At 61.6% G+C, this 47446-nt stretch carries 36 protein-coding genes (1 of these 36 cut by a window edge); 12 read left to right on the forward strand and 24 right to left on the reverse strand.

The features are described from left to right. Nucleotides 1-206: the 5' end (the start) of a MarR family winged helix-turn-helix transcriptional regulator gene (locus tag R4P64_RS27925; protein ID WP_033236435.1), read on the reverse strand. The gene continues 265 nt to the left of window position 1, outside the view; 206 of the gene's 471 nt are visible here — the first part of the coding sequence; the start codon lies at nt 204-206; its stop codon lies beyond the left edge, outside the window. A gap of 88 nt (nt 207-294) precedes the next feature. Further along, nucleotides 295-1260 carry an NADPH:quinone oxidoreductase family protein gene (locus tag R4P64_RS27930; protein ID WP_033236436.1) on the reverse strand — a complete coding sequence of 322 codons (966 nt, stop codon included), beginning with the start codon at nt 1258-1260 and terminating at the stop codon, nt 295-297. Between the two features lie 378 nt (nt 1261-1638). Here R4P64_RS27930 and R4P64_RS27935 point away from each other — a divergent pair, with 378 nt between their 5' ends. The 8 genes from R4P64_RS27935 (at nt 1639) to R4P64_RS27970 (ending at nt 11017) form a co-directional block, all read left to right on the forward strand. After that, entirely contained in the window at nt 1639-2358 is a 720-nt protein-coding gene (locus R4P64_RS27935; RefSeq protein WP_317823454.1) for an ANTAR domain-containing protein, read from the forward strand. Between the two features lie 3 nt (nt 2359-2361). Continuing rightward, complete coding sequence (locus tag R4P64_RS27940; RefSeq protein ID WP_317823455.1) at nt 2362-3447, forward strand: glycosyltransferase family 4 protein; 1086 nt, start codon at nt 2362-2364, stop codon at nt 3445-3447. A 139-nt stretch (nt 3448-3586) separates the two neighbouring features. Then, the gene (locus tag R4P64_RS27945) at nt 3587-4444 is read left to right on the forward strand and encodes a glycosyltransferase family 2 protein (protein ID WP_080711842.1); all 858 of its coding nucleotides are present in this window, start codon (nt 3587-3589) and stop codon (nt 4442-4444) included. Continuing rightward, nucleotides 4441-5610 carry a glycosyltransferase gene (locus R4P64_RS27950; RefSeq protein WP_317823457.1) on the forward strand — a complete coding sequence of 390 codons (1170 nt, stop codon included), beginning with the start codon at nt 4441-4443 and terminating at the stop codon, nt 5608-5610. The genes R4P64_RS27945 and R4P64_RS27950 overlap by 4 nt, the downstream gene beginning before the upstream one ends. Then, nucleotides 5607-7502, forward strand: coding sequence for a hypothetical protein (locus tag R4P64_RS27955; RefSeq protein ID WP_072782296.1), 1896 nt, complete (start codon nt 5607-5609; stop codon nt 7500-7502). Before R4P64_RS27950 ends, R4P64_RS27955 begins: the two co-directional genes overlap by 4 nt. Beyond that, on the forward strand, nt 7499-8437 hold the full coding sequence (locus R4P64_RS27960; RefSeq protein ID WP_317823458.1) for a hypothetical protein: 939 nt from the start codon (nt 7499-7501) through the stop codon (nt 8435-8437). The genes R4P64_RS27955 and R4P64_RS27960 overlap by 4 nt, the downstream gene beginning before the upstream one ends. Further along, nucleotides 8437-9747 (forward strand): hypothetical protein, encoded by a 1311-nt coding sequence (locus tag R4P64_RS27965; protein WP_317542331.1) that lies wholly within the window; start codon nt 8437-8439, stop codon nt 9745-9747. The genes R4P64_RS27960 and R4P64_RS27965 overlap by 1 nt, the downstream gene beginning before the upstream one ends. A 13-nt stretch (nt 9748-9760) precedes the next feature. Continuing rightward, nucleotides 9761-11017 carry a glycosyltransferase gene (locus R4P64_RS27970; protein WP_317823459.1) on the forward strand — a complete coding sequence of 419 codons (1257 nt, stop codon included), beginning with the start codon at nt 9761-9763 and terminating at the stop codon, nt 11015-11017. On the opposite strand, the gene R4P64_RS27975 is transcribed toward R4P64_RS27970, so the two are convergent. Genes R4P64_RS27975 through R4P64_RS27990 form a run of 4 tightly spaced genes read right to left on the reverse strand, consistent with a single transcriptional unit; the run spans nt 10984 to nt 19200 of the window. Further along, nucleotides 10984-12000 (reverse strand): glycoside hydrolase family 6 protein, encoded by a 1017-nt coding sequence (locus tag R4P64_RS27975; protein ID WP_317823474.1) that lies wholly within the window; start codon nt 11998-12000, stop codon nt 10984-10986. The genes R4P64_RS27970 and R4P64_RS27975 overlap by 34 nt on opposite strands. Continuing rightward, nucleotides 12000-16136 (reverse strand): amino acid adenylation domain-containing protein, encoded by a 4137-nt coding sequence (locus R4P64_RS27980; protein ID WP_317823460.1) that lies wholly within the window; start codon nt 16134-16136, stop codon nt 12000-12002. The genes R4P64_RS27975 and R4P64_RS27980 overlap by 1 nt, the downstream gene beginning before the upstream one ends. After that, entirely contained in the window at nt 16133-17356 is a 1224-nt protein-coding gene (locus tag R4P64_RS27985) for a cytochrome P450 (protein ID WP_045070969.1), read from the reverse strand. The genes R4P64_RS27980 and R4P64_RS27985 overlap by 4 nt, the downstream gene beginning before the upstream one ends. Further along, on the reverse strand, nt 17356-19200 hold the full coding sequence (locus R4P64_RS27990) for a non-ribosomal peptide synthetase (protein WP_317823461.1): 1845 nt from the start codon (nt 19198-19200) through the stop codon (nt 17356-17358). Before R4P64_RS27990 ends, R4P64_RS27985 begins: the two co-directional genes overlap by 1 nt. A 338-nt stretch (nt 19201-19538) precedes the next feature. Between R4P64_RS27990 and R4P64_RS27995 the strand changes: the two genes are divergently transcribed. After that, nucleotides 19539-20234, forward strand: a complete 696-nt coding sequence (locus R4P64_RS27995) for a GAF and ANTAR domain-containing protein (protein ID WP_317823463.1) — start codon at nt 19539-19541, stop codon at nt 20232-20234. Here the strand turns inward: R4P64_RS27995 and R4P64_RS28000 are convergent. Genes R4P64_RS28000 through R4P64_RS28010 form a run of 3 tightly spaced genes read right to left on the reverse strand, consistent with a single transcriptional unit; the run spans nt 20223 to nt 25020 of the window. Further along, nucleotides 20223-22079 (reverse strand): bifunctional diguanylate cyclase/phosphodiesterase, encoded by a 1857-nt coding sequence (locus R4P64_RS28000; RefSeq protein ID WP_317823464.1) that lies wholly within the window; start codon nt 22077-22079, stop codon nt 20223-20225. The genes R4P64_RS27995 and R4P64_RS28000 overlap by 12 nt on opposite strands. Nucleotides 22080-22109: 30 nt before the next feature. After that, nucleotides 22110-24269, reverse strand: a complete 2160-nt coding sequence (locus R4P64_RS28005; protein ID WP_317823465.1) for an Rv1355c family protein — start codon at nt 24267-24269, stop codon at nt 22110-22112. Then, entirely contained in the window at nt 24238-25020 is a 783-nt protein-coding gene (locus R4P64_RS28010; RefSeq protein WP_141484738.1) for a hypothetical protein, read from the reverse strand. Before R4P64_RS28010 ends, R4P64_RS28005 begins: the two co-directional genes overlap by 32 nt. Nucleotides 25021-25170: 150 nt before the next feature. Between R4P64_RS28010 and R4P64_RS28015 the strand changes: the two genes are divergently transcribed. After that, nucleotides 25171-25929 carry an acyl-[acyl-carrier-protein] thioesterase gene (locus tag R4P64_RS28015; RefSeq protein ID WP_033236446.1) on the forward strand — a complete coding sequence of 253 codons (759 nt, stop codon included), beginning with the start codon at nt 25171-25173 and terminating at the stop codon, nt 25927-25929. Here the strand turns inward: R4P64_RS28015 and R4P64_RS28020 are convergent. Then, the gene (locus R4P64_RS28020; RefSeq protein WP_033236447.1) at nt 25926-26126 is read right to left on the reverse strand and encodes a hypothetical protein; all 201 of its coding nucleotides are present in this window, start codon (nt 26124-26126) and stop codon (nt 25926-25928) included. The genes R4P64_RS28015 and R4P64_RS28020 overlap by 4 nt on opposite strands. A 73-nt stretch (nt 26127-26199) precedes the next feature. On the opposite strand from R4P64_RS28020, the gene R4P64_RS28025 reads away from it, so the two are divergent. Further along, nucleotides 26200-26697 carry a SixA phosphatase family protein gene (locus tag R4P64_RS28025; protein WP_033236448.1) on the forward strand — a complete coding sequence of 166 codons (498 nt, stop codon included), beginning with the start codon at nt 26200-26202 and terminating at the stop codon, nt 26695-26697. On the opposite strand, the gene R4P64_RS28030 is transcribed toward R4P64_RS28025, so the two are convergent. After that, on the reverse strand, nt 26694-27701 hold the full coding sequence (locus tag R4P64_RS28030) for an MsnO8 family LLM class oxidoreductase (RefSeq protein WP_317823467.1): 1008 nt from the start codon (nt 27699-27701) through the stop codon (nt 26694-26696). The genes R4P64_RS28025 and R4P64_RS28030 overlap by 4 nt on opposite strands. Nucleotides 27702-27789: 88 nt before the next feature. Here R4P64_RS28030 and R4P64_RS28035 point away from each other — a divergent pair, with 88 nt between their 5' ends. After that, on the forward strand, nt 27790-28176 hold the full coding sequence (locus tag R4P64_RS28035; RefSeq protein ID WP_317823468.1) for a glyoxalase superfamily protein: 387 nt from the start codon (nt 27790-27792) through the stop codon (nt 28174-28176). A 53-nt stretch (nt 28177-28229) separates the two neighbouring features. On the opposite strand, the gene R4P64_RS28040 is transcribed toward R4P64_RS28035, so the two are convergent. From R4P64_RS28040 to R4P64_RS28100, 13 genes are all read right to left on the reverse strand, one after another. After that, nucleotides 28230-32186 (reverse strand): DNA-directed RNA polymerase subunit beta', encoded by a 3957-nt coding sequence (locus R4P64_RS28040; RefSeq protein WP_045070980.1) that lies wholly within the window; start codon nt 32184-32186, stop codon nt 28230-28232. A gap of 118 nt (nt 32187-32304) precedes the next feature. Beyond that, nucleotides 32305-35811: a DNA-directed RNA polymerase subunit beta gene (gene rpoB, locus R4P64_RS28045; RefSeq protein ID WP_033236452.1), complete on the reverse strand. Its 3507-nt coding sequence runs from the start codon at nt 35809-35811 to the stop codon at nt 32305-32307. Between the two features lie 433 nt (nt 35812-36244). Next, the gene (locus R4P64_RS28050) at nt 36245-37060 is read right to left on the reverse strand and encodes a hypothetical protein (RefSeq protein ID WP_317823469.1); all 816 of its coding nucleotides are present in this window, start codon (nt 37058-37060) and stop codon (nt 36245-36247) included. Nucleotides 37061-37096: 36 nt separating this feature from the next. Then, nucleotides 37097-37750 carry a hypothetical protein gene (locus tag R4P64_RS28055; RefSeq protein ID WP_242484599.1) on the reverse strand — a complete coding sequence of 218 codons (654 nt, stop codon included), beginning with the start codon at nt 37748-37750 and terminating at the stop codon, nt 37097-37099. A 103-nt stretch (nt 37751-37853) separates the two neighbouring features. Next, a complete protein-coding gene (locus tag R4P64_RS28060; protein ID WP_033236455.1) occupies nt 37854-39101 on the reverse strand; it encodes an MCE family protein in 1248 nt (415 codons plus the stop codon). Next, nucleotides 39098-40330: an MCE family protein gene (locus tag R4P64_RS28065; protein WP_045070989.1), complete on the reverse strand. Its 1233-nt coding sequence runs from the start codon at nt 40328-40330 to the stop codon at nt 39098-39100. The genes R4P64_RS28060 and R4P64_RS28065 overlap by 4 nt, the downstream gene beginning before the upstream one ends. Continuing rightward, nucleotides 40327-41574, reverse strand: a complete 1248-nt coding sequence (locus tag R4P64_RS28070; protein ID WP_033236457.1) for an MCE family protein — start codon at nt 41572-41574, stop codon at nt 40327-40329. Before R4P64_RS28070 ends, R4P64_RS28065 begins: the two co-directional genes overlap by 4 nt. After that, entirely contained in the window at nt 41574-42569 is a 996-nt protein-coding gene (locus R4P64_RS28075; RefSeq protein ID WP_045070990.1) for an MCE family protein, read from the reverse strand. The genes R4P64_RS28070 and R4P64_RS28075 overlap by 1 nt, the downstream gene beginning before the upstream one ends. After that, on the reverse strand, nt 42566-43645 hold the full coding sequence (locus tag R4P64_RS28080) for an MCE family protein (protein WP_033236459.1): 1080 nt from the start codon (nt 43643-43645) through the stop codon (nt 42566-42568). Before R4P64_RS28080 ends, R4P64_RS28075 begins: the two co-directional genes overlap by 4 nt. After that, complete coding sequence (locus tag R4P64_RS28085) at nt 43642-45003, reverse strand: MCE family protein (RefSeq protein WP_317823471.1); 1362 nt, start codon at nt 45001-45003, stop codon at nt 43642-43644. Before R4P64_RS28085 ends, R4P64_RS28080 begins: the two co-directional genes overlap by 4 nt. Beyond that, on the reverse strand, nt 45000-45860 hold the full coding sequence (locus R4P64_RS28090) for an MlaE family ABC transporter permease (RefSeq protein WP_033236461.1): 861 nt from the start codon (nt 45858-45860) through the stop codon (nt 45000-45002). Before R4P64_RS28090 ends, R4P64_RS28085 begins: the two co-directional genes overlap by 4 nt. Before the next feature lie 5 nt (nt 45861-45865). Continuing rightward, the gene (locus tag R4P64_RS28095; protein ID WP_033236462.1) at nt 45866-46660 is read right to left on the reverse strand and encodes an MlaE family ABC transporter permease; all 795 of its coding nucleotides are present in this window, start codon (nt 46658-46660) and stop codon (nt 45866-45868) included. Nucleotides 46661-46669: 9 nt separating this feature from the next. Continuing rightward, nucleotides 46670-47446, reverse strand: a 777-nt coding sequence (locus R4P64_RS28100; protein ID WP_317823472.1) for an ABC transporter ATP-binding protein, incomplete at its 5' end; no start/stop codon positions are given.

Here is a 47446-nt window from a genome sequence, read left to right on the forward strand (position 1 = left end):
GCCACCGAGAGCCGAAGTTCGTCGGCAACCTCGTTGATCGGGACGGGCGCATCGCACTGGCCGAGAGCAAACAGCACACGAACCTGACTGAACGAGAGATCCAACTCGATCAGTGCATCGATCGACTCCGAATCACCGGCGCTCATCAGGCGAGTGAACAACTCGTCGAGTGCTCCGAACAGGTCATCAGAATCCGAGGCGATCACCTGGCGAATAGTAGTGCGGATGCAACTATTGCCCAAACGTAACTAACGCGCAACCCGATTTCCGGTGAGCGACATCACCCTCGGAAACTCATTCCTGCACCAAGATGGCCTTTCCGAGAACTTTGCCCGTTTCTAAATCGGTGAGCGCCAAGGCCGCATCCTCCAGAAGGTATCGAGCCTTGACGATGGGACGCAACCCGTTTTCGACATGGCGCACCAGCGATGCATGCACCTCAGCAACTGCGTCGCGATCAGAACGTGTGAACTCACCCCACGCCGCCCCGACAATGCTGATGTTGCGGAACAGCACCCGGTTCAACTTCACCTCGGGAATCCCGCCGCCGGCAAATCCGATCACGACAAGGCGGCCTTCAGGGGCCAGAACGCGGACCGCCTCGTCGAAGGCGTCACCGCCGACGGGATCCACCACTATCTGCGCCCCCTTGCCGCCGGTCAGCTCGCGAACCCGCTCACCCCACCCCGGCGCCAGTGCCACCACCTCGTCAGCTCCCAACTCGCGGAGGAACTCCTCGACGCCGGCGCGTCGAACAACGGCGATTACCCGAGCACCGTGCGCCTTGGCCAACTGAATGGTCGCGGTGCCCACACCGCCGGCCGCGCCGAGAACAACTACGGTTTCGCCGGCCACGATCTTGGCGCGACGAGCCAGCGCAAACTCCATCGTCTGGTAATTGATGATCAAAGACGCGGCTTCGTCGAAATCCAAAGCGTCCGGGATTCGCAACACCTGCGAAGGGTCGACTGCTATTCGTTCCGCATATCCCCCGAGATAGGTCGCCGCAAGGACCCGGTCGCCCGCAGTGAATCCCGACTCCTCCGGCGCCGTGATCACGACACCCGAGATTTCCGCACCGGGGACAAACGGGGGCTCCGGCCGGATCTGATACTTGCCGTAGGTGATCAACAAGTCCGGAAAACAGACTCCACTGGCCTTGACGTCGATGAGAACTTTGCCGGACGCATCAGGCTCGGGGATCTCCTCGAGGTCGAGTCCTTGCGGGCCGGACAACTCGGTAACAACCATCGCACGCACAGCAACTCCTCATCGAGAAAGCAATCGGACATCATCTGTTCCCGACCTTAGCCTGCCGTCCGACCATCTCGGCCGATAGAACCGGACGCAAGGTACGGAAACTCGCTTCGCAAGGCTCGCAAGGAAATTCGCCGTCGACCTTAGGTCGCATGGGTTCCCATTCATTCCCTCGGTCTGTACGCTTGGGTCATATCGGGATTTCAGTTTGTTTCTGACGTCAGGTTTCGTCCTTCGGAACTCAATTTCGGAGCATCTGAATTCAAATATGTCCGAACCTTGTGCGCTGGAACAAGATACGGAACATCTGCCACGTCTGCGCAGACTCCACTTCTGCGGGGACAATTCACGGCACCGGTAACGACCTACGGTGGGATACCCATGCATGATGACGCTCTATACCTCTGTGCCCTGACCCATTTCGCGTCGCCGCCGCGCGAAGGTAACTCGGCAACACAAACACTTCACGAACTCGTGTGCTACATCGCCGACATATTCGATACCGCAGCGGCAAGCATCACCGTCACCCTTCCCGATCAACCGGACATCACGTCGGTCAGCTCACCCGAATTCGATCGATGCGAACGAGAGTTTCGGATAGGGCCGGGGAGGTTACCCCGACTCGACAGCGTGCAGATCACCGATGTGCCGAGCGCCGCATACGCCTGGCCTGCCTTTGCTGCCCAAGCGAGCCACCTGGGCGTCAAAGCCGTGGCGGCGCTTCCGTTTTACCGGGAAGCGAGAATCTCGAGTGGGTCCGCGTCCCCCGCCCGAACCTCGATCGGGACACTGACCGTCTTCTCACACGAGATGATCATCTGGGACGACGACGATGTGAGCGCAGCCCAGGCACTGACCACCGTCGCGATGGGGTTCATACTCATGTCGCTCGAATTACACGAGCGCGAACGGGAATCCATGCAGCTGCAACATGCACTCGAAACCCGAATCGTTGTCGAACAGGCCAAGGGGATCATCTCCAAGGACCACAACACCACCATCGACTCGGCATACCAACTCATCCGCCGACGCGCACGGAGCCACAACGCGACCGTGCTGTCCGTCGCGCGGGCGATTGTCGAACTGGGACTGAAGGTGTGATCGATGCGCGTCGCTTTGGTGACACCGGCATTCCCGCCGTCCATCGGCGGAGTCGAAGACCACGTCGCGCAGTTGGCCACACATCTGAGCTCGACCGGGATCGATGTCGAAGTTTTCACCGGTAGCCGTCGAGCGGAAACGCCGGCGACCCCGCAAAAACGCGATTCGATTGTTCACCGCTACCCCGCCTGGACAACCACCGCCATGTCAGTCTCACCCCGACTTTTGGTGCGAACCATGCACCTCGACAATACTTTTGACATCGTCCACGTCCACAGCTATCACGCATCCTCCGCGTTGGCCGCATTGACCGGGTTCCGTCGGCCGGTCGTCTTCACCCCACATTTTCACGGCACCGGACACACTCGATCCACCCGCATGCTGCATTCGCTCTATCGGAAATTCTCCCGAGCGCTCTTCACCTCGAGCTCCGCCGTTGTCTGTGTCTCCGATGCAGAACTCGAGTTGGTGCATTCGTATTTCCCGGGCCTCGAAACCTACACAACTGTCATTCCCAACGGCGTCGACGCAGCTGCAGTACGCGCCGCCACGCCGTATCCCGACGAAACCGCCACGCTGTTGTTTCACGGGCGATTGGAACCATACAAGCGGGTGGATCGGATCATCGAGGCCATGGTCGAATTGCCCGACACCGTCCAGCTTGTTGTCGTTGGCGACGGTTCTGCTCGAAATGCACTGGCCGCCAGTTCCGCCCGCCTCGGACTCGGCAACCGGGTGCGGTTCACGGGACGGCTGGACACTCCTGGCATGCATCGCTGGCTCCGGACGGCGGAGGTGTCCGTCTCGTTGTCCGAACATGAAGCCTTTGGCATCGCCCCACTCGAGTCGGCCGCGGCAGGATCACGAATCGTCCTGAGCGACATACCCGCTCATCGTGAGATTGTTCGGCGATTCCTCGGTACCGGAGCAGTCCTGATCCCACCGACTGCAGGCGCCACATCCATAGCCCGTGCGATCGCACTTCAATTGAGTGCCGGTACCGGCGACGACGTGGTATTGCCTGACTGGGCCGGCGTGGCCACCGCAACAGCCCAGGTGTACCGACATGTACTCCGAGGGGAGCCGTAGCGTGGAGAGTCGCCGAGGAGTAAGTTCGAATTAGTCGGCATGCCCTTGTTCCCTGGTACTTCCGCACCGATATTCGGAGCTGCCCCTGATTCCCGGTAGCTCGTCCCTCCCCGCACGGACGAGTCAGGTGGCACCCGCAATGAATCAGCCTTCGTTTCCGCACAGCCAGCCGCTGGTCAGCCTCTCGATACTGATGCCGGTCTTCAACGAGGAACGCACGCTGAAGGCAGCGATAGACCGCGTATTCGCCGTACATTATCCGTGCCGGATGGAACTGATAGTCGTCGACGACGGCAGCACCGATCGCACCGCACGAATTCTCGAAGCTCAGCGATCAGACGCTCGGACATCGAAAGACATTGTCGTAGTGACCCATCCGGTCAATCGCGGCAAGGGCGCGGCAATTCGAACCGGGTTGGACTACGCCGCCGGAAGTCACCTCGTCATCCTCGACGCAGATCTCGAATATCTGCCGAGCGATATTCCGTCGCTGATCGCACCGGTACTGGCCGGATACTCCGATCACGTGTTCGGCGCGAGGGTCCGCGGAGTCAACGCCTGCTTTCCGTCATTTCGGTTTGCCATCGGAGGCCGCGCAACAACCTTGTTTGCCAACGTGTTGTACGACGCTTGCCTGACGGACATGCACACTTGCCTCAAACTCATCCCGACCGATCACCTGCGCTCCCTGACATTGACGGAGGGCGGTTTCGGCCTCGATACGGAAATGACAGCGCGATTACTGCGGTGCGGTATCCGACCTCTCGAGGTGCCTGTGTCGTATCACGGACGATCGGTGTCGGAGGGCAAGAAAATCACCTGGCGAGATGGTGTTGCCTGCCTTGCCGTCCTGACTCGGATTCGGGTGCAGCACCGACCGGACATCGCACCCATTGTGCACCGGATCTCGGTAGTCGCAGCAGCACAGGGTGATCCGCCGAACAATCCACCCAACAGTCCGCCCACGGTTCTGCATCTGCCGAAGGCTGCGGGGTGAGCAGCGTGAACGCGGAAGGCAGACTCGAGGTAGTGCTCGTGGGTCCGGGCTTTCACTTCCTCAGTGGGTTGTCGGCCTACACCTGCACACTTGCGAACGAACTGAGTCGCGAACACGATGTGTCGGTGCTCCTGCTACGCCGGGTCATCCCGCGGCGGTTGTATCCGACTACTCGTCGCTCACCGAATACCGGCACCGCGCTTCGCTACGGCAACAATGTCACTCGCATCGGCGAACTCGACTGGTACTGGTTCCCCGGCCTATTGGGGGCCCTGGCTCGGCTTCGCTCGACAAAGCCGAATCTGGTTGTACTGCAATGGTGGACTGCCGCGACACTCCACACCTATATCCTCGTCGCGTTGTTTGCCCGGGTACTCGGCATTCGTGTGGTTGTCGAGTTTCACGAGACTCAGGACACCAGTGAGGCTTTGGTCGTGGGCGTCGATATGTACTGTCGACGCGGTATGCCCCTTCTGCTGTCGCTCGCCCACGGCGCGCTCGTCCACAACAACCATGATTTAGAGTTACTGCGCAGAACATTCGGCTCGCGTCCGTTCGACCGGCTCGACATCGAAACAGCACCCCACGGACCGTACACACACATCGCCGATTCCCCCGCCGATTCCCCGGCTTCTCACGATTCCCGCAGTGGGCCAACCCGACTGCTCTTTTTCGGCCTCATCAGACCGTACAAAGGGCTCGACGATCTCCTGGTGGCCTTCAACAAACTCAGCGCCGAGCAGGCCGCACAGTTTCATCTCACGATCGTGGGTGAAACCTGGGAGAACTGGCAGACTCCGGCAGCACTGATATCCGCCAGTCCACACCGTCGGCGCATTACCTTCGTGAATCGCTACGTCAGCGACGCCGAGGCAGGCCAATTCTTCCGCGATACAGACGTAGTGGTGCTTCCCTATCGGCGCGCGTCGGCAAGCGGTCCGCTGCAGATCGCAATGCACTCCGGACTACACGTCGTGCTCTACGCGGTGGGCGGACTGGTCGAAGCAACTCGCACCTACGAAGGCGCCCATCTGGTCGAACCCGACAACGTCGACGCACTCCGTCGTACCTTGATGTCGATTCCGCCGGACCGCCATCGACGATTCACCGACCACACGTCGTGGTCGACCACCCTGCGTGCGATCGAACGGTTGGCGCAATCATGATCGCACTCGCCCCGGTCGATGCCGAACAGGCTCCGCGGCATCGGTTCTCCGACACTTCACGCTCGGCGCTGCGGTCGTGGACATCGACAGGCGTCCTCCTTGCACTCGGAATACTCCTGATCGGTGTGTCGTACCGGATGTCGTCCGACGGTTCACCGCCGAATGTCTACTACGCAACCTTCTGGGTCGGTATGCTGCTCGGGGTTATTCCGCTGGCAGCCAAACTGGCGGCTTTCGGGACAACAGTCAATCAGCGCATCGGCGCGATAGCGTTGCTCGGACTCTTCACGGCAGTCCCGAAGTATCTCCGAAACCCTTTCGGTCCGTCGTATCACGACGAGTATGCGCACTGGCGTGAATCCGTCGACGTCATGTCGAGCGGCCAACTGTTCCCACCCAATTCGATCATCCCGATAGTCGAATACTTCCCGGGTACGTCAGCCCTGTCCGCCTCTATCGCTCAGCTGACCGGACTTTCGGCCTGGTCCGCCGGCGAAGTGTTGATGGTCGTCACCCACGTGATGACAATTCTCGGTGCGTACGTCCTTGGAACGTCGCTACTGCGCTCCGCCCGTGCAGGTGCCGTGGCAGCGCTGATCTACGCCCTCAATCCGTCTGCCATCTATTTCGACACTCAATTCGCGTACGAGGGTGTTGCCATCACATTCTTCATGTGGGCGTTGGCTTTGACCTCGATTGCCGCACGGTCGGACGATCGTCGTCGTCGAATCGCTTTTCTGTCGATCGCGGTCACGTGCGGCGCCGTATGCGTCGTGACCCACCATCTGACCACCATCGCCTTGCTCCTGATCTCGGGTGCAATCGCCGTCACTGTCACCGCATTCGGGTTTGTACGCGCACACCAAAGGCCATACGCATGGTGGGTTCTGCTGAGCGGCACCGCGGCCGTCGGAGCCGCCTGGCTTGTCTTTGTCGCATCACCGACCGTGAGCTACCTCTCGCCGTATCTCGCCAACTCGGTGACTCAGTTGAGCAGCATTGCCACGTCACAATCGAGTGGCCGCGAACTGCTCGCCGCCAATGTCCAACCACTCTGGGAACGAGCCTTCACTGCCGCCGCCCCGGCAGCGGTCGCAGCGATATTCGCGTTGGGCCTGTTGGTGATCGCGCGCGTGCGGGGCAAAGTCACGTCCGCAACCCTCGCATTCATCGCCATCGGGGCCGTCTACTTCCCGTCGGTTCTGTTTGTGCTGGCCCCATCGGGCGCAGAGGGGGCCAGGCGCTCGTGGGCGTTCAGTTACGTCGGGGTGGCAGTGATGTGCGCCCTCGTCGTCGCGTTCCAGGATCGGTTGCCACGCATCGTGATCCGGTTCCGGAAACTGATCTCGCTCGCCGTCCTGATCGTCTTGCTGATCGGCAATGTCGGCGCCGGCCTCAACGATCCGTACCGCTTTCCCGGCCCGTTTCTCTGGGGCTCCGACACCAGATCCGCGAGCGCCGAAGCTCGGACGGTGGCCGAACACATTCGACTGAGAGAAGGTCGCGTGCGCGTCGTGACCGACCGATACACAACGCTGGCACTGGCGGCGTACGGCGAACTCTACGTCTCCGAACCGTCATCCGACTTTCCGGTGTGGGAGCTGACCCAGACCGACACCGACCCTGATACGAAGCTCGCTACCGACCTGGCCGGGGCAACCTACGACTACCTTGTCGTCGATACCCGAATGGCGGATTCCCCACCCTTCAACGGGGACAACTACGGCAGCGGAGATCCCCTGGCCGGCCTGCCGACACCGCCGTCGTACCTCGACCGACTCGACCACGCGCCATGGGCGTCGCTGATCATGTCGACCGAGCATCTCCGGGTCTACCGACTCGATTCGGCGAGCGTCGGCACCGAACTGACCGATCTGACAGGAACGCCATGAAACGCACTGACATTGCCACTCGGAGTCGCCAAGTCCTGGACGTGGTACTGACCTCCGATATCCTTACCGGAGTGAGGGTTTCCGCCGTGGTTGCGGCCGTGTCTCTCGCCGCGGTACTGCTCCGGGCTCCCGTGGAACTTCGGGTGTGTGCAGTGGCCGCACTCCTCGTCATACCGGCGTGGGCGGCCGCGGCGCTGATCCTCGGCAAGACGCCCGGCAGTACCGACACACGCTTCGACGGACTCGAAAAACCGCTGCGCGTACTTCTTCCAGCCCTGTTCACCCTCATCATCCTGCTCGAAACCGTTCTGGCACTTGGCCCATTGGGATTTCAACTGACCACGTCAACCATCGCACTGGCACTCTTTGCCGTATCAGCGGTGATGTTATCCCTGTTGGCCATTCGCATCCGGCAGTCTCCGCGGAAACCTGAATCGCGCGCAGCCCCCGACGTACCGTGGCGCCGAGTCGGGAAAACCGCACTGGTCTCGCTCGCGTTGACGGCCCTGTGCGTCGGCGCGTTGATCGGAGCGCTCGCGATGCAGACAACGCAGCCCGAACGGTATGTCAACACGATTCTCACCGGCCCCGACACTGCCATCGCGGGCCAACTCGCAGTGACACCCGGTTCTCCGGTCGACATCGAATGGACTTCGTACAGCTACGGATTCCTCTTTCCCACCCTGCCGCCGGACGTGTCCGCAACCATCGGTGGCGTCTCACCGACCGATCCGCGGTTTGCCACGACACCACCGACCGCGCCCTTCGACACCAACACAAATGCCCGCAGTGCCCAGGTCGGAACGGTGTCGTTCCTCGCACCGAACGAGCCCGGCCGGTACCGAGTCGCGATCGACATCGCGATAGCCCAGACCCCCGACACCGTCGGTGTCGGACCGACATCCCTCGTGCTCTATCTCTCCGTGGCGCCCTGATGAAGGTGACACTCGGCTCTCTCCCCCAGATCGCGCGGACCCGAATAGCCGAAGACTCGATGCTGCGCAACAGTTCTTACATGATGGCGAGCACCGTTCTCACCTCCCTCATGGGCTACGTGTTCTGGCTTGTTGTTGCTCACACGACATCAACAGCGGACATCGGAGTCGGGGCGGCCACCACCAGCGCCATGCAGGCGACGGCATTGATCGCCAGCGTCGGCGCTGCCACCGCGATGGTCGAGTGGCTACCGCGCACCCTCACGGTTGATCGCTGGCGGCGAATACTCACCGCCGCAGTGACAGTCGTGATCGTGACTGCGGTGTCCGGGTCCGCAGTCGTGGTTCTCATCTTGGGATACGTTCTGCACACCCTCCCGTCGCTGAGCACCGCCGTTGCCGCAGCGGCATTCACGATGGGAGCCACATTCTTCGCGCTCGGCACGCTGGCCGACTGCGTGGCAGTTGCGCTACGCCGCAGCGGACTGCTCCTCGCGCGCAACATGCTGTTCACCGGCTTACGCATTCCGTTGCTGTTCTTTCCGCTGCTCATCAATGGCACTCACAACCAGATTCTGACGGCCTGGAGCGCGTCCGCGGTGATATCGGTAGTGTTCTCGACTTTCTGGTGCAGACGAATTCGCGGTGAGCACAGCATGCGGCCACTGTTCGGACACCTCGTCTCCGACGTCCGGGATATGAGTGCGTCACTTCTGGGGCAACACGTCGTGACTGTGGCTGCGAGTGTCACGTCATTCGTGCTGCCGATCATCGTGCTCGCCAGACTGTCCGAATCCGACGGCGCCTACTTCTACGCGACGTGGATGCTCGGCGCGGTGTTCTTCATGATCAGTCCATGCATCGCGATGTCGCTGTTCGCCGAGACTGCAACGGATCCCGAAGACATCCCGGCTCTCGTGCGGCGCTGCAGTCGGATCATCGCCGCGTTGCTCGGCCCGCTGATCCTCGTCTACCTCATCGGCGGTGGTTGGGCGTTGCGGGTATTCGGCGAGTCGTACAGTGCCCACGGGAAAATGCTGCTGATCGTGCTCACCTTCTCTGCCATCCCGGACGCCGTTACCAACATCGCGGTGGCAGTTCTGCGTGCAGTCGGCAGGCTGCGCGAGGCAATGACGCTCAACGTGTCGATGCTGCTGATGTGCCTGGCGCTCTCCTGGATCCTGTTGCCTTCCATGGGGATTGTTGCTGTCGGAATCAGCTGGCTCGCAGCGCAGAGCCTCGGCGCACTCTGGGCGTTGGCGCGGTGGCGTTACATCATCGTGCCCGCACAGCAGAGGGTTCTTCGGTGAAGGGGGTTCGCCGGTGAAGGTCCTCGTGGTCTCCGACAGCTACCCACCGGCGGCCGGTGGACTCGAACGTGCCGTGCATGCACTGGCCACCGGATTGGCCGGCGACGGAACCGAAGTCACAGTCGCCACACTCAGCCGAGGCGGCACAGCCTCGCATTCGCTCGAAGGCCTGGTCATGGTCCACCACCTACCTGGCTGGACGCGATTCCTGCGACCGTTCACCTCCGACCCCACCCACCAATTTCATCCCACCGCACCCGATCCCGCACTGACGAGGCACCTCCAGCGCCTTGTCGATCGGCTACAACCCGATGTAGTGCACGCCCACGGATGGATCCTGCACTCGTGCCTGCGATTGCGCTTACCTCGGCAAACCGCACTGGTAGTCACTCTCCACGACTACGGACTGAACTGTGCCAAGAAAACTCTGGTACCCGCAAACGCGCTGGACACCGTATGCCCGGGTCCAGGAATCACGCGGTGTCTTCGGTGTGCAAGCGAGTTCTACGGGGCACCGAAGGCCGTGCCACTTGTCCTCGGACTGGCCGAGAGCCAACACCTCCTCGATCGTGTCGGGCTCTTTCTGCCGATCAGCACAGCAGTGGCGCAATCATGTCTGGAGGGAGTCGACCGCGATCGGGTAGCCGTAATACCGTCGTTTGTACCCGACGATGTCGGTGACGAGGGGCTGGGTGACGAAGGGCTGGGGAATGGCACGGCCGATTTCCTCCCGTCCACCGACTACCTCCTCTTCATCGGTGCCATCGGCCCGCACAAGGGAATCACGACACTGCTGGACGCGCAGCGGCTCATGCCCACGCCGATTCCACTGGTCGTGATCGGAATGCAACGCCCCGATACTCCGTCGATGACCGGCGACTCCGAACGCCGAGTGATCGTGCGCACCAACGCCGGACACCAACAGGTCATGGCCGCCATGCGAAGGGCTCGCGTGGTCTGCGTCCCCTCGAGATGGGCGGAACCACAAGGACTCGTTGCCATCGAAGCGATGAGCGCGGGAACCCCGGTTGTCGCATCCGACATCGGCGGGCTACGGGACGTGATCGACCACAATCGATCCGGACTGCTTGTTCCTCCCGGCAATGCCGCCGAACTCGCCCGGGCACTGGAACTGCTGCTCAACGATCAGGCCCTCCACACACGTTTGGCTGACGGCGGAAGGACCAGAGCCCGCGCCTACACCGAATCGACTGTTCTGCCGCAGGTTCGACGCGCCTACGCCAGGGCAATTTCACGGCGTGCCGTATGAATATTTCTGCGCCGTCCCGAATTCTGCACAATCGCAACAGCATACGCATTCCACCACACACTCGACGGCGGCTCACCGCGATTGCACGTGCCATCCGATTCGCCGGGATGTTTGACCCACAAATACGCGTCCGCGTGCGCTGCCTGGGTTTGTGTTGTCGGGGCCGACCCTAGCGCGCGATCCGGCGGATTGCACCAGTTGAGCGGCCCTTCGGGCGGTGGTCCGGCGCCGTTGCGTGACGTATCGACGACGTAGGTCTTTCCGCCGGTCAGCGCCGATACGGACTCGCCGTATGCTTCCTGCTCCGCGGTCGTGTGGAAGTTGGCGACATTGAGACTGAACCCCCTGGCTCGATCAACGCCGGCCGATCCCAGTCGGCTCGCCAGCTCGGGTGCATCCAGCCATCGAGAATGACCACCGTCGATGTACACCGCCGTATTCGGTTCCGCAGAAAGAGCATTCACCGAATAGCGAAGTAGATCCATTCGTTCCGTGATCTGTTCCGAAGACAGGCACGATCGGTCGGTGAGCGCGTCCGGTTCCACGATCACGACGGCTTCACGGTTACCGATTCCGGCCGCGACATTGTCCGACCAGGTCCGGTAGTCCGCGCCGTTGCTGTACCCGCCGGCAGAGAAGGAACCGCAGTCGCGCTGGGGAATCGCATAGGTGACCAACACCGGAACAGCACCCGCACTCGCCGCGCCGTCGACGTAGCGCCCCACCTGGTTGGCAACCGCTGACGGCGGAGATGTTGCACTGAGCCAGAATGCCTGCGGTGTGTCGGCCAACGTGGCAACGGTCGAGGCGGTTTCCGGGTAGTCGACCATCGCGCGCGCCGCACTCGAATTCGGGTCGACGTAAAAACCTCCGGACGCGACCTGCTGCAGAGTGGCCAGGTCGTCTCGCGCACCCGCCGCACAACAACTCGAACCCGTCATGAGCACAGCCGCGCAGGCACACGCGACGATTCGATTCCACATCACGGTAGGTCCACCCTTGTCTCGTGAAGAGCATCGTGAAGACCTGCCAGCATGATCGCTGCCAGTTCTTCGATTTGTGGGCTGTCGAGAATCGAGTCGTGGCTTCCGCACAGAAAGTGCGTGCGCACCCGACCTTCGTGGAAGGTATCCCACCCGAGAATCGGTGTTCGCACTTCCGACGCCGTCGTCGACGTGACAAATAGTTCGAGTGGCACGCTGTGCCCGCGTTGTTCGTAGCGCGCCATGATGTCCCAGACACCCCGAAGATCGAAATCCTCCGTCGCCGAACGCCGAACGAGTCCCGCGGAAATCAGTTTCTCCCGGCCCGACCATCTGAGGTTGCGGGCATATTCGGTCACCAGCTTGATCCTGCCGGGCTGGCGCAGTCGCTCGAGTCGTCCCGACGACGACTTCCATCGCTTCATCACTCGCCCTGCGGTTTCCGGCGTCGGCGTATCGAGTATCCCCAGCCACGCAACGTGCTGCCCGTCTCGATCCAACTGTCGCGCAAGCTCGTACGCCACAAGCCCGCCGAACGAGAAGCCGGCCAGTGCGTACGGCCCTTCCGGTTGAACGGCCCGCATCGCCGACATCATGGGCTCCACGAGTTGCTCGACGGTATCCGAGCGTTCCGGGCGCATCGACGCGGCAAGCGGCAACAGCGGATACACACCCTGCTCGTCGCCCCACAGCGTCCGCAGATGCCGCAGACTCATCGCGCTCGGGAGATCGGGAAACACGAAGAAGGCGGGCGGCCGATCCGTCACGGCCGGCGCGTGGGATTCGGCCGGCGACGACGCACCGTCCACGAGGCGCGCAAGCCCAGCAACGGTAGTTCCCTTGTCGAGGAAATCGACCAGCGACACCTGCGCACCCATCCTATATTCGATCTGCGCAACAAGATTCGCGGCCAGAATAGAATGCCCGCCGAGATCGAAGAAGTTCCGATCCAGATCCGACACCTCGGTGGCGAGCAGCATCGACCACAGAGAGGCTACCTTCTGCTCCGTCGGCGTGAGCACCCGTGCAGAAGACCTCTCGGAAGCGATTGCCGCGCTGCGATGTTCATCTGCGCCTTCGCGCTGCACCCGTGCGGCCAGGTCGCGCAAGGCCCGGCGATCGAGTTTCCCACTTACCGAGGTGGGAAGTGCCGGCACTCGAACGATCACGGCCGGCACCATGTACTCCGGCAGTCGTTGCCGTGTCCACGCGCGCAGATTCGCGTCGTCATCCGGTTGGTTCTGCCGGGAGTAATTCTCGTCCGGGACGATGTAGGCAAGCAACTGCGGTTGTCCGCAGTGGTCGGTGCCGACGTCGACGGACACCGTTGCCACGCCCGGATGTTCTCTCAGCGTCGCTTCGATCTCGCCCAGTTCGATCCTGAACCCGCGGATCTTGACCTGACCATCGAGTCTCCCGAGGTGCCGCAGCCGTCCGTCGGCGATGTACCGCCCGCGATCACCGCTGCGGTAGGCGCGCTCTCCGGGCACACACGGATCCGGTACGAACCGTTGCGCCGTCTCACCCGTGCGGTGGAGATACCCTCTCGACACCCCTGGTCCGCCGATCACAATCTCTCCCGGCACACCCATCGGAAGGATCCGCCCACTCGAATCCGTGACGTACAGACGTGTTCCCGGCATCGGTCGGCCCACTGTCACCGGTTCATCCGGGGAGACCGATCCGCCGCCGGCAAACACTGTCGTCTCGGTTGGGCCCCACCCGTTCCACACCCCGGCGCAGAGACCGGACAGCGACATTGCCACCGACTGCGGTAGCGGTTCACCAACCGCACCCGCGATCAACCCGGGGCTTCCTGCCCAGCCCGATTCGATCAGCGCTGCCCAACTGGTGGGGGTTGCGCTCATCCGCGTGGCGCCGCACTGCTCGATCACGTGCGCAAGCCGACGCGGGTCGTGCATCTCCTCGGTGGTAGCGACCACAAGACCGGCCCCGATCCCGAGAGTCACGAAGTAGTCGCCAACCGACATGTCGAACGTGTATGAGGCCACCGAAAGCACAACGTCGCCGGAATCGAGACCCAGCGCCACCGGCAACGCCGACATCAGATCCAGTACATTGCGGTGTTCCACCTGAACGCCTTTGGGTGTCCCGGTCGAACCCGACGTGTAGATGATGTAGGCCAAATCGTCAGACCGAACTGCCCCCGTGTACCGACCGTCGACCAACCGTTCCGTGCTTGGATCAGAGGGCTCCTGGCCGTCCACTGTCACCACTGGGCAGTCGACCCACGTCAATTCCTCCGCCAAGGATTCGGCAGTCAGCACTACCGACGCATGCGCGTCCTCGAGCATGAACCGGGCCCGCCGCACCGGTTGCCTAGGCTCGATCGGCAGATAGGCAGCACCCACCATCAAGGCGGCCAGGATCGCCGGTACGAGATCAATCGTGCGTGGCATCAACACCGCCACAACAGTTCCCGGACCGATACCCACGCGGGTAAGACGTCCGGCAATCGAACGGGCCCGGTTCACCAGCTCGCCGTAGGTCAAGCAGATCGCACCCACCGTCACGGCTGGTGCATTCGGCGACGTGATCGCCCGATTCACGATTGCCTCGTGGATCGTTCGCGGAGGGCTTTGTCCGATCAGTCCCGACTCGGCAGAGGCAGGGGCAGGGGCAGGGGCAGGATTGAGATTCAGCTGCCGAGTCACGTCTTCGGGATCCGCGAGTGACAGCTCGCTCAGGACAGCGGTGGGGTTTTCCGCGCACCGGCGCAGCAACAGGTGCAGATGACGCCCCATCAACGCGACCGTTCCTGAATCGAAAAGGTCTGTGTTGTAGCTGATTCTGCCCACCAACCGACCGTCGTCGCGCTCGTCCAACTCGAGGCTCAGATCGAACTTCACCTGCCCAACTCCGGAGCCGACGGCGTTCTCCATCAGCTGCATCGACCACTCGTCGTCGACGGGAACCGCCGGGGGTTCGAGAACCAGGACCGACTGGAACAGCGGGTTCATACGAGGATCTCGCGGCACGTCCAGTCCCCGGACCAGCCGTTCGAAGGGCACCACACGCCCGAGCGCATCCAGTACTTCGGTGCGCATGGCGGCGACGGCCTCGGCAAATGTCCACTCCGCGCTGAGCCTCGCGCGCAACACGGTCGGAGTGAGGCAGTACCCCACCATCGACTCGAGTTCGGACCTTTGACGGAGGTCTGTCGGTGTTGCGAACGTGACATCGCTACTGCCCGTGTAACACTGGAGCCAGTACCCGTACACCGCGGCCAAGGCATGGAATAGCGTTGCCCCTTGCAGGCCCGCCGAGGAACGCAATCTCGCCACCGTGTCGGCGTCAACCGAAACCGGCTCAACAGACCCGACAAACCGTTGACGCGGCGGACGCGGCCGGTCGAGCGAAAGGTCCAAGGCCGGCGCCCCCTCGAAGTGCCGTCGGTAGCATTCGATCCTGTTCGCCACCTCATCGCCCTCCACCCACTTCCGCTCCCAGGAGGAGTAGTCGCCGTGTTGAACGGGCGACTCACGAAGCGCAGGCAAAGTGCCTGCGATCCGAGAGTTGTACAACGACACCAGCTCCGGAAGAAATATCCGGTACAGCGTGACGCCGTCGAAGATCAAGTGATGCAGTCCGAGGTACAACCGATGACATGAGTCGGACACACGCACCAACTGCGGCCGGATCAGTGGACCCGCGCTCGTGTCGTACGGCTGACGTGTCTGCTCGACGGCAAGGTCTGTTGCCACGCCGACCGCTTCGTCGAACGGTAGGTGGCTCACATCCAAGACTGGCAGCTCCGTCACCGCCGGCGGATGGATCACCTGCCGCGGCTCGTCGCCCACCATCGCAAACGTTGTGCGCCACGCTTCATGCCGGCGGATGAATTCGTTGAAGGCCCAGCTGAGGGCTTCGACGTCGAAAGCCCCGTCTTTGGTCACGATGGCAAGTTCGTTGTACGCAAGCGCTTTCGGCGCCAACCGATTGAGGTACCACAGTTGCAACTGTGCGGCCGACAGCGGCGCGTAGTGCACACCGGTCTCACTCCCCCGTCTGCGCGGCACGGAAGGTGATGCGCCATTCGCTTGTGCTCCCCGCAATCGATTCTCGAGCAGTGCTTTCCGCGCCGCGATCCGGCGCTCGTTGTCGAGGGTGGTCATAACGACCACCGCACGTTCAGCGACGCAAGGCCACGTAATCCCAAATTGGGGCGCCACCGGATCGGTCCCGGTTCCAGTTCCAGTCCTGGCAACCGGGCCAGCACCGTCCCGAATGCCGCCTGCGCCTCCATCCGGGCCAACGGCGCACCGAAGCAGAAGTGCCCCGCCCAACCGAATGCGAGGTGACGGTTGGGTGCGCGATGCAAGTCGAGCCGACCAGGATCGGTGAACTTCGAGGGGTCCCGATTCGCGGACCCCATCACGGCGATCACCGCTTGGCCTGCCGGAATCGGTTGTCCGGCAATCTCCACCGCGTCCGGAGCAATCCGTGCCGTGTGTTGGCTCGGGCTCTCGAAACGCAGCAGTTCCTCGATGGCTGCGCTCAGACCCGAGGGATCGTCGATCAATTCCTCGAACTGATCGCGGTGGCGGAGCAACGTGAGCAAGCCGTTGCCGATCAGATTGGTGGTTGTCTCCTGTCCGCCGACCATGGTCACCACGACGTTGGCCACTATCTCGTCTTCGCTGAGACTGTCTCCGTCGATCTCCGCGGCGCACAGCGCACCGATCAAACCGTCGGTGGGATGCGTGGCCTCATTCCGCACCGCAGCCTGGAAATACTCCGTCATCTGCTCCACGCTGCGCAGGACACCGGCAACGCGGCCGGGATTGTGCTGAAAATTGCCGAGCATCTCGGCAAAGTCACTTGACCAGTTCTTCAGCAGTTCATGGTCTTCGGTGGGCACTCCCAACATCTCCGCCGTCACGATAGCGGGCAGCGGGTTGGCCAGGGTGTCCATCACCTCCATGCCCCCGTCGTCGATGACCGCGTCGATCAGCGAATCGGTGATCTCCTGGATGTGACCGCGCAGGGCCGCAATGCGGCGCGGTGTGAAGGCCGCAGCCGCCAATCCGCGAACCCGACCGTGTTGCGGTGGATCGAGGAACAGCATCTGACGCACCATCACTTGCGCCACCGGAGCCAATTGCTCCATCCCCAACTCAGCCAACTTTGCCGGGGTGGGCGTGCGATCAGCCTTGAACCGGGTGAGTACGTCGGCGACATCCGCGTAACGAGTCACCACCCACGCGTGTAGGTACGGATCCCACATCACCGGCGCCTCGTCGCGCAAGGATTGATAGAGCTGGTAGGGATCTGCCAGCACTTCGGGGTCGAGTAGTCGAATCAGACTGGGAGCCTTGGTCGGTGCCGTGGTCATCATTCACTCCGTCCTGCGTCGAGAAGCTCCTGATCGCTCATGCCGGATATCTGCTCCACGACCAGTTGTTCCACCTTGGCGGCCATGTCACGAACCGTGGGATTGTCGAAAAGCTCGAGCAACGTCATTTCGACGCCGTACATCTCCGCTATCCGAATGATCAACTGAGCGCCCAACATCGAATGGCCGCCGAGAACGAAGAAGTTTTCGTCGATCCCCACCGCCGGCAGATCCAGTCGTATGGCGACGATCTCGGCGAGCGCTGCCTCGACCTCGTTTCGAGGCGCGATCAAGGAGCCTCGGTCGACACTGATGGTCGAGTGCGCCGCGCGCTCCAACGCCGCGCGATCAATTTTTCCGTGTGCGGTGGTGGGGAACTCGTCAAGTTCGATGATGGAACGAGGCAACATGTGATCGGGAAGGTGGGCCGAGAGATACGTCTGCAGCCCCGATATGTCCGCCGTCTTGTCATCCCGAACGACAAACGCAGCCAGAGATGGATTCTGCCGATCCCCGCGAACGATCACCACGCTGGCCTGCACCGCCGGGTGTCGATCGAGTACCCCGGCGATCTCACCGACTTCGACCCGGTTACCTCGGATCTGCACCTGATCGTCGCGTCGGCTGGAGAACTCGACATCGCCGAATCTGTTGAGCCGAACCAGATCACCGGTCCGGTACTCGCGTTGTGCGGGGTCGTCGCCGTGCTGTGAGAACTTCTGCGCGGTCAACTCCGGCAGACCGAGATATCCGCGGGCTACCGATACACCCCGTATCACCAATTCTCCGACCTCACCGGCACGGACTGGGGAACCGTCCTCACCGACTACCTCGAGGTCGACACCGTCGATCGCGCGACCGAGTGCGGGCAACGCGTCTGCTGGGGTGTCACCGGCGAGCGGATCGACAACCCCCGACACGGAGACGACACTCGCCTCGGACAGTCCGTAATTGTTGACGAGAGTGAACGGCAAGCCAGGCGGCGGACGGTGGTACAACACGTCGCCTCCTGTCAACAGAATCCGCAGTGCGGTATTTTCCGGCCAGGTCATCGCAATCAACGATTCTGCGAGGGGGGTGGGCACAAAGCACACGCTCACGCGTTCGGAGACCAGCCAATCACGCAACCGCACCGGATCGTTTTCCAATCCCGATGGAACTACGTGCAACGACGCGCCCGCCGTCAAAGCCGGCCACAGTTCCCACACTGATGCGTCGAAACCCGGACTCGCGATCAACGTGCATCGATCATTCGAGGTCAGCTCGAATGATCGTTTGTGCCAGTCGATCAGGTTGAGCAATCCGCCGTGCTCGGCAACAACGCCTTTCGGCTCACCGGTCGAACCCGACGTGTAGACGACGTAAGCGGCATCAGTCGGTCGGGTGCTGAAGGTCTCGGCAATGACAGCCTCGCCGTCGACCGGTGCGCACCCAGTGCGCGGCGGAACGATCGGGTCGACCCAATCGAGCCTGGCAGCAACGTCCGGAAAAGCAACTAACGCGCGAGCAGAACTATCCTGGACGGCAAACCGAAGTCGCGCATCAGGCTGCCGCGGATCGAGTGCCACGTACCCGGCACCCGCCGAGAGGATCCCCAACGCACCGACGACACAGTCCGTCGAACGCGGCACACAGAGAGCCACAAGATCACCAGGAACCACCCCGGCAGATCTAAGCGCTTGGGCGAGTGCGCTTGCGCGAGAATGTAGTTGGCCGTAGTCGAGTTGTTCTTCCACCGAGGCAACGGCTACGCTGCGGGGCGCGGATTCCACAACTCGCGCGATCTGCCGCACGACGGAATCGTCAGGTAAATGAGAGTGAAGGTGACGCTGAATGTGATTCATGAGGGCCTGCCTACTCGTCCATCAGATCGGACGAGCCACCAGGCATCAGGGGTAGCTCCACGCACCGCGCCACCAGGAATCAGGGGTGGAACGGCTCTGAATTGAAAGTTACTCCACTGCCAGGTCGATGGCTAGGTGTCACCGCCGGGTCGATGGCTAGGTGTCACTGCCGGGTCGATGGCTAGATGTCTTTCCATGGCACACCGGCCCGGATCGGTGTAGCTTTCGACTAGGCGGCAGTCTGCCCTTCCACACCCGGCAGCGCTGCAGGCCCTCTCCAGAGCTACCCCTGATTCCCGGCAGCTCGTCCTCGCTGCGCTGACGAGTAGGTAGCCACGATGAATCTCGAATTCGCCGATCTTCTTGCACATTTTGTGCAGCTGCTGCCGACCGTCTATGTGGTGGACGACGTGATGACGGAGTTGCTGGAAAACAGCGTCGACGCCCTCGGGGTGTCGGGTGGCAGCATCAGCCTGGTCAGTGGGGGCGAACTGAGATGCATCACGTCGATTGCCGATTCCGCTGCCGATATCGAACGATGCCAGGAAGGTCTTCAATCCGGCCCCGGACGGACGGCGTACGAGAAGGGCGAGAGGATCGCTGTCACCGATATCCGTCAACGGCACGATCTCTGGCCTGAATTTGCCGAGAACGCCAGACGGTTGAACATCGCAGCTACTGCGAGTGTCCCGATGTCGATCAACGGCGAAACGATCGGCGTTGTAAGTCTCTACGCGCACGAGCCACGAACGTGGTCCGCCGACGACATCGTCTTCACGTACCTGGTAGCGAACATGGCAACGGGGTACTGCGTCAACGCGTCGAAACGCCATCAACTGCAGCAGATTCGTTCTCAGCTACAGGAATCGTTGAAAGTGCGCATCATTCTCGAACAAGCCAAAGGCATCACTGCCGATGCGCGGCGCACCGGAATCGACGAGGCGTACGCGCTGATCCAAGCTCACGCACAGTTGTGCAACGCTTCGGTATCCGCCGTCGCACGCGCAATAGTCGATGTCGGACTACGGGTGTGAAGGCGTCAGAGTTGTAACTCGTAGGGGCGGCGACGACCTGCGCCCGGCCCGCAGCATCGCCGCGATACGGTCGGATTTCACCGGTGGGCTGAAGAGAAATCCTTGCGCATACCGGCATCCGAGATCGAGCAGTATTTGCGCCGCCCGACCGGAGTCGACGCCTTCGGCGACCACGTCCAGCCCGAAGGAATCTGCAAGTCCGACAATCGAGTGGACTATCGCCAGATCGTCGTGATCGATTCCCAGTTCATGAACGAATCCCCGATCGATCTTGACCGTGTCGACCGGCAACACCTTCAACTGAGCCAAAGAACTGTACCCGGTTCCGAAATCATCGAGAGCGATGCGAACGCCGAGTTCCTCCAGTCCACGCAATGTCACCAACACGTGAGCCAGATCGTGCATCACCGCCCTCTCCGTGATTTCAATACACAAGCTGCTACCCAAGAGGCCATGCGTTTCCAACTCGATTGCAACGGAATCCACAAAGTCACTGGTAATCAACTGCGCCGGTGATACATTCACGCACATGAACAGTGGTGTCCCTGAAATCATCGCATTCCACTGCGCAAGTTGACGGCAGGCCTCGCGGAGAACCTGCCGGCCGAGTTCCCCTGAAAGGTTGGCAGCCTCGGCAATGTCGATGAACGAATCCGGTTGAAGCACACCACGTACCGGGTGGTTCCACCGCACCAGCGCTTCGACACCCGATATCGCACCCGATTCCAGGTCGACAACAGGTTGGTAGTACACCTCCAACTGGCCGTCGCGAATTGCCGCGCGCAGGTGCATCTCCATCTCCGCATGATCGTCGTTGGCTGCCCGCATCTCGTCGCTGCACACCACTACCGCATTTCCTCCGTCGGATTTTGCGGTAAGCACGGCCTCGTCGGCGCACCTGAGCAATTCGCCCACGCTGCACTCTCCCGGTTTTGCCACCGCGATACCGATACTCACGCTTCTGCCCACCTCTTCGGTCCCCAGCGAGATCGGCGTGGACGCAACCAACTGTGCTTCGCGCGCAACCACTTCGGCCTCATTCGCGTCCATCGGTTCCGACATGACAATGACAAACTCGTCACCGCCGAGCCGGACCACGACGTCATCCGGAAATCTGCCTTCGAGGCGGTTTCCGAGTTCGTGAATGAACGCATCGCCCGCATTGTGTCCCAGTAGATCGTTGACCACCTTCAGCCGGTCGACGTCCAGGAACAGAAGTGCAACGGGCCCGGACTCCCCCGGCTGCAGACGTCGTTCGAGTTCACCGAGAAGCATCCTCCGATTGGACAGTCCGGTCAGCTCGTCGTGATCCGCCAGGTAGCGCAGACGCCCCTCCGCAGCCACCCTCGCCTGCAATTGGGCAAACAGAGTGGCAATAGCGTTGAGTGCATTGATTTCTCGAGTTGACCACTCCCGGTCACCGAACTTGATGAATCCCAGGACCCCCGTGGTGACGGGACCGGACAGCAACGGCACGGCGGCCATCGACGTCTCGACGACACCTGCGCCGCTTCGGATCCTGTCTTGATACCCGCTCGGTTCGGGACGGATGATCACTGCTTCGCGCGCATTCTCGGCGGCCGCAAAAACCGGGTCCGCGTCCCGGAAATACACCACTCCCAAGGGATCGGGGTCGGGAACATCCTGGCGCTGCGGCCATTCCGCCACCAGCACCGTCGCCCCGATCGTGTGATCGTTGCGCCGCAGGAAGCTGACGTCGACGCCGAAGTACTCGACCAGGTCGCGAAGGACCTCGGTGGCCGCTGCGACCGACGTCGTCGAGTCGGCCGGCATCAGTCGACCGGCAACGTCGGTCACCAACTGTTCGAGGCTACGTCCGTCCATGATTTCTCCTGCAACTTTCTCTACGGTGCCTCAGCGTCGAATACTGTTCGCGGGCAGTCGCGCACTGCGCACTGTTTCCGGTGGACAATGACTCAGGCGCAGCACCAAGGCAATGGACTCCTCGCTACCGAGATCGAGTAGCACTCGCATGTGCAGGCGCAATGCATCGAGTTCGCTGGCAAACGGGTCGGACAATCGCGCGCAGTCGTTACCGTCGCGGGCGTACAGGAACACTGGTGACATGGGTTGCACACCCAATCCGTGCTCCTGTGCGCACACCCACACCGCTTCGGCAGCCGAACCGCCGCGAACATAGTCGTCGAGACAGGAACCGTCCACAGTCACCACACCAAATGCCGAACTCGACGTGATGCGGTCACGAGCACTGATCCCCAATACTTCTCCCGCGCCCCATCGCGCCAGCCGGGTCACCACGTCACTACGCCTGACGACGTCGAGGAATGCCACCTCGCTGTCGGCGAGCCCCAGTGTGCGGATATCGATCCCTGTATTCGCTGTTTCCGATCCCGGCCAACGCAATTCGCCGATCATCTGCTCGTGCAGCATCGGCGTCAGGTATCGGATACGGTCAGCGGCACCCACGACGTCCCCGAACGCACCAAGATCACGCGGGTCCGTGTACAGATGAAGGTGACCACCTTCATCGCGCGCGGCGCCCCGCAGTGCATCCTCGAGCTCACGGCCGATCGGTGCTTGCACCCCTACCCCTCGATTGGTACTTCGCTCCATCATCGCCGGGTAGCGCTGCGCCAGAAGCTGATTCATCGTTTCTCCGAGCTTGACACTTGCCACCAGATCTACCGAATCCGGATCGGGAAGAAGAACGGTGTCACCAAGAATTCCGTGTGCCGCTGCTGCGACCTTCGCGTTGTAGACGGCAGCACCGATCGCCACATGGGTTGCGCGGCCCTCTACATCCATCAACGACGTTCGATCACGATCCGCATGGACGTGGATCACCGGCCCATCGACCTCGACGGCCCAGGGTTGGGCATTTCCGCCCGACGGCGCCCACCTGATCGCCTCGAGAACAGCCTCGACGCCGTCGCCCGGCATCGTCGGTGCCGCGCCAGCCGCCACACTCGTTTCAGGAACATCGCTCTGCGAGCCATCCTCGTCAACCAGCGGATCATGCAGGCAATTCAGCCGGGCACCCGAGTCGATCCGGATCCGGCCGGACGGCAGCGACTCCCCCAAACCGAACCGGCGCACTGCGGTCGCCACGGCGGATGCCCCCGCGAAGCATTCACTTCCGAGCTGCGGCCACGTCGACAGTGTCGACCCGACTTCGACCAGTGACGCAGCCATTTTCGCCGACAGTTCTGCGGCCGACAAGAGCGCCAACGCATGGGGGATCTTCTCCTGGGCCGTTAGTCCGGCCAAGGTTCCTGTGTCGACATTCCCGAGAAGCCCGTGAAACAACGGCCGCTGCGGCTCGAGATCAAAACGCTCGATGTCCAGCAGCCCACGATCGGTTGTCTCCATGATCACCGGGATTCCACGACCACGCGCCACCCGTCGTATCGACATCTTGGCGTCGAGCGAATCACATTCCTCGACAACCAGATCCAGACCGTCGACAATCTTCTCGACGCTCGCGTCCGTCACCCCGGCCGTAAACACCGACACAGCAAGATACGGGTCGAGTTCGGCAACACGCCGCGCTGCGACCACCGCCTTGTTGACACCCACGTCAGTGATTCCCACCGGGATTCGGTTCAGGTTCGAGAGGTCGATACTGTCGAAATCTGCCAATCTCAGCTCGCCGCACAACCCTTCGAGCGCCAGAGCCTGCGCGATGACATTCCCGACACTCAACCCGACGATTCCTACACGCAACCGTCTCAGTCGCGCCTGTTCGTCACGGGTGATCTTGTTCCGGTTCCGGTCCAACCGGAGAAGTGAAAATGATTGCGGACCAACAATTCCCACCAGCTCGCGCCGCCACGGGTAGTACACCCATCGACAAGGTTCGTCGACAACCCGGCGATCAGGAAGGTCGCGAAGTCCCGACAACTCGTCGCGGAACCGAGCCCGATGGTCGAGTGCCAACGTATCCGGTTGTCGCCTCACCTCTTCCAACGAGGCAGCGTCGGCGGCGACTCGCTCGTCGAACACTCTCGCTCGCCAGAGCGCCTCATTCCCGGCCGACACCATCGCCGAGTCCATCTTCCGCGAAGCTGTCAGACGGCACTTGCGCCCCCTCGAGTTGGGCTGCCTCCGCCAGGAGTGCCGGCAACTGAGTATGGTGCGTCTTGTCCACGTAGGTGTGCTTGTCCCACCACATCATGCGGGTCAGATACCGCTCGTCCGGATACGGAACCCCGGGAATCGAATCCTCCATGACGCCGCCACAGGTAGCCCAACGGTCGAGTACGTACCCCGCGGCCGTCGCGAATGCGAACCTGACTCCGAGCAGCGACAGCGCGTGCGGTGCGATGCGCGACAATGCCGACGTCAGCTCACCACGTCTCTCCGCTTGCGCCCCGCACCAGGCAGTCTTGAGTTCGATCACACCACTTGGGATACGCCCGTCGATCATGGCGTAAACCTGTGCGATACCGGGGTGGTCGGTCCATTCCTGGACAGCGTGTGCCTGGTCCGCGCACATGTACGGCCCCTGCACGCGCACGCCGCCGACAACACGTCCCACGTCGTCGAGAGCCACGAAGAACAGCGTTGTCGAGAGCCCGTCCACTATGTCGTCGTATTCGACGACACTCTCGACTCCGTGATGTCGATAGTTCTCCCGCGCACCGTCTAGATACTCGCGCCATAATCGCGGATGCGACGCTGGTGTTGCAACAAGGAACCAGCACCGAGACGTAGCGTCGAAATAGCCACATTCCGATGCCGTCGTCGTGGGTGCTGTAGTCGTGCGTACCGCAGTAACAGAGGTTGTGCTCGCCGCTCGAGTCATGACAGTCCCGTCCACACCAGAAGGTGCGTAGTCGAAGCGCGAGGAGAGAATCTTATTGTCGCAAGAAATCGGCACCGATGCTCGAATCTCTGCGTCGACCGACCACCTGGCAGAATTCAAGCAACCCCTCGGCGAACAGGAATCACTTTCGTGAACTCAGACCTCACACTCGCGCCGCAGCCCGATCGCGGACCGATTTTCGTGAAAACACGCCCGGTGCGCACCGGCGACATCAACGCGGCCAAAGCGCTCCGGTTGGACGGCGTCGCCCGATACCTGCAAGACATCGCCACCGACAACATCGAGGCCATCGAGGCCGTCGACACTCACCCGTTCTGGATCGTGCGTCGAACCGTCATCGACGTCATCCGTCCGGCGATCTGGCCCGAATATCTGACCATGACCCGGTGGTGCTCCGCATTCTCGACGAGGTGGGCGAACATGCGTGTCCGCTTCGACGGCAGCAACGGTGCGCTGATCGAGACGGAAGGGTTCTGGATCCACATCAGTGCAGAGTCCGGTATGCCCACCCGGATGAGTGACGACTTCATGAAACCACTCGAGGAATCCACCGACGAACATCGCCTCAAATGGAAACGTGTGATCGCCGACAACGCACCGGACGTCGAAGCACCGGGCGTCATCGACACTCCGTTCACCCTGCGTGTGACTGATATCGACCCGTTCGATCACGTCAACAACGCCGTTTACTGGCAAGCCGTCGAAGAGGTGATCAGTACCCGAACTGCACTGCGCAGCACGCCTCACCGGGCGGTGATCGAATACCTCTCACCCCTTGTCGCCGGCGACGACGTGGTCCTACGGAGCCACGTCGAAGGTTCGCGCCTCACCGTCTGGTTCCTGGTGGGCGATGCACTGCGCGCCGTTGCACAGGTGAGTGCGCTCTAACGCAGCTTGCGAGTAGCTACTGCCGCAACGCCGAACACCAGAGCGAGAAGGATCGCGGCCCAGAAACCGAAGAGCCACCACACGACACCGAAGACGACTACAGCCGGCGCCACAGTGATGAGTGCAATGGTAGGGCTTTCCCGTACCACCTCGAGAGCCGTTCGAGCATGCGTGCGATCGAGCTTCTTGCCTGCCATGGAAGCCTCCTTCAAGGTCCTGACCATCCAGAGTAACCGTCACTGGTAGCGACAAAGCGGATAACGTGAACGCATGGCAGACCACCGCACCCTCGTTCTCATGAGACACGGAAAGTCCAGCTATCCCGAAGGCATTCGCGATCACGAGCGGCCACTCGCCGAACGGGGACTGCGCGAAGCCCGCCTCGGCGGCGAATGGATCCGCGAGAACGTCCCACCCATCGACGCCGTATTGTGCTCGACGTCGCGGCGCACCGTCGACACCCTGGCCGCGACCGCCGTCGACGCCCCGACAGGCTTCGACAAGTCGATCTACGGCGGATCCCAGGCCGACGTCATCAACGCAATCCGGACCACGTCCGCCAATGTCAGCACGCTCCTGGTCATCGGCCATGAACCGGGAATTCCCTGGACTGCACTGGATCTGGCATCGAACGAGAATTCCGAAGCAGCCCAACGGATTCGAGACAAGTTTCCGACTTCGGCAATCGCCGTGTTGTCCGTGCCCGTCCCGTGGTCAGAACTCGACGACGCTGCGGCCACGCTGCTGGAGTTCCACGTTCCCCGCTAGATCACCTCGCGCAGTACGTGATCCGAGTGTTCCAGGGCGGCGCGGTCGTATGTCGATGTCGACGCCAGCAACTCGTCCGCGCCCGTCCGCTCGGCCAGATCACTCGAGTGCTGCTTCACCTCGATTGCGGTCCCGTACATAGCCGAAGCCACGAACGAGTCGATACGCCTGGTGGTTCGATCGTTGAGCGCTGCGCCCCTGATCTGTTCCGCCGACACGAGCGGCGGAAACTCCCCTGTCCGTGACGATTCCGCGAGCGCGTACGCCTCCGGGATCAACAGCTCACGGGCCGCCTCGGTGGTATCGGCAACCATGACTTCGAGCGAGACCACGACATAAGGATCGGGGTGCGCGTCGCTGGGCTGGAAAGTCCGGCGATACTGGTCCAGCGCCTCCACCCTGTTGGTACCACCGATCTCGAGCATTGGCCCACCCACGACCACCGGAAGCCCCAGCTGCGCTGCCACTTTCAACCCGGTGCGCGTGGCAAGCACAAAGATCGGCACCCCGCCGCGCCACGCCGGACGAGCCGAGACGACGGCAGTTCCGTCCAGATAGCGTCGCAGCTCCTCGACATCAGCGGCAAACGTGTCCGGCGCGTCCTTGCTCCGTCGGAGCGCCCGGCGAACCGGTTCCGTGAAGCCCAATGACCGGCCGAGACCCAGATCGATCCGACCCGGATACAGGGCATCCAACATCAGGAACTGTTCGGCGACAACCAACGGTTGATGATTCGGCAGCATGACTCCGCCGCTGCCCAGTCGAATGTCGCGCGTGTGAGCGCCAATGGCTGCAAGAAGCACAGCCGGCGACCCACTCGCGATACCCGGAACCGCGTGATGCTCGGCGACCCAGAACCGGTGGTAGCCGAGAGCGTCGGCACCTTCGGCTCGCTCGAGGGTATGAGTCAGAGCGGCGGAGTCGGGGTATCCGCTCCGGGTTCGGGATCGGTCGAGCAGTGAAAGAAGCACTCTCGAAGCAACAAGGAATTCGGAAAGTTTCATCCGATTCGCAATCGAGGACCGTTTCTGACCGCAATACCCGCAACACTGGACCTGTCGCCGGAATTCACCATCACATGAAGGGCACGTCATGGACATCAAGCTCGAACTGGTCGCCATTCCCGTCACCGACATCGACCGCGCCAAGGACTTCTACGTCCGACTCGGCTTCAACGCCGACCACGATCACACCGTCAACGAGAACCTGCGGTTCGTCCAGCTGACCCCACCCGGTTCCGCCTGCTCCATCTGCATCGGCAAGGGAATCACCGACGCCGAGCCCGGTTCGGTCGTCGGCATGCAGGTGGTAGTCAAGGACATCGAAGAGGCCGAGCGCGAGTTCAAGGGCCGCGGGATCTATATCAGCCCGATCGACGACCAGGCTTGGGGACGATTCATCTACTTCGCCGACCCCGACGGCAACAAGTGGGCCGTCCAGGAGATCGTCATCCCCGACCTCAGCGGCAGTAACTCCTGAAACGAAAAATCCCCCGCCTCATCAGAGGCGGGGGATTTCTCACGAACTAACCGCTAGCGGTAGTCGTTGCTGAAGCCGTAGTCGTCCAGCGGAACTGCAGCACCGGTGTTCTGGCCGAAGCCGTCCGGGCTGTAGTACTGGTCGTCGTACGCGGGCACTGCGTACGCAGCGGCGCGGGCCTCTTCGGTGGGCTGAACCTGGATGTTGCGGTAACGGTTGATACCGGTACCGGCAGGGATCAGCTTGCCGATGATGACATTTTCCTTCAGACCGATCAGCTTGTCCGAGCGGCAGTTGATTGCAGCGTCGGTCAAGACACGAGTGGTCTCCTGGAACGATGCCGCGGACAGCCACGAATCCGTCGCGAGCGACGCCTTCGTGATACCCATGAGCACCGGACGGCCTGCTGCGGGCTCGCGGCCCTCAGCGACAACGCGGCGGTTGGCCGATTCGAACTCGGCGCGCTCGGTGAGCGAACCGGGAAGGAACTCGGTGGCACCGGAATCGATGATCGTCACGCGACGAAGCATCTGGCGCACGATGACCTCGATGTGCTTGTCGTGGATCGACACACCCTGGCTCCGGTACACCTCCTGGACCTCGTTGACCAAGTGGATCTGAACCTGACGCGGACCCATGACTCGCAGGACCTCGTGGGGATCGGCAGCACCTTCCATGAGCTGCTGTCCGACCTCGACGTGGTCACCGTCTGCCAGAAGGCGGTCTTCGCCGTCGCTGTGCTTGAAGCTACGCAGACGCTGACGCTTGGAGAGCTTGTCGTAGACAACCTCTTCGCCGCCGTCGTCCGGCACGATCGTGATCTTGTAGAAACGATCGCCGTCTTCGAGCTGCACCCGACCGGTGACGTCCGCGATAGGAGCCTTGCCCTTCGGCACACGTGCCTCGAACAGTTCCTGGACACGCGGCAGACCACCGGTGATGTCGGCGCCGGCCACACCACCCTGGTGGAAGGTACGCATGGTCAGCTGGGTACCGGGCTCACCGATCGACTGTGCGGCGACAATACCGACAGCCTCACCGATGTCGACCAGCTTGCCGGTGGCCATGGAGCGGCCGTAGCAAGTGGCGCAAACGCCGGTGCCGGTGGTGCAAGTCAGGACCGAACGGACCTTGACCTGCGTAATACCGGCCTCGAGCAGGGCGTCGATCGCGGGGTCACCGAGATCGTGTCCGCGCTCGACGATGACCTTGCCGTTCTCGTCGACTGCGTCAGCAGCCAACGTGCGGGCGTACGTGCTGGTCTCCACGTGAGCATCGCGGATGATCGAGCCGTTGGCCTGCTTCTCCGAGATCGTGGTGACGATGCCGCGCTCGGTGCCACAGTCGGTCTCGCGAACGATGACGTCCTGCGACACGTCCACCAGACGACGGGTCAGGTAACCCGAGTCGGCGGTACGCAGAGCGGTATCGGCCAGACCCTTACGAGCACCGTGCGTGTTGATGAAGTACTCGAGAACGGTCAGGCCTTCCTTGAAGGAAGACTTGATCGGACGCGGGATGAACTCACCCTTCGGGTTTGTCACCAGGCCCTTCATACCGGCAAGCGAACGAACCTGAGTCATGTTGCCGGCCGCGCCGGACTTCACGATCATCGGGATCGGGTTGTTGTCGGGGAAGTGAGCCTCCATGGCCTTGCCGACCTTTTCGGTCGCTTCCTGCCAAATGGTGACCAGAGCGCTGTTGCGCTCCTTCTTGTCCAAAGCACCACGCTGGTACTGCTTCTCGATCTTGTCGGCCTGAGCCTCGAAGTCCTCGATGATGGCAGGCTTCTCCGGCGGAACCAGAACGTCCGAGATGGAGATCGTGACACCGGAACGCGTTGCCCAGTGGAAGCCGACATCCTTGAGCTTGTCGACGGTCTGAGCGACCACGATCATCGGGTAACGCTCGGCAAGATCGTTGATGATCGTTGCCTGACGCTTCTTCGGCATCTGCTCGTTGACGAACGGGTAGTCCGCCGGAAGCAGCTCGTTGAAGAGCACGCGACCCAAAGTGGTGACAGCGGTCCAGCCGTCGCCGTAGTTCCAGCCCTCGGGGAACAGTTCCGCTTCGCGATCGCGCGGCGGACGCTGGTTGGTCAGACGCACCTTGATCTGCGACTGAACCGTCAGCGCGCCACGATCCACGGCCATCTGAGCCTCGGCGGGGCTGGAGTACACGCCCTGCTCCGGACCCTCGGACGTAGCTGCAGCGAGCTCACCGACGACACCGTCGTCGAGACGCGTCAGGTGGAACAGACCGGTCACCATGTCAAGACGCGGCATAGCGAGCGGGCGACCCGAAGCGGGCGAGAGGATGTTGTTCGAGGACAGCATCAGAATGCGTGCCTCGGCCTGAGCCTCTGCCGACAGCGGAAGGTGAACAGCCATCTGGTCACCGTCGAAGTCGGCGTTGAAGGCCTCACACACCAGCGGGTGGAGCTGAATGGCCTTGCCCTCGACGAGCTGCGGCTCGAATGCCTGGATACCCAGACGGTGCAGCGTAGGTGCACGGTTGAGCAGCACGGGGTGCTCGGCGATGACCTCTTCGAGGACATCCCACACCTGGACGCGCTTGCGCTCGACCATGCGCTTGGCCGACTTGATGTTCTGCGCGTGGTTCAGATCCACCAGACGCTTCATCACGAACGGCTTGAACAGCTCGAGAGCCATCAGCTTCGGCAGACCACACTGGTGCAGCTTGAGCTGAGGACCGACGACGATCACGGAACGACCCGAGTAGTCGACGCGCTTTCCGAGGAGGTTCTGACGGAAACGACCCTGCTTGCCCTTGAGCAGATCGCTCAGGGACTTCAGCGGGCGGTTACCCGGTCCGGTGACCGGACGTCCACGACGACCGTTGTCGAACAGGGCGTCGACAGACTCCTGCAGCATCCGCTTCTCGTTGTTGACGATGATCTCGGGAGCACCGAGGTCGATCAGTCGCTTGAGGCGGTTGTTGCGGTTGATGACGCGGCGGTACAGATCGTTGAGGTCGGACGTCGCGAAACGTCCACCGTCGAGCTGAACCATCGGGCGAAGCTCCGGCGGGATCACCGGAACAGCGTTGAGGACCATGCCCATCGGCGAGTTGCCGTTGGTCTGGAAAGCCGCAACCACCTTGAGGCGCTTGAGAGCACGGAGCTTCTTCTGGCCCTTGCCGCTGCGGATGGTCTCGCGAAGAGACTCTGCCTCGGCGTCGAGGTCGAAGTTCTGCATCAGGATCTGGATGGACTCTGCGCCCATCGCACCCGTGAAGTACTCGCCGTAACGGTCGACCAGCTCGCGGTACAGCAGCTCGTCGATGATGAGCTGCTTGACGCTCAGCTTGGTGAAGGTGCTCCAGATCTCGTCGAGACGATCCAGCTCACGCTGCGCGCGGTCACGGAGCTGACGCATTTCGCGCTCGCCGCCGTCCTTGACCTTGCGGCGGACATCGGACTTGGCGCCCTCTGCCTCGAGCTCGGCGATATCGGCTTCGAGCTTCTGTGCGCGTGCCTCGAGATCGGCGTCGCGCTGATCTGCGACAGCCTTCTTCTCGACCTGCATCTCGGCTTCGAGGGTGGACAGCTCGTTGTGACGGAGCTCCTCGTCGACACCGACGATGACGTAAGCCGCGAAGTAGATGATCTTTTCGAGATCCTTCGGAGCCAGGTCGAGCAGGTAACCGAGGCGGCTCGGCACACCCTTGAAGTACCAGATGTGCGTGACCGGTGCGGCCAGTTCGATGTGACCCATGCGCTCACGACGAACCTTGGCGCGAGTGACCTCGACGCCACAGCGCTCACAGATGATGCCCTTGAAGCGGACACGCTTGTACTTACCGCAGTAGCACTCCCAGTCCCGGGTGGGGCCGAAGATCTTCTCGCAGAAGAGGCCGTCCTTCTCGGGCTTGAGCGTGCGGTAGTTGATGGTCTCCGGCTTCTTGACCTCGCCGTAGGACCAATTGCGGATGTCCTCTGCGCTGGCCAAGCCAATGCGGAGTTCATCGAAGAAGTTGACGTCGAGCACGTAACTTCCTTTCCCCGTTGGGGTTACGGTTGCCGGTCACCCGGCAACCTGACTGCCAATTCAAATGTGAACTACGCCCCCGGGCCGCTCTTTCACAGAGCAACCCGGGGACCGAAACCTAGTTCGCGAGGTCGTCGACCGTTGCCGCTTCGTTCCTGGACAGGTTGATGCCCAAGTTCGCCGCAGCGCGCTCCAAGTCCTCGTCGTCGCCGTCCGCCATCGTGATGGCAGCGCCGTCCGAGGACAGCACCTCCACGTTGAGGCAGAGCGACTGGAGCTCCTTGAGGAGCACCTTGAACGACTCGGGGATGCCGGGTTCCGGGATGTTCTCGCCCTTGACGATGGCTTCGTACACCTTCACGCGACCAACCACGTCGTCCGACTTGATGGTCAGCAGTTCCTGCAGCGTGTAAGCCGCGCCGTAGGCCTGCATAGCCCAGCACTCCATCTCACCGAAGCGCTGGCCACCGAACTGGGCCTTACCGCCGAGAGGCTGCTGCGTGATCATCGAGTACGGACCGGTCGAACGAGCGTGGATCTTGTCGTCGACCAAGTGGTGCAGCTTGATGATGTACATGTAACCGACCGAGACCGGGTACGGGAACGGCTCGCCGGAGCGGCCGTCGAACAACGTGGCCTTTCCGTCGGGGCCGACCATCTGCTCGCCGTCGCGGTTCGGCAACGTGGACTCGAGGAGACCAGTGAGCTCGTCTTCCTTCGCGCCGTCGAACACCGGGGTGGCGATGTTCGAGTCGGCAGGAGCGGCGAGCATCTCTTCCGGAAGGGTCGCAGCCCAATCCGGACGAGTGCCGTCAGCGGCGATCTGAACGTTCCAGCCGGTCTTGCCGATCCACCCGAGGTGGGTCTCCAGGACCTGACCGATGTTCATACGACGCGGGACGCCGTGCGTGTTCAGGATGATGTCGACAGGCGTGCCGTCCGAAAGGAACGGCATGTCTTCCTGCGGGAGGATCTTGCCGATAACACCCTTGTTGCCGTGGCGGCCGGCGAGCTTGTCGCCGTCCTGGATCTTGCGCTTCTGGGCCACGTACACGCGAACGAGCTCGTTGACACCGGGAGGCAGATCGTCGTCGTCATCGCGCGAGAAGACGCGGATGCCGATGACCTTGCCGGTCTCACCGTGAGGAACCTTGAGGGACGTGTCACGAACCTCGCGGGCCTTCTCACCGAAGATGGCGCGAAGGAGGCGCTCTTCGGGGGTCAGCTCGGTCTCGCCCTTCGGCGTGACCTTTCCGACCAGCACGTCGCCGTCACGAACCTCGGCACCGATACGGATGATGCCGCGCTCGTCGAGGTCAGCGAGGACCTCGTCGGAGACGTTCGGGATGTCGCGAGTGATTTCCTCGGCACCGAGCTTGGTGTCGCGGGCATCGATCTCGTGCTCCTCGATGTGAATCGAGGTCAGGACGTCCTCTTCCACCAGGCGCTGCGACAGAATGATCGCGTCCTCGTAGTTGTGGCCTTCCCACGGCATGATCGCCAGGAGCAGGTTCTTACCGAGAGCCATTTCACCGTTTTCGGTGCAAGGGCCGTCAGCGAGGACCTGGCCGGCATCGACGCGCTGTCCCTCGTCCACGATCGGACGCTGGTTGGCGCACGTGCCCTGGTTGGAACGCGCGAACTTGCGCATCCGGTAGGTCTTGCGGCTTCCGTCATCGGCCATGACCGTGATGTAGTCCGCTGAGACCTCTTCGACAACACCGGTCTTCTCGGTGATGACGACGTCACCGGCGTCGACAGCTGCACGCAGCTCCATACCGGTACCGACGAGAGGCGCTTCGCTGCGAACCAGCGGAACAGCCTGACGCTGCATGTTCGCACCCATCAGGGCGCGGTTTGCGTCGTCGTGCTCGAGGAACGGGATCATCGCGGTAGCGACGGACACCATCTGGCGCGGCGAAACGTCCATGTAGTCGATGTCGGAGGACGAGACGAACTCGACCTCGCCACCCTTACGACGAACGAGAATCTTCGCGTCGGTGAAGCGGCCGTCACGGTCGATGGCCGAGTTGGCCTGTGCGACGACGTGGCGATCCTCTTCGTCAGCGGTCAGGTAATCAACCTGATCGGTGACCTGGCCGTCGACAACCCGGCGGTACGGCGTCTCGATGAAGCCGAACGGGTTGACGCGTGCGTACACCGACAGCGAACCGATCAGGCCGATGTTCGGGCCTTCCGGGGTCTCGATCGGGCACATGCGGCCGTAGTGCGACGCGTGAACGTCACGAACCTCGAGGCCGGCGCGCTCACGGGACAGACCACCCGGGCCGAGGGCAGACAGACGACGCTTGTGCGTCAGCCCCGACAGCGGGTTGTTCTGGTCCATGAACTGCGACAGCTGGGACGTTCCGAAGAACTCCTTGATCGCAGCGACGACCGGGCGGATGTTGATCAGGGTCTGAGGCGTAATTGCCTCGACGTCCTGCGTGGTCATGCGCTCACGAACAACACGCTCCATGCGGGACAGGCCCACGCGGATCTGGTTCTGGATGAGCTCACCAACGGTGCGCAGACGACGGTTACCGAAGTGGTCGATGTCGTCGACCTCAACGGGAACCTCGACGCCGTCCGGTGCCGTCATCGAGGTGTCACCAGCGTGCAAACGCACGAGGTACTCGACGGTGGCGACGATGTCTTCTTCGGTCAGCGTCGAAGCAACAATCGGCTGACCTGCGTTGAGGCCGAGCTTCTTGTTGATCTTGTAACGACCGACGCGAGCGAGGTCGTAACGCTTGTCCTTGAAGAACAGGTTCTCCAGAAGGGTCTGGGCGCTCTCCTTGGTGGGGGGCTCGCCCGGACGCAGCTTGCGGTAGATGTCGAGCAACGCCTCGTCGGTACCGGCGGTGTTGTCCTTCTCCAGCGTGGCCATGAGGATCTCGGAGAAGCCGAAGCGCTCCGTGATCTGCTCCGTGGTCCAGCCGAGTGCCTTGAGCAGGACGGTGACGGGCTGACGACGCTTACGGTCGATGCGGACACCAACGGTGTCGCGCTTATCGACGTCGAACTCGAGCCATGCGCCGCGACCCGGGATCACCTTGACGCTGTGCAGGTCCTTCTCGGTGCTCTTGTCGACGCTCTTGTCGAAGTACACACCGGGGGAACGCACGAGCTGCGAGACAACCACGCGCTCCGTGCCGTTGATGATGAAGGTGCCCTTGTCGGTCATCATCGGGAAATCACCCATGAAGACCGTCTGGCTCTTGATCTCACCAGTGTTGTTGTTGATGAACTCCGCGGTGACGAACAACGGCGCCGCGTAGGTCATGTCCTTGTCTTTGCACTCGTCCGTCGAGGCCTTGACCTCGTCGAATCGAGGATCAGAGAAGGAGAGTGACATAGAGCCGGAGAAATCCTCGATCGGAGAAAGCTCCGCGAGGATGTCTTCGAGACCGCCGGACACTGCATTGTCGCCGAGAGCTGCTGCTCGTTCGCGCCAACTCTGCGCGCCGATCAACCACTCGAACGAATCGGTTTGAACATCAAGAAGCCCGGGAACTTCGAGGGGTTCGCGAACTTTCGCGAACGAAACCCTCTTCGGGGCTCCGGGGATTCCGGAAACTGCCTTGGTCTGGCTAGAGACTGCCAAGATGCGTCCTTCCAGCACCTCACGCGGGCCGCTCCGTACTGTTGCGACCGCCGCTGTATCTGCTTCGAATTTCGCTGGTTACAACCCGAACGAAACCCGTCGCAGAAAGCAAGAAGTACTTGACTTCGCAGCGGTTGAGACGAGGGGTGGACAGGAGGCAGCCAGCGCAACGTCCAAAAGTACACCCTTACTCAGGAAATGTCGAGTCGGGTGTAGCTGAGGGTCTGATTCAGGTGCTGACGTGAGACTGCCGATCACTCGTCCGTGCATGTTCACCGCTCAGACTGGACCTTCGGAACCGCCCCGTCAAGAGCGCCGAGGTAAGTCGTGGCATTCGAACAGTCGACCGACTCGGTTCGAACACCGTTGTCGGTAGTGTAGCCAGTCACTGACCCGGATACGAAAAACTGGACCGGAATCTATTTCCGGTCCAGCTCGTCGCACACATTTGTCAGCGGTCGCGGATCTCCGAGATCAGCCAATTACCGTCCTGCTTCTCCAAGCTGACGACAACCATCCCGGAACGGGAACCGGCCGCCACACCACTCTGCGTCGAACTCACGTTCAACTGCGCGAGAAGTTGCGCTCGGTCCTCCTCGAGCCTGGTGACACCGATCTCCGTGACATCCGCCGTAGTCGCCGTCTGGGTTTGTTCGACGCCGGCCTTCTGCGTGTCCTTGTACTCGGTCAGCTGATCACGCATGGCCTGGTTCAGACCCTGCAAGCCCTTGTCGAAATCGGCGTCGAAGGTGCCGGGCGCAAAGGTGAACACCGCCTCGAGCGCCGGTGGAGTCACCCGCAGCACCTCAGCCGTCGCCCCCTCGTCGACCCATGCCACATCGTCCATCTGGGCGCCGACCTTGAAAAAAGCCAGACCCGCAAGCACCGCGACTACTACCGCTGCTGCGCCTAACCCGATGACCAGCGGCCACGAAGTGCGACTCGCTTCCTTCGACAGAGCAGGCTCTGGTGCTGGCGGTTCCTCCGCGAGGCTGGGCTCGGCTGCCGTCTCGGGACTCGGCTGGGCTTCCTTCTCGAGACTCGGCTTCGGGGCTTTCCGAAGGCTTGCCTTCGGGGCTGCCTCGGTCTCGACGGCCTCGGTCTCGACGGCCTCTGTTGCGGCTACCTCGGCCTCGACGGCCTCGACGTTCACTGGTTCCTCGGCCGGCGTCCCCGCGGGGACGTTCAACGAGCGGGCTGATCCGGCTATCTTCGGCCGACGGTTCTGGTTTGCCTGCGGCATCCCGACTCTGCGCTTCGGTGGCATTACGCGCTTCTCCTTCGGATGGCTGATCGAGGCTGACTACTGGCCACCCGAATCGCCCCCTACGCTCGGTGCGGGCGCCTCGGTGGGCGCTGGTGATTCGGTTGCCGGCGTCGACCCATCGGAACCGCCGGTGCCGTCGGCGCCCGGCAATGTGCCCGACTCCAGATCGATCCGGTTTCCGACGGGTTCGGCCGAACTGGCCTTCCAGATACCGTCCACCTCGACCATGCCCAATCGCATACCGACCTGGTTCTTCACGTACTGGTTGCCCTGGGTGGTAGTGACCTTCACGACCACAAGTGCCGTCGCAGTCCTGTCGTCCGTGTTGAGTTCGGTGAGCGCAGCAGACATCACCTCGGCGTCGGCCTTGGATCCGGAGTTCCGCAGTTCGTCCGTGATGGAGTCTTGAACACTTTGGAGGTACACCGTCATCTCGTCGCCGGTAACCGAAGACCGCATGGTCTCGATCGACGCGTCGAGATTCGCCGAGTCGGCGTTGTTGAGATTGATCGCAACCTGCTGGGCGCCGATCAACGCCTCGTCGCGAATCTCTGCGGTGTTGCGGTCAGTGGTCAACGCCTTCACGTACGGGACGCCGAACACACCTAGCGCAACTAGTGCGGCTACGAGGAGAACGCCGACCGCAACAAGCGGCGCCGTCACCCCCTTCGGACTGCTTTTCTGAATCACGCTCACTACCCTACTTACCTGTTATGTCCGGATCCTGGCAGCACCAATTCCGTTGCCTCGAATCCTCAACTGCCCCAACCCAATAGCACACCCTGGGGCACATCTACTTCGGCGTCACTCCGAGAATCGGCGCCAACTGGGTAGCAATCGGATTGAGATTCAACTTGTCAGGATCGACCTTCGGCTTGAAGTCCCACGGTTGAATCGTGCCGGGATCGGCGTAGATAACCCGGTTGGCACTGCGAACACCCGTCTCGCTGCCCAGCGGGACCTCACAGGACGCCGCTGTGTTCAACGGGAAGTCCTGCTGCGTGTCGTCGAAGTTGGGATCCTGACGCTTCATGTCATCGAGAATCGCCATGGTGCCTTCGTACCCGACGGTGCACGACAACGGATTGTTTGTCTCCAGCACCAACCCTTGATGCACGGTTCCGTCACCAGGAGCCACTGTCGGCCCCGCCGCAGCCAGCCCCGGCAGAAAGATCAGAAACGGCTGCAGCGCAATGGCACGAGGCGCAAACGTCCTGCCGAACGACGCCAGATTTGTCAGGTCCGTGGTCAGTGCCGGACCGGTCTCGTTGACGAGGGCCCCGATCTGCTCGCTGGCCGGGATGCCGTTGTCGATCAGACGCCTGATGTCGGGGTCACTGGTCCGCAGTTGTGCGGCAATGACATCGAGGTCGGCACTGAACTGCTTGATCGACGACGACTGGTCGGACTGGGTCGTGAGCACCGTCTGGCTGTCACGGATCAATCCGAGCGTCTGAGGCAAGGTGTCGAGGCCGGACTGCGAGAGTCCGGACAACGAGTCGGCCAGAACCTGGATGTCCTCACCCTTGCCGTTGAAGGCTGCACCGAGTTCGACCGCGACGGTGTGCAGTGCATCGACGGGCACCGAATGGACCAAGCCGTTCGCACTGGTCAACACTTCTTCGACCGGAACCGGCGTCGCTGTGTCACCCACTGCAATCACAGAACCGTCCTCGAGGAACGGACCCTGATCGGTATCGGGGATCAGATCGACGAACTGTTCGCCGATTGCAGAACGGTTGGCCACAACAGCCCTCGTCGACGCCGGGATCGGCGGTGCATTGTTGTCGATCTTCAGATCGACCTCGATCCCGTCGTCCGTCAGTGACAAATCACCAACCCGTCCCACCGGCACACCGCGATACGTCACCTCGGCATTGGTGAAGATGCCGCCCGACGTCTGCAGTTCCGTCTTGACCGTGTACTGCCCGAAACCCAGGAGGTTGTCGAGGCGCACATACTTGCCTCCCACATAGACAAGTCCTAGGAGCGCGACCAATACGAAGCCCACTAGCTGCCACTTGACCAGAGCCGATCTCATTGTCCACCACCGATTCCGAACTGATCCAGCATTCCCTGAATGGGGTTGAGCGGGGCACCGACTGCAGGTGCCATCGGCAACTGCGGCAGGATCGGCGCGATCGGGAGCAGTGACACTGTGGGCCAGCCCGGTCGCGGTCCGTTTCCGTTGTAATACGGATTGGACGGATCCACCACCGGCTTGGGATCACCGAACTTGGGCTGGCGATACTCGGGATCTCCCTGTCCGACACCAAGCCCGGAGAGCGTATTACCGATTTGCAGGTCGACAGCGAGGAACAAATTGACCGACCCACCTTGCGTGATCTTCTCGACTCCGTCCGGGAACGGGAACGTCGGAAGCAGCGGGAGCGCGCCGACGAGGTCGTCACCGGATGCAGCGAGCGCCTGCAATGTCGGACGAAGTGCCTGAAGATCTGCGATCAGATCGTCCTTGGACTGTGTCAGGACATCGGTGCCGACGGTTCCGAGACGGTCCACCTGAGCGAGCATCTGCGTCAACTGCGGGCGCTGCTCGTTGAGTACCGATATTGCCACGGGCAGTTCGTCGAGGACCTTGGCGATCTTCTCGTTCTGCTCGTTCACCCGACTGGACAACACGTCGAGACCGTCGAGCGCGCGAGTGATGTCCTCACGCTGTTCGTTCAAGCCTCCGATGAGAGTATTCGCCTGTTCCAGAAGACTTCTGGTTGTTCCCTCGCGGCCGTCGAACGCCGCGCCGAGCTCCTTGACGATGGGCTGCAACTGGCCGACACCGCCGCCGTTGAGCAGGAGCGACAATGCACCGAGCACCTGTTCGATCTCGGTGGCGTGGCGAGTGCGATCCAACGGAATCAAGTCGCCGTCCGACAACTGGGCCGTAGTGTCCGCGCCACTAGGAGGCGCTGACAGCTGAATGAATTTCTCACCGAGCAAATTGGTCTGCTCCACGGCGGCAACGGCATTGGCCGGCAAATCCACCGAGGAATCCAAGATGATCCGCACGTCGGCGGTCCAACCGTCCGGACCGACTCCGATCTTCTCCACTCGCCCGACCGGAACACCGTCCACCTTGACCGCGGACTGTGGAACCAGATCGAGAACGTCGTCGAATTCAATGGTCAGATTCATGGGATTCGATCCCACGTCAGGCCCACCCGGAAGGGGCACCGCATAGATGCCCTCCGACGAGCAGGCACTCGCACCGAGCAGAACCACAAGTCCCGCACCGGCAATCACTGTGCGCTTCACTCGCCCTCCCCGCTGCTCAGTCGCGGTGACACGACACCCGGCACCGTGCCAGGAACAACCTGCATCTCACGCTCCGGGCCGGCCAGGATTCCGAACGGGAGATTCATGTTCTTGGCCTGGTCGGCCGCATCCGTCATAGCGGCCACCGCCACACACTGATCGATGGCGGGTTGCATCTGTCGTCCCAACTCCTCGAACTGAGGATTACCCGGCACCAGTTTGCCGAGATCCATCAATTTGCACAGCACCTCGGCCGGGTTCTGCAAGTCCGGGAAGGCCAGACGTGAAGCGAGAACTCCGGATTCGGCGTCATACGAGTTCACCAGATTGGAAATGGCGAGAGGCAACAAGGTCAGGGTGTTGGCGAGCGCTTCCTTGTTGTTCGCCAGCGTCTGCGTCGGCGCAATCAGACCTTCTGCAGTTGTCGCCAACTGATCGCGGTTGTCTGCCACGAACTTAGCGACATCACCGAGAGTCAAGGACAACTGATTCAGAGCGGCACCCAGATCATCGCGTTCGCCCGCCAGAAATCCGGTGAGGTCGGACAATTGAGTGTTGAACTGGCGCACCTGTTGATCGTTGGTCGCCAACGCTCCGACAAAAGTATTGAGATTCTTGATGGTCACCGCGATGTTGTCACTCGAGTCGTTCAACGTACGAGCCGCGTCGGACAGCTGGGTGATGCTCTCCCCCAACGCTGCTCCGTTGCCGTCGAGGTTCGCGGCACCGGTCTCGACGAACTTGGACAGCGCACCGTCCTTGTTCGCACCTTCGGGTCCGAGCGCCGACGCGAGGTCGTTGATGCTCGCGTACAACTGATCGACCTCGACCGGGGTGGCGGTGCGCTCGATCGGAATCACCGAACCGCTGGCCATCTTGTCGCCGCCCGTGAACACCGGCGTCAACTGAATGTAGCGGTCCGCCACTACTGACGGAGTCACCTGCGCCGCATTGGCATCCACCGGAATATCGATTCCGCGATCCACGCGGAGGTCGACCTTGACCTGATCGCCCTGCGGTTCCACCGAGGTGACAGTGCCGACCTTCACGCCCAGAACTCGCACGTCGGAACCGTCGTAAATACCGATGGACTTGTCGAAGTACGCCGTGATCGTTGTTGTGCCCGCGCGGGTGAACACCCACCACAAGGCGCCGCCAACCACCAACACGCCAATCAACGCTGCGGCAATGATCGCCAGAGTTCGCTTCTTGGAGCCACTTTCGGCTTCAGTGATATCAGCCATCAGTTACCTCCCAACGTACGAATCGGATCACGAGGGCCCGGAATCAGTGGCAGACCAGGTGGAAGGAGGTTGACAACGACCTGGTCGAACCAGCGGCCGTTGCCGACGACGTTGGCGTACAGGCGAATAAAGGGTTCGTAGAGCTTCAGAGCCTTGTCCAAGTTCTCGTTGTTGGCTTCGAGGATGTCGATGACACCGTTGAGTTGGGTCAACGCAGGCCCGATTGCCGCCTCGTTGTCGCGGACCAATCCGGTGAGTTGCTGTGACACCCGCTGAGTTCCGGTGAGCAACTGGGAGATCGCCTGCTGGCGGTTGTTCAACTCCTGCACCAGCAGAGCGCCGTCACTGATCAGTTGAGTGAACTCCTTGTTCCGGTCCGCCAAGATTTGCGACGTCTTGCCCGTTGCCTCGAACAGTTTCTGCAGGTCCTGATCACGGCTCGCGATAGTCTGCGACAACCGACTCACGCCGTCCAATGACGCTCGGACGTCCTCTGGCGTCTCGGAGAAGGCCTCCGACAGGGTTTCCATGCTCTGCGCCAACTGCTCCGTGTCGATGTCACCGACAGTGTCCGCGGCCGACGAGAAAGCCTCGACAACGTCGTACGGAGCAGTCGTGCGCTCCAATGGAATTCGGTCCTTCGGATCCAGATTTTCGGTGCCACGCGGATCCAGAGCCAGGTACTTCTGCCCCAGAATCGTCTTGATCTGGATGGACGCCGACGTCTGATCGCCGACCCACGCATCCTTGACTTTGAAGTCGACCAGGACGCGGTCACCGTCGAGGTCGACCGACGTCACCTTGCCGACCTTCACACCCGCGATGCGGACCTCGTTACCGGGCTTGAGCCCAGCAGCTTCCGAGAATTCCGCCGCGTACGAAGACCCTGCGCCGACAAAGGGAAGTGAATCCATGAAGAAGGCGGACAACGTTGCCAGGAGCACCACGACGATGCCTATGGCCCCGGCCATTGCCGGACTACGACGCTTTTTCATCGGCCCTGCAACTCCTTCATTCCGTCTTGAGTGCATCGCTTGGCCGCATTGGTGTAGATCGGCATATTGACCGTCGGCAACCCGGTCGGCAAGTTCAATGTTGCCGACTGACCAGGACCTGCAATGATGTCGATTCCGCACAGGTAGAACTGGAACCACGATCCGTAACTGGCGACACGGGTCAACTTGTCCAGCTTCACGGGCAAGGTCTCGAGCACTGCATTCACGTCGTCGCTACGGCGGTTCAGCGTTGTGGCCAAAGTGTCCAGCGCCGTGATCGATCCCTGGATAGACGGTCGCGTGGGCTCCAGCAGATCCGCCGTTGCATTTGTCAATCCGGCGAGCGACGTGACTGCTGACCCGACAACTCCGCGCTCGTTGGCAAGTCCCGTTACCAACTGCTGTGTGTTGACGATGAGCGAATCCAGATTCTTGTCGTTCGCATTTACTGTCGACAGCACTTCGTTGAGGTTCTTGATCACTGCGCCGATGACAACGTCCTTGTCCGCCACCGTGTTTGTCAGGCTGGCCGTGTTGCGGACGAGTTCGCTGATCGTTCCCGACTCTCCCTGGAAAACCTGGATGATCTGGTACGACAGCTTGTTGACATCCTCGGCACTCAAAGTCGTGAACAACGGCTTGAAGCCGTTGAACAGGGTCGTGAGATTGACGGCCGGTCGGGTCTGCTCGAGAGGGAGCGTTTCGCCTGCGGTCAGCTTCTTACCCTGGCTGCCTTCGCCCTGAGACAGCGAGATGTAACGCTGCCCGACCAGGTTCCGGAAACGGATCGTGGCAATGGAACTGGCCGGCAACCAATCTCGATCGGAGACCGAGAACTGCACTTCGGCTTGGTTGTCGTTGACGATGGCGATCTTCTCGACCTGACCGACACGCACACCTGCAATCCGAACCTCGTCGCCCTCGTTCAGTGAGGTCACGTCGGAGAACACGGCGTTGAACTTGGTCCCGCCTCCCCCTCCGAGGTTTGCGATACTCGCCGCCAGCAATCCTGTTGCCAGAATCGTGACCACGACAAATATGATGAGCTTTGTCAGCGGTGCTGCGAGACCTCTCATTGGAAGCTCACCTCCGCACCGGTAAATGCGGGAGCGCTGACCAGAGTGGTCCACGACGGAACATTCTCCGGTGCAACACCATTAGCCTGGCCGTAGATGACCTTCAACGTATCCTCTTCGAGTTGCGAGCCCGCATATCCGGCTTGCTGCACCGGACCGGTGGTGTTGGTCGAGAACATCTGCGGTCCCGAACCTTCCGGAGCCTGCAAGAACTCCATCGTTTCGGGGCCACCGTTGCGGGAGGGAACCTGGTACGAGCCGTCACCGTACGAACCGCCGGGATACTGTGGGAAGGGTCGACCGGGCTCGGTGACATTGTCGTAGCAAACCGGTCCACGATTGTCGACGAGTCGAGGCTCGTCCTGGTTGGGGATGTAACGCCCCTTCGGGTTGACAATCTGAATGTTTGCCCGAACACCGGGATCAGGCGCGTCAGCCGAGAGAATCTTGGCGGCCTTCGGCGTAGTTTCAGCGAATCCCTTGAAGGTGCACCCGAATGTCGGAGAGTACTGAGCCAACAACTGCAGCGCTTCTCGTGAGTCTGCGGACAGTGTGATGATGGACTGCGCGTTTGTCTCGAGGAACGCAGCGGTGGTCGACGACGTCGCCGTCAACGAAGCCAACAGGGTGTTGACCTGATTCTGCTTCTCCACCACGGTGTTTCCGGTGGTGCGCAGGGTGTCGAGTGCATTCACGAGATCCGGAGCGGCCTCCGAATAGGTCTGTGAGAAATCTGCGAACTTGCGCAGGTCCTCCTGCACGGCGGGGAGTTCGGTATTGACCTCGCGGAAAATCTCCTCGAGACGGTCAACGGTGAGCCCCAACTCAGCGCCGCGGCCGGTCAAGCCTTGTGCCAGCGAACCGAGGGTGTTCGCGAGATCCTGCGGCGGAATTGCCTGCAGCAACGGGAGCAAACCGTCCAAGACCTCGCCAACCTCGATCGCGTTGCCGCTCTTGTCCTGATGAAGCACGGTTCCGGCCGAAAGAGGCGGAGCCGTTGTCCCCTCCGGGATGATCAGCGAGACGTACCGCTCACCGAACAGTGTCTTCGGGAGCAAACGAGCTGTCGCGTCGGAGGGAATCAACTCGGCTTTGTCCGGTTCGATCGCGAGAACCGATGTGACGACACCATCGGTTGTCGACGCGGATCGCACCTCACCGACCAACATTCCACGAACCTTGACATCCGCGTTGGGAGGTAACGCATTTCCCACGGAATCGGACAGGAGATCGACCTTCACGACGTCGGTGAACGACTTGTTGAAGGCCCCGATCGTGAAGGTGAGAAACAGCGCCAACACAACGAAGAACACAATTCCCAGCACACGGCGGCGCAGAACGGACGGAGCCTCGATCATCCGGCCACCCTCACTGTTGTCGTGGTGCCCCAGATTGCGAGGCTGAGGAAGAAGTCAAGCACTGCGATAGTCACGATTGCCGCACGAACGGCGCGACCGACGGCCACGCCGACGCCTGCCGGGCCACCCGACGCGTGAAATCCGTAGTAGCAGTGGATCAAAATCAGAACAAAAGCAAAGACCAGGACCTTGGCAAACGAATACAACACGTCCTGCGGTGGCAGGAACAAGTTGAAGTAATGGTCGTAAGACCCCGTTGACTGGCCGTTGAATACCGTACTGATCACGCGCGAGGCCAGATAGGCGGCAAGCAAGCCGACGATATACAGCGGGATGACGGCCACAAAGCCGGCGATCATGCGAGTCGTCACCAGGAAGGGAACCGACGGGACTGCCATGACCTCGAGCGCGTCGATCTCCTCGGAGATACGCATAGCACCGAGTTGTGCGGTGAAACCACACCCGACCGTCGCTGAAAGGGCCAGCGCGGCAACAATCGGCGCGATCTCGCGAGTATTGACGTAGGCAGACAGGAAGCCGGTCAGGACCGAGCTACCCAACTGTTCCAGCGCCGCGAACCCCTGCAATCCCACAACGACGCCGGTGAATCCGGACATCATCGCGATGACGCCGATAGTTCCGCCGATGACAGCCAATGCGCCACTGCCGAAGGTCACTTCAGCGAGTAGACGCAGAGTTTCCTTGCGGTAGCGGTGCAGTGTGCGCGGTGTCCAGGCAATGGCTCGCGCGTAGAACGACATCTGCTCACCCGCGCGATCAAGCACGTTGAGCGGCATTCTGGCTACTTTGCGGCTCTTCAGCAGAAACTGATCGCCGCGGCCTCGTGCGATGGTCATGTAGGTCAGGATCCCTTCGCCGGCACGATCTGGAGGTACACCATCGTCAGAATCAGATTGGCGAAGAACAACAACAGGAACGTGATGACAACGGCCTGGTTGACCGCCTCACCAACGCCTTTGGGCCCACCCGAGGGGTGTAGTCCCTTGTAAGCCGAGATGACTCCGGCGATGACACCGAAGACCGCAGCCTTGATCTCGCCACTCCAGATATCCGGCAGCTGCGCAAACGCCGAGAACGATGCGATGTAGGCGCCGGGGTTACCGCCCTGCAGGATCACGTTGAAGAAGTAGCCACCCGCGATACCAACGACGGATACCAGCCCGTTGAGCAATACGGCAATGAGCACCATCGCCAACACACGTGGAACAACAAGTCGCTGAATGGGATTGATGCCAAGGACTTCCATGGCGTCGATCTCTTCACGGATTGTCCGCGAACCGAGGTCAGCGGTGACCGCTGAACCGGCAGCACCAGCGACAAGCAGAGCAGTCACCAGTGGACTTCCCTGCTGAATCACCGCAAGAACGCTGGCAGCGCCGGTGAACGATTCAGCGCCCAACTGCTTGATCAGCGAACCGGTCTGCAGCGAAACGACTGCGCCGAACGGAATCGCGACCAGCGCAGTCGGCAAAATCGTGACGCTGGCGATGAACCATGCTTGCTCGATGAACTCGCGAAACTGAAACGGCCGCCGGAACGTATTCTTCACGACCTCGACGAAGAGTTCGACGATGTTGCCGGCCTGAGTCAGTGCCCCGTGTACAGGACTCAGAACCGAGTTGCGGGTACCCGCCATTCGTTATGCCTACCCTTGTCCGTGAGTCGTGTTTCCGTAGGGATCACCCTCATAAGCTGGAATTACCTGTGTATCCTGCGAGCTTCCGTCCCACTCCCCCTGGTACTCGCTCGCGTCCGCGTAGGCGTGGTTGAACTGACCCGCCTCCTCGTTGAGGCTGTCCTGGATTGCCGCCTGCGCGTTCACCGGCAGTGTGTGCATGATCTGACGGACGCGTTCCTGACGGCGACGAACAGCCTGACGCTCCGGATTACCGGGCGTCGCCTTCATCTGCGGCACGATGCCCTCGACGTCGTCGACACCGCCGGCATGGTGACCGGCATCCACGAGCGCCTGCTCGTGCGCCATCTGAGCCTCGTCCTTCTCTTCCGACATACCGATCGGACCGATCATCGTGCCGTTGAGGAATTGCTTGACGACGGGCTCGTCGGACGTGAGCAACACCTCACGAGGACCGAACATAACCAACTGGCGACGGAACAGCATCCCGATGTTGTCGGGAACCGTACGAGCAAGGTTGATGTTGTGCGAGACAATCAGAATCGTGGCATCGGACTGAGCATTGATGTCGATCAACGTCTGACTGATGTACGTCGTACGCACCGGGTCCAGACCGGAGTCCGGCTCGTCGACGAGAATGATCTCGGGATCGAGCACGAGTGCACGCGCCAGACCGGCACGCTTACGCATACCACCGGAAATCTCACCGGGAAGCTTGTCCTCCGCACCGACCAGACCAGTCAGATCGAGCTTCTCCATCACGATCTTGCGGATATCGGATTCCGA

The sequence above is a fragment of the Rhodococcus sp. IEGM 1366 genome (genome assembly GCF_033142425.1).
Lineage (GTDB): Bacteria > Actinomycetota > Actinomycetes > Mycobacteriales > Mycobacteriaceae > Rhodococcus_F > Rhodococcus_F globerula.

What these genes read in the sequence shown, in the direction of transcription:
- R4P64_RS28010 (WP_141484738.1), bottom strand. Translation starts at nt 25,020, where the DNA reads ATGACTCGAGCGGCGAGCACAACCTCTGTTACTGCGGTACGCACGACT.
- R4P64_RS28025 (WP_033236448.1), top strand. Translation starts at nt 26,200, where the DNA reads ATGGCAGACCACCGCACCCTCGTTCTCATGAGACACGGAAAGTCCAGC.
- R4P64_RS28060 (WP_033236455.1), bottom strand. Translation starts at nt 39,101, where the DNA reads ATGAGATCGGCTCTGGTCAAGTGGCAGCTAGTGGGCTTCGTATTGGTC.
- R4P64_RS27935 (WP_317823454.1), top strand. Translation starts at nt 1,639, where the DNA reads ATGCATGATGACGCTCTATACCTCTGTGCCCTGACCCATTTCGCGTCG.
- R4P64_RS28070 (WP_033236457.1), bottom strand. Translation starts at nt 41,574, where the DNA reads ATGGCTGATATCACTGAAGCCGAAAGTGGCTCCAAGAAGCGAACTCTG.
- R4P64_RS27940 (WP_317823455.1), top strand. Translation starts at nt 2,362, where the DNA reads ATGCGCGTCGCTTTGGTGACACCGGCATTCCCGCCGTCCATCGGCGGA.
- R4P64_RS28090 (WP_033236461.1), bottom strand. Translation starts at nt 45,860, where the DNA reads ATGACCATCGCACGAGGCCGCGGCGATCAGTTTCTGCTGAAGAGCCGC.
- R4P64_RS28030 (WP_317823467.1), bottom strand. Translation starts at nt 27,701, where the DNA reads ATGAAACTTTCCGAATTCCTTGTTGCTTCGAGAGTGCTTCTTTCACTG.
- R4P64_RS28005 (WP_317823465.1), bottom strand. Translation starts at nt 24,269, where the DNA reads ATGGACTCGGCGATGGTGTCGGCCGGGAATGAGGCGCTCTGGCGAGCG.
- R4P64_RS27955 (WP_072782296.1), top strand. Translation starts at nt 5,607, where the DNA reads ATGATCGCACTCGCCCCGGTCGATGCCGAACAGGCTCCGCGGCATCGG.
- R4P64_RS27980 (WP_317823460.1), bottom strand. Translation starts at nt 16,136, where the DNA reads ATGACCACCCTCGACAACGAGCGCCGGATCGCGGCGCGGAAAGCACTG.
- R4P64_RS28075 (WP_045070990.1), bottom strand. Translation starts at nt 42,569, where the DNA reads ATGAAAAAGCGTCGTAGTCCGGCAATGGCCGGGGCCATAGGCATCGTC.
- R4P64_RS28050 (WP_317823469.1), bottom strand. Translation starts at nt 37,060, where the DNA reads ATGCCACCGAAGCGCAGAGTCGGGATGCCGCAGGCAAACCAGAACCGT.
- R4P64_RS27945 (WP_080711842.1), top strand. Translation starts at nt 3,587, where the DNA reads ATGAATCAGCCTTCGTTTCCGCACAGCCAGCCGCTGGTCAGCCTCTCG.
- R4P64_RS28085 (WP_317823471.1), bottom strand. Translation starts at nt 45,003, where the DNA reads ATGATCGAGGCTCCGTCCGTTCTGCGCCGCCGTGTGCTGGGAATTGTG.
- R4P64_RS27975 (WP_317823474.1), bottom strand. Translation starts at nt 12,000, where the DNA reads ATGTGGAATCGAATCGTCGCGTGTGCCTGCGCGGCTGTGCTCATGACG.
- R4P64_RS27995 (WP_317823463.1), top strand. Translation starts at nt 19,539, where the DNA reads ATGAATCTCGAATTCGCCGATCTTCTTGCACATTTTGTGCAGCTGCTG.
- R4P64_RS27960 (WP_317823458.1), top strand. Translation starts at nt 7,499, where the DNA reads ATGAAACGCACTGACATTGCCACTCGGAGTCGCCAAGTCCTGGACGTG.
- R4P64_RS27965 (WP_317542331.1), top strand. Translation starts at nt 8,437, where the DNA reads ATGAAGGTGACACTCGGCTCTCTCCCCCAGATCGCGCGGACCCGAATA.
- R4P64_RS28020 (WP_033236447.1), bottom strand. Translation starts at nt 26,126, where the DNA reads ATGGCAGGCAAGAAGCTCGATCGCACGCATGCTCGAACGGCTCTCGAG.
- R4P64_RS28080 (WP_033236459.1), bottom strand. Translation starts at nt 43,645, where the DNA reads ATGAGAGGTCTCGCAGCACCGCTGACAAAGCTCATCATATTTGTCGTG.
- R4P64_RS28035 (WP_317823468.1), top strand. Translation starts at nt 27,790, where the DNA reads ATGGACATCAAGCTCGAACTGGTCGCCATTCCCGTCACCGACATCGAC.
- R4P64_RS27985 (WP_045070969.1), bottom strand. Translation starts at nt 17,356, where the DNA reads ATGACCACGGCACCGACCAAGGCTCCCAGTCTGATTCGACTACTCGAC.
- R4P64_RS27990 (WP_317823461.1), bottom strand. Translation starts at nt 19,200, where the DNA reads ATGAATCACATTCAGCGTCACCTTCACTCTCATTTACCTGACGATTCC.
- R4P64_RS28095 (WP_033236462.1), bottom strand. Translation starts at nt 46,660, where the DNA reads ATGGCGGGTACCCGCAACTCGGTTCTGAGTCCTGTACACGGGGCACTG.
- R4P64_RS28000 (WP_317823464.1), bottom strand. Translation starts at nt 22,079, where the DNA reads ATGGACGGACGTAGCCTCGAACAGTTGGTGACCGACGTTGCCGGTCGA.